This window comes from Pseudoalteromonas sp. 0303, assembly GCF_013349995.1.
In the GTDB taxonomy this organism is placed as follows: Bacteria; Pseudomonadota; Gammaproteobacteria; order Enterobacterales; family Alteromonadaceae; genus Pseudoalteromonas.
In genome coordinates this window covers 55,196-112,866 of record NZ_JABVXF010000011.1, presented here as the reverse complement: position 1 = coordinate 112,866, position 57,671 = coordinate 55,196, and the positions used below count along the sequence as shown (strand labels likewise).

At 39.2% G+C, this 57,671-nt stretch carries 44 protein-coding genes and 1 pseudogene; 33 read left to right on the top strand and 12 right to left on the bottom strand.

Going from position 1 to position 57,671, the window contains the following annotated elements; genetic code table 11:
- Nucleotides 1–57 precede the first annotated feature (57 nt).
- The 10 genes from HUS62_RS09730 to HUS62_RS09690 all read left to right on the top strand — a co-directional run bounded on the left by HUS62_RS09730 (nucleotide 58) and on the right by HUS62_RS09690 (nucleotide 6,550).
- Nucleotides 58–219 carry a hypothetical protein gene (locus tag HUS62_RS09730; RefSeq protein ID WP_175079363.1) on the top strand — a complete coding sequence of 54 codons (162 nt, stop codon included), beginning with the start codon at nucleotides 58–60 and terminating at the stop codon, nucleotides 217–219.
- Between the two features lie 9 nt (nucleotides 220–228).
- On the top strand, nucleotides 229–441 hold the full coding sequence (locus HUS62_RS09725; RefSeq protein WP_175079362.1) for a hypothetical protein: 213 nt from the start codon (nucleotides 229–231) through the stop codon (nucleotides 439–441).
- A gap of 182 nt (nucleotides 442–623) precedes the next feature.
- The gene (locus tag HUS62_RS09720) at nucleotides 624–1,175 is read left to right on the top strand and encodes a hypothetical protein (RefSeq protein WP_175079361.1); all 552 of its coding nucleotides are present in this window, start codon (nucleotides 624–626) and stop codon (nucleotides 1,173–1,175) included.
- A gap of 199 nt (nucleotides 1,176–1,374) precedes the next feature.
- Nucleotides 1,375–1,863: a hypothetical protein gene (locus tag HUS62_RS09715; RefSeq protein WP_175079360.1), complete on the top strand. Its 489-nt coding sequence runs from the start codon at nucleotides 1,375–1,377 to the stop codon at nucleotides 1,861–1,863.
- A 203-nt stretch (nucleotides 1,864–2,066) separates the two neighbouring features.
- Nucleotides 2,067–2,426, top strand: a complete 360-nt coding sequence (locus HUS62_RS09710; RefSeq protein WP_175079359.1) for a hypothetical protein — start codon at nucleotides 2,067–2,069, stop codon at nucleotides 2,424–2,426.
- Nucleotides 2,427–2,658: 232 nt separating this feature from the next.
- The gene (locus HUS62_RS09705; RefSeq protein ID WP_175079358.1) at nucleotides 2,659–2,952 is read left to right on the top strand and encodes a hypothetical protein; all 294 of its coding nucleotides are present in this window, start codon (nucleotides 2,659–2,661) and stop codon (nucleotides 2,950–2,952) included.
- Between the two features lie 188 nt (nucleotides 2,953–3,140).
- Entirely contained in the window at nucleotides 3,141–3,272 is a 132-nt protein-coding gene (locus HUS62_RS23100) for a hypothetical protein (protein ID WP_258536750.1), read from the top strand.
- A 27-nt stretch (nucleotides 3,273–3,299) separates the two neighbouring features.
- Nucleotides 3,300–3,641, top strand: a complete 342-nt coding sequence (locus HUS62_RS09700) for a hypothetical protein (protein ID WP_175079357.1) — start codon at nucleotides 3,300–3,302, stop codon at nucleotides 3,639–3,641.
- A 132-nt stretch (nucleotides 3,642–3,773) separates the two neighbouring features.
- Entirely contained in the window at nucleotides 3,774–5,162 is a 1,389-nt protein-coding gene (locus HUS62_RS09695; RefSeq protein ID WP_175079356.1) for a DNA cytosine methyltransferase, read from the top strand.
- 134 nt (nucleotides 5,163–5,296) lie between these two features.
- Complete coding sequence (locus HUS62_RS09690) at nucleotides 5,297–6,550, top strand: hypothetical protein (RefSeq protein ID WP_175079355.1); 1,254 nt, start codon at nucleotides 5,297–5,299, stop codon at nucleotides 6,548–6,550.
- A gap of 780 nt (nucleotides 6,551–7,330) precedes the next feature.
- Here HUS62_RS09690 and HUS62_RS09685 read toward each other — a convergent pair.
- The 3 genes and pseudogenes from HUS62_RS09685 to HUS62_RS09675 all read right to left on the bottom strand — a co-directional run bounded on the left by HUS62_RS09685 (nucleotide 7,331) and on the right by HUS62_RS09675 (nucleotide 10,462).
- Nucleotides 7,331–8,503 carry an RNA-guided endonuclease TnpB family protein gene (locus tag HUS62_RS09685; RefSeq protein ID WP_175079354.1) on the bottom strand — a complete coding sequence of 391 codons (1,173 nt, stop codon included), beginning with the start codon at nucleotides 8,501–8,503 and terminating at the stop codon, nucleotides 7,331–7,333.
- A gap of 31 nt (nucleotides 8,504–8,534) precedes the next feature.
- Nucleotides 8,535–9,098 (bottom strand): annotated as a pseudogene (locus HUS62_RS09680) (IS607 family transposase).
- Between the two features lie 377 nt (nucleotides 9,099–9,475).
- Nucleotides 9,476–10,462 (bottom strand): site-specific integrase, encoded by a 987-nt coding sequence (locus HUS62_RS09675; protein ID WP_175079353.1) that lies wholly within the window; start codon nucleotides 10,460–10,462, stop codon nucleotides 9,476–9,478.
- Nucleotides 10,463–10,813: 351 nt separating this feature from the next.
- Between HUS62_RS09675 and HUS62_RS09670 the strand changes: the two genes are divergently transcribed.
- The 11 genes from HUS62_RS09670 (at nucleotide 10,814) to HUS62_RS09620 (ending at nucleotide 18,728) form a co-directional block, all read left to right on the top strand.
- Complete coding sequence (locus tag HUS62_RS09670; protein WP_175079352.1) at nucleotides 10,814–11,305, top strand: DotD/TraH family lipoprotein; 492 nt, start codon at nucleotides 10,814–10,816, stop codon at nucleotides 11,303–11,305.
- Nucleotides 11,292–12,119 (top strand): type IV secretory system conjugative DNA transfer family protein, encoded by an 828-nt coding sequence (locus tag HUS62_RS09665; RefSeq protein WP_175079351.1) that lies wholly within the window; start codon nucleotides 11,292–11,294, stop codon nucleotides 12,117–12,119. The genes HUS62_RS09670 and HUS62_RS09665 overlap by 14 nt, the downstream gene beginning before the upstream one ends.
- Entirely contained in the window at nucleotides 12,112–13,374 is a 1,263-nt protein-coding gene (locus HUS62_RS09660; RefSeq protein WP_175079350.1) for a type IV pilus twitching motility protein PilT, read from the top strand. The genes HUS62_RS09665 and HUS62_RS09660 overlap by 8 nt, the downstream gene beginning before the upstream one ends.
- Nucleotides 13,361–13,651: an IcmT/TraK family protein gene (icmT, locus tag HUS62_RS09655; protein ID WP_175079349.1), complete on the top strand. Its 291-nt coding sequence runs from the start codon at nucleotides 13,361–13,363 to the stop codon at nucleotides 13,649–13,651. The genes HUS62_RS09660 and icmT overlap by 14 nt, the downstream gene beginning before the upstream one ends.
- Nucleotides 13,644–14,741, top strand: coding sequence for a ParM/StbA family protein (parM, locus tag HUS62_RS09650; RefSeq protein WP_175079348.1), 1,098 nt, complete (start codon nucleotides 13,644–13,646; stop codon nucleotides 14,739–14,741). The genes icmT and parM overlap by 8 nt, the downstream gene beginning before the upstream one ends.
- Nucleotides 14,731–15,363, top strand: a complete 633-nt coding sequence (locus tag HUS62_RS09645) for a hypothetical protein (protein WP_175079347.1) — start codon at nucleotides 14,731–14,733, stop codon at nucleotides 15,361–15,363. Before parM ends, HUS62_RS09645 begins: the two co-directional genes overlap by 11 nt.
- A gap of 2 nt (nucleotides 15,364–15,365) precedes the next feature.
- Nucleotides 15,366–15,956, top strand: coding sequence for a hypothetical protein (locus HUS62_RS09640; RefSeq protein ID WP_175079346.1), 591 nt, complete (start codon nucleotides 15,366–15,368; stop codon nucleotides 15,954–15,956).
- A 100-nt stretch (nucleotides 15,957–16,056) separates the two neighbouring features.
- Nucleotides 16,057–16,434, top strand: a complete 378-nt coding sequence (locus HUS62_RS09635; protein WP_175079345.1) for a hypothetical protein — start codon at nucleotides 16,057–16,059, stop codon at nucleotides 16,432–16,434.
- A gap of 9 nt (nucleotides 16,435–16,443) precedes the next feature.
- Nucleotides 16,444–18,072, top strand: coding sequence for a hypothetical protein (locus HUS62_RS09630; RefSeq protein WP_175079344.1), 1,629 nt, complete (start codon nucleotides 16,444–16,446; stop codon nucleotides 18,070–18,072).
- A gap of 77 nt (nucleotides 18,073–18,149) precedes the next feature.
- Entirely contained in the window at nucleotides 18,150–18,365 is a 216-nt protein-coding gene (locus HUS62_RS09625; RefSeq protein ID WP_175079343.1) for a hypothetical protein, read from the top strand.
- A gap of 141 nt (nucleotides 18,366–18,506) precedes the next feature.
- Nucleotides 18,507–18,728: a hypothetical protein gene (locus HUS62_RS09620; RefSeq protein WP_175079342.1), complete on the top strand. Its 222-nt coding sequence runs from the start codon at nucleotides 18,507–18,509 to the stop codon at nucleotides 18,726–18,728.
- A 152-nt stretch (nucleotides 18,729–18,880) separates the two neighbouring features.
- Here HUS62_RS09620 and HUS62_RS09615 read toward each other — a convergent pair whose 3' ends face one another.
- Nucleotides 18,881–21,256 (bottom strand): DotA/TraY family protein, encoded by a 2,376-nt coding sequence (locus HUS62_RS09615; protein ID WP_175079341.1) that lies wholly within the window; start codon nucleotides 21,254–21,256, stop codon nucleotides 18,881–18,883.
- Nucleotides 21,257–21,362: 106 nt separating this feature from the next.
- On the opposite strand from HUS62_RS09615, the gene HUS62_RS09610 reads away from it, so the two are divergent.
- From HUS62_RS09610 to HUS62_RS09580, 7 genes are all read left to right on the top strand, one after another.
- Complete coding sequence (locus HUS62_RS09610) at nucleotides 21,363–21,854, top strand: hypothetical protein (RefSeq protein WP_175079340.1); 492 nt, start codon at nucleotides 21,363–21,365, stop codon at nucleotides 21,852–21,854.
- On the top strand, nucleotides 21,844–22,578 hold the full coding sequence (locus HUS62_RS09605; protein WP_175079339.1) for a hypothetical protein: 735 nt from the start codon (nucleotides 21,844–21,846) through the stop codon (nucleotides 22,576–22,578). Before HUS62_RS09610 ends, HUS62_RS09605 begins: the two co-directional genes overlap by 11 nt.
- A 170-nt stretch (nucleotides 22,579–22,748) precedes the next feature.
- The gene (locus tag HUS62_RS09600) at nucleotides 22,749–23,678 is read left to right on the top strand and encodes a hypothetical protein (protein ID WP_175079338.1); all 930 of its coding nucleotides are present in this window, start codon (nucleotides 22,749–22,751) and stop codon (nucleotides 23,676–23,678) included.
- A gap of 98 nt (nucleotides 23,679–23,776) precedes the next feature.
- Nucleotides 23,777–24,706, top strand: a complete 930-nt coding sequence (locus tag HUS62_RS09595; protein WP_175079337.1) for a hypothetical protein — start codon at nucleotides 23,777–23,779, stop codon at nucleotides 24,704–24,706.
- Nucleotides 24,678–25,730, top strand: coding sequence for a hypothetical protein (locus tag HUS62_RS09590; RefSeq protein WP_175079336.1), 1,053 nt, complete (start codon nucleotides 24,678–24,680; stop codon nucleotides 25,728–25,730). The genes HUS62_RS09595 and HUS62_RS09590 overlap by 29 nt, the downstream gene beginning before the upstream one ends.
- Nucleotides 25,731–25,825: 95 nt before the next feature.
- Nucleotides 25,826–27,565 (top strand): hypothetical protein, encoded by a 1,740-nt coding sequence (locus tag HUS62_RS09585; RefSeq protein WP_175079335.1) that lies wholly within the window; start codon nucleotides 25,826–25,828, stop codon nucleotides 27,563–27,565.
- Between the two features lie 2 nt (nucleotides 27,566–27,567).
- Nucleotides 27,568–28,740, top strand: coding sequence for a hypothetical protein (locus HUS62_RS09580; protein ID WP_175079334.1), 1,173 nt, complete (start codon nucleotides 27,568–27,570; stop codon nucleotides 28,738–28,740).
- 154 nt (nucleotides 28,741–28,894) lie between these two features.
- Here HUS62_RS09580 and HUS62_RS09575 read toward each other — a convergent pair whose 3' ends face one another.
- The 8 genes from HUS62_RS09575 to HUS62_RS09540 form a co-directional block, all read right to left on the bottom strand.
- On the bottom strand, nucleotides 28,895–31,357 hold the full coding sequence (locus tag HUS62_RS09575) for a TraM recognition domain-containing protein (RefSeq protein ID WP_175079333.1): 2,463 nt from the start codon (nucleotides 31,355–31,357) through the stop codon (nucleotides 28,895–28,897).
- Nucleotides 31,354–32,670 (bottom strand): hypothetical protein, encoded by a 1,317-nt coding sequence (locus HUS62_RS09570; protein WP_175079332.1) that lies wholly within the window; start codon nucleotides 32,668–32,670, stop codon nucleotides 31,354–31,356. Before HUS62_RS09570 ends, HUS62_RS09575 begins: the two co-directional genes overlap by 4 nt.
- The gene (locus tag HUS62_RS09565; RefSeq protein ID WP_175079331.1) at nucleotides 32,660–33,304 is read right to left on the bottom strand and encodes a hypothetical protein; all 645 of its coding nucleotides are present in this window, start codon (nucleotides 33,302–33,304) and stop codon (nucleotides 32,660–32,662) included. The genes HUS62_RS09570 and HUS62_RS09565 overlap by 11 nt, the downstream gene beginning before the upstream one ends.
- A 4-nt stretch (nucleotides 33,305–33,308) precedes the next feature.
- Nucleotides 33,309–34,073 (bottom strand): hypothetical protein, encoded by a 765-nt coding sequence (locus HUS62_RS09560; protein WP_175079330.1) that lies wholly within the window; start codon nucleotides 34,071–34,073, stop codon nucleotides 33,309–33,311.
- Nucleotides 34,073–34,618: a hypothetical protein gene (locus HUS62_RS09555; RefSeq protein WP_175079329.1), complete on the bottom strand. Its 546-nt coding sequence runs from the start codon at nucleotides 34,616–34,618 to the stop codon at nucleotides 34,073–34,075. Before HUS62_RS09555 ends, HUS62_RS09560 begins: the two co-directional genes overlap by 1 nt.
- A gap of 199 nt (nucleotides 34,619–34,817) precedes the next feature.
- Nucleotides 34,818–48,851: a hypothetical protein gene (locus HUS62_RS09550; protein ID WP_175079328.1), complete on the bottom strand. Its 14,034-nt coding sequence runs from the start codon at nucleotides 48,849–48,851 to the stop codon at nucleotides 34,818–34,820.
- Between the two features lie 15 nt (nucleotides 48,852–48,866).
- On the bottom strand, nucleotides 48,867–50,360 hold the full coding sequence (locus tag HUS62_RS09545) for a hypothetical protein (protein ID WP_175079327.1): 1,494 nt from the start codon (nucleotides 50,358–50,360) through the stop codon (nucleotides 48,867–48,869).
- 88 nt (nucleotides 50,361–50,448) lie between these two features.
- Nucleotides 50,449–51,570 (bottom strand): hypothetical protein, encoded by a 1,122-nt coding sequence (locus HUS62_RS09540; RefSeq protein WP_220095007.1) that lies wholly within the window; start codon nucleotides 51,568–51,570, stop codon nucleotides 50,449–50,451.
- A gap of 79 nt (nucleotides 51,571–51,649) precedes the next feature.
- Between HUS62_RS09540 and HUS62_RS09535 the strand changes: the two genes are divergently transcribed.
- The 5 genes from HUS62_RS09535 to HUS62_RS09515 form a co-directional block, all read left to right on the top strand.
- On the top strand, nucleotides 51,650–52,108 hold the full coding sequence (locus HUS62_RS09535; RefSeq protein WP_175079325.1) for a hypothetical protein: 459 nt from the start codon (nucleotides 51,650–51,652) through the stop codon (nucleotides 52,106–52,108).
- 8 nt (nucleotides 52,109–52,116) lie between these two features.
- Nucleotides 52,117–52,776 carry a DotI/IcmL/TraM family protein gene (locus HUS62_RS09530; RefSeq protein WP_175079324.1) on the top strand — a complete coding sequence of 220 codons (660 nt, stop codon included), beginning with the start codon at nucleotides 52,117–52,119 and terminating at the stop codon, nucleotides 52,774–52,776.
- A 1-nt stretch (nucleotide 52,777) separates the two neighbouring features.
- The gene (locus HUS62_RS09525; protein WP_175079323.1) at nucleotides 52,778–53,440 is read left to right on the top strand and encodes a DotI/IcmL family type IV secretion protein; all 663 of its coding nucleotides are present in this window, start codon (nucleotides 52,778–52,780) and stop codon (nucleotides 53,438–53,440) included.
- Nucleotides 53,440–54,348, top strand: coding sequence for a DotH/IcmK family type IV secretion protein (locus HUS62_RS09520; protein ID WP_175079322.1), 909 nt, complete (start codon nucleotides 53,440–53,442; stop codon nucleotides 54,346–54,348). The genes HUS62_RS09525 and HUS62_RS09520 overlap by 1 nt, the downstream gene beginning before the upstream one ends.
- Nucleotides 54,349–54,350: 2 nt before the next feature.
- Nucleotides 54,351–57,671, top strand: a 3,321-nt coding sequence (locus tag HUS62_RS09515) for a DUF3659 domain-containing protein (protein WP_175079321.1), incomplete at its 3' end; no start/stop codon positions are given.

The following is a 57,671-nucleotide window of genomic DNA, read 5'->3' as shown; positions in this document are numbered from 1 at the left end:
TCAGGTTTTTATGGCTTGTTACCTTAATTGCATCACTAATTAACTGAGCAAGCCATTATGAACACAAACAAAAGCAAAACAACTAAGTCACTCGACTGTAAGCTGTGCCGCGCTTTGAACGATGGTCTTTGTGGTAATTACTGCCAGCTAAATAAAGCTCAAGTTAAAAAGCTTGTGGAAGATAACAAGCACTTATTTCGCATTGAATTAACTAAGTAAGGGGAAGGTATGAGTAAGCACTGCACGAACTGCCAAGAACGTTTAACACAATCAGACATAGCAAAAACATTGAGTGGCATTTTATCTAACACGGACCTGTCACTACCAGAGGCAACTGACCTGGTGGTAGAGAATGGCAGTCTGTGCTCTTCATGTGATACGGCTCGCACTATGTGTCACGCAAAATCGCACGATTACGAGTACGACCCAATCGCTATTTAACCTTATTGCTCCCACGTTTGGCCGCTCTGCGGCCTTTTTTTGCCTATATCGGCTATCGCCTTATATCTATAAATTGGAAAAAGGTGTCAGTTCTGGCTCTTTCTCTGTGAAACCCCTATCTATTGGTATCTTGACCTCAAGCAATATAGCTCGTTAACCAAACAGTATTTAAGAGGTCCGTAATGCAAAGCAAAATTATTAGTCACTATTTCTTTTCGCAGGTATTGGAAGAGTTGAAATCGAAAGCCATTGATTACAATGCTATGTTTGATATATCTGAGGATGACTTTCTTCGTATGGTAATTCCTTTCACCACTTATATTGAGCAGGTATTTGACCGAAGCGAATACACATCACTTGGGCTGTTGGAGTTAATGCCTTCACTTGCTCGTATGGCGTTGGCTAATGTTGTTTATGCTCACTTAGCTTCAGTAAGTCTTAATTATAGCTCATATTATAACTACTGTTGCGCTGTGATGGATGTTACTGTGGAAATTCCTTTCATTGTTATGGGTCGCATGGACGGGGAGGAGAATAGTGTGCTTGAGGTGTTTGCTAAAAACGCAAGTAGCGCAGAAGCAAAATTTACAGCGTTCATAAAAGATACCGATACCTTCATTGAAGAAGTAGAGAGAAGAAAGCAAATGGGGGATACGGGCGATGACAGCGAACCAGATATCTACATTGAATTTTGCAAACCCTATAAAGAGATGAGAGCTTCTAGTCTTTCTTAGTAAGAGCTCGCATTACCAGCAAGTCATACTTATTTTTACTAACAGCCACTGACTTGAGTTGGTGGCCTATACGCAAAATAGCCAGTGTTATAATTCTTTAAGTCAGATAAAGGAAAGGTGCTGCACTTAAGCTGCAGTACTTTGCCACCTTGGTACCTTAGTTACATCAAAACAAAACAGCACTAAGCAAGGGGTTACAATGAATACACGTAAACTGGCCATTCAAGCAATTTCATATTTAGAGTCGTTAAATAAACCATTACCAGATGAATCAGAAACTGCGTGGTATAAACAAAACGAACGCAACTACAAAGCCTTACTGAAACTCAACAATGCGAACATGGGCAAGACCATGGATGAGCTAAAGGCGCTTGCTTCAGCCCCGTTAGCAGATCGTTATGCTAAAGAAGCTATTGAACGTATGTTTAAGATTGATGCTGAAATCAGTAAGACCTATAAGCGTGAAGATGAAATCGAGAAAACACCAAGTCTCTGGCATGGCTTCTTTTCGGGCTATGAAGTGACACCAAAAGCGGTTTGTAAGCGTCAGCTTGAAGCCCTTGAGCGCAAGCGTGAAAAGTTAAATAAGCAACATGCAGAGCTTGCCAAGTCAATCACGGCTGAGCAGGCTCAAAAGTTCAGTTATCCTCTTGAGTGCTTGGATGGCATCGAGCTTTGCGCTAGTTGATGCACTGAGCTGGTGGCTACTTGGCTACACAAATGGAACTCTCCCTTAGCCACCTACAGGTGGTTTTTTGCTTTCCTTTCGGCTATCGCCTCTATCAATAGGCTTTATTTAGATAAAGGTAAGCCACCCCGCACTTTCTCTGCACAATCTTAGCTAATTGATACCTTGGTTACATCAAAAGCAAACGACATACAGGAAATGCAATGACTAAATTTGAGACGTTCTTAGAAGGTCAAGTCAAAAAAGCAGTTGAGAACTATAACGCCAATACTGAAGCGCAAAAAGCGTGCAGCGCACATGATGCTCATAAAGCCGCAGAATATGGGCAGCAAGCTAAAAGAGAAAGAACCTTATTTCATTTCTTTCGTGAGACACAAAGCCAATTCAAAGCTTGTTTGGGCATAAACGACCCCGCTTCATTTCTTGCTTACTGTTTAAGTGAAGTTCAATCGTCTCTCGCAGACAAGCAAACTGAGCCAGCTTTAACTGAAGCAAGAGAGATGTTGCTGGTGGAGCTTAAGCCTTATTTAGTTGCTGCCTATTCAAGTAAAGCCACTTTGTAGGTATGGGTGTGCTGATATAAACAAACACTTCCCCTGTTAGCCGCCTACGGGTGGCCTTTTTTTAGGAAATAAAATGTTAGATTACAAACACGACTTCGTCATTGTTTATGCGTTAGGCATGCTATCAACCCCTCACACTCAAACTGTCAGTTCGTCAGGATCTGAAAGTGAAGTGAGGGCGGAATTTACAATACTGCTTAGTAAAATATGCAGTGAAGGAAAAATCCTTGGTGTGTACCAAAACATTTCGGTTTGCGATGCAATACGTAAATGTGAGAATGAATCTGATCTCGTTAAACAGTTATCATGTACTGTATGTGGCGGTGAGATTCTACATAACCGCGTAGAGGACAGTCGCACAACTAGTCGTGTGTTTGGCTCTGGTGCAATCGTTGACCTGGGCATTAAAACGAACGGCTACGATGAGTTCGTATGTGCAAATAATAGTGAGCATATTCTAAGTGAAGAAATGCATGAAATGCTTATAGAGCACGTTGACAGCTATACAAGTTTAAAACCTACTTAACAAATCACATAAATAGGCCATTAATAATGGCCTTTTTTAATCGCCACTTATCGGCTATCGCCTCTATTAATAAAACAAGTCAGATAAAGGGAAGGTGTTCGGTACTTATTCTGCGTAGTTACCACCAATTGATACCTTAGTTACAACAGCTGAGGGCACTCAGTTACTTTTAATCAAAGGAGAGCAACATGACTACTTACAATTCAATTAAATGTTTCGTTTTAAACTACCTTGCTAACGGTAAGGCTACTGTACAAATTGGTGGTGAACGCAAAGTCGTTGACCAAGCAGACATTGTAATCTCAGAAGTGTCGGCTTAATTGCCGATACCGTTTGGGGGATAAAGTATGAGTAACCACGCAGAAAAACTCGACGCATTATTAGGTGGGCGCGTAAAGGCAAGCTCAATTATTGGCACAGGTTATAAAAACCCAAAAAAATCAGCCAGTGAATGGCTTCGCACACAAATGGCAAATGCAACACTCACTGACAAGCTCAAAATAAGCGCCACTATTGTTACATCAACTGGTCGCGCGTTTAAATCAGAGGCGCGAGCGAGAGCGAGTAAAGCATACACCGATATTTGCAATGGCAAGAGTGAGCTGTTCACCAATAAAGTCATCACAGATTTTGGGGTATGGCCGTCTGCTTTTGGTGATGGTTACGAGATATACGTTCTAGCTCGTTAATAATTCTTCCCGACCAAAGGCCCTCACCCAAATTGCAAAGAGGGCCTTTCTTTCTCTAGGTACTTACGCTGCTCATTATCGCTGGTGGAGTACATTAGCTAAATCAACCTTATTTATTTTATGGAGCTGATTATGCCTGCACTAATTAATCGAAACTTGACCGAGCATAAAGGGTCACCCCGCATCTACTTAGATGATGGCTTACTGAGTGAGCTAGGGGTAAGTGAAAGCTATAGACGTTACAACCGGATTTGGCAGGAGGATAAACTCATCTTACGCTTACATGATGAGGGTAAGTATGTAGTAAGCTCTAAGATGAAGCGCGGCGAGCGCGTGAATGTGATTGATATAAACACTAAAGAGCTATCTAACTTATTTGATGCCAACGCCAAGCTTCGTATTGCCATACAGAAAGGCTCTATTGTCATTAAAGTCCACCAAGGTGAAACTGCAATTAGGCAGCGTGAGGCAAGTTTCTTAGAAGCGCTTAAGAATGGAGCGCTTAAGAAGGGTGCTGTATTCCACGGTGGTGGCTTGATGGACCATGCTATTCATGAAGGGTTTAAAAAATCAGGTATCGCTAGTGTTATTTCTTTTGCCGTGGAAATAGATGAGCGGTATTTAAATTCAAGTATTCGAAATAACGCACACCTGTTTGATGAAAACACCATCTTTGTAAATTCAGATGTTGCGGATGTTCATGCTCATGCTATGCCACAAGTTCATGTGCTCAGCGGGGGTATCCCTTGCACAGGAGCCTCATTGTCGGGAAGGTCTAAAAATAAACTGCAACACGCAGAAGATCACGAAAGTGCTGGGGCCTGCTTTTTTAACTTTCTTAATATAGTAAAGGGGAGTAACCCTGCAATCTGCATTATGGAGAACGTAAAACAGTACATGAACACTGCGTCATTCTCGATTATCAAATCGGTAATGGGTGGCTTGGGTTATGACTTGTTGACCAATGTTTATAACGGCCTTGATTTCGGTGCATCAGAGTCTCGTGAGCGCATGGTGTGTATTGCAATCAGTAAAGGCCTTAACAAGGGTGATTTACTTGGCTTGATTGATAAAGAGATCGAAGCGGGCAAAACTGGCCCTACACCGTTAAGTTCTGTATTGGATGATTTGCCATTAGATCACGATTCTTGGAAGGAAGTGACTTACCTTAAAGACAAAGCTAAAAGAGACGCTGCAAGTGGGAAAGGTTTTGCAATGCAAATCTTAAATAAAGATGCAGTAAGTTGTGGAACTATTGGTGCAGGGTACGCAAAAGCAAGAAGTACAGAGCCAAGGTTGCAACATCCAACGAACCCATTGCTATCTCGATTATTTAACGCTCTCGAACATGCACGGATTAAAAAGGCCCCTGAACGCATTGTTAATGGTTTATCAGAAACAGTCGCCCACCAAGTTCTTGGTAACGGGGTGATAGTTTCACTGTTTGAAATTATCGCTAAGTGCATCATTGATATTTTAACTTTCAACCTCCTTTCAAAAAACAAGCAACATGCAGCTTAAGCCGTCCGGTTTAAGCTTTTCATATAATCGCTATCGCTCAATTATATTTTTAATAAAGGGTAAAGTACCCGCACTTTTTCTGGTGGATTTAAACACCCTGGTATCTTAATCGTAACTTATTAAGGAGTTCGGTTATGTCTGTTTCTATTCTATCTAATGAGCAAATTTCAATTTTGGCAAATTTTGCAAGCGAGCAAAATTTAGGTTCGGCGCAAATGATTGGTGAGCTTTTACATAATCAAAATGTAAAAACCAACAATGAGCGCTATAGCGAAAATGTGCAGCCCTCTTTTTTATTAACAGATGATACTGACACGCCGGAGAATGTAATTGATTTAGCTTTCTATTGGCAGAGCAATAGTTGGGCTTACCTTGAGCAAAGTGCAACCTATAGAAAAATTCGCGACATAATGTGCGCTGCTGTATTTCCTAAAGCTGGTGAGCAAGTGTTTTCGGACACCGTAGGTAAGCCGGTGTATTATCGGTACCGTGGTGGTAATCAGTTAGGGTACGTGTCGAGCACTGTTAATACATACATGGTTGAGTTATTAGTATTCAACCGTTGCGAACGTAAATGGGTGACGCTTAACATTATGTATAAGGAGTGCACCCCTGCAGTTGGTGACATTATGGACTTTAAGTTATCACTGCAGCAGGTTTCCGGTCTTAAGGCAAAATTAAAAGCAGAACGTGATGCTATCGTAGAAGCTGGTAAAGCTAGAATGCAAAAGCAAGCTGAAGAACAGCAGGCTTTTGATGATGAGTTTAAAAAATTGATTCCCACTGGAAGTAAGTCGGTGATCATTGCGGAGTTATTAGAAGATAAGTGCGGCCATAACGATGACTATTATGGTTCGGAAACTAAAAGGCGAGTTCTTTTGGCTTTCTCTAAACATACTCGAAATCTATTTCCTGAAATGCGAAAGGCGGCAGCTAGATTTGAGCCGACAAAATATTTATCTGAAGCAGATGAAAAAGCGGAGCATAGAGAAAATTATTCTATGGGCCGAGGCACGTTTTTGATGAAGGGATCTACTTATGGTGGCTGGCGAATTAAAAAGGTTTCGATTTGGAATGGAACAATCACCAAAGCGGAATTGCTAAACATCGATTATTCTGCCAAGCCCGTTAAGCCTGGAAAGAAAAAGAAGCCTGTGCAACCGAAGGAATACAACTTAGATACAGCAAAGGTATCTGTTGACGATGAGAAAGGTGAGTTAACCGTTTCCTTTTTTCAACAGCCTAACCGAGAACTAATTAGCCAGTTACAGGTAGGTGGGTTGGAGAGGCAGGGTGATACGAATACGGTGTTTAAAGGCGAAAGCTCTGAGCGTGCTATCGAGTGTGCTGTAGCTGCATGTACACGCAACACTAGCTTTTTACTCTAAAGTGTTTGTTTTGAACTAAGAGGACCGCCTCTTTTTGATGTTACGCTATCGCTGACTATCAAAAACAGTCTTTTTCATTCCCTACCCATGTTACTTCACATTTTGTAACACGCAGATACCACTTAATTTACTATAAAAAATGCATGTTACTTCACAAGTTTGTACACCTTAATTCGCTCTATAAGGGGCAATTGTTGTTTTTTATGGCTTAAAACGCTATTTCTGTGAACTGTTTTATGCTTCCTACCCATGTTACTTCACATATTTTCCTGAGCGCTAAGTTATTGTGTTTTGGGGTGCATTGAATATATATAGCGTTGTGTATTAAGTTAATAACAGAAATAGACTGGTGAGCTGAACTAATTAACCCCCTGTATTACAAGGGTGTAGAGGTGTTATTTAATAAATGAATTAGGAAAATCCTAGCTAAGGGCAAAGCCCGACTAGCTAAGGGGGCTAACCTCCTAGTTGAGGAAATATAGCGCCTGACAAAGCTTTTAAACATCCCAGATAGGCCACGACTTTGTCTAACAAGGTATGCATTGCGCCTTGTTGGGCTAGGCCTCGTAATACAAGGGCTTCAGCGGGGATAGTCTGCTAAAAAGTAGAGTAAAATAATGAAATGCACGGTATTGCACTGTAGTAAAGTAGGTGTATGTTGAAGTTTAAAAGGGAATTAAAGTTAAAATATAGGTTCATACTCCGCCCAAAAATACTTACCCAAAGCTGATCACAGGCTTGGCGATTAATTCTGCTTTCAATGATGCTGGTTACACTTGCTTAAGCAGCTTGTGCAGAGCCGACATCTCCCACAGCGTAACTTCCGGCTGAGCATGCCGTATAATTTTCTAAATTTAAACTCGCGTTATGATCTCGGCATTTCGAACTATCACAGGCTGGACACTTAAATATTCTATCTGACAGAGCGAGCTCTGTATGCTTATGCCCACAATCAGAACACAATTTACTTGAAGGAAACCACCTGTCGGCCACCTGAAGTATCACTTGATACCACTTTGACTTGTAATCCAACTGCCTGCGTAGCTCGTAAAAACCAACATCTGCAATATGTCGGGCAAGCCTTCTATTCGCCATCATCCCTTTAACATTCAGGTCTTCAATGACGATTTGGCCAAAGTTTTTCACCAAATAAGAACTGAGTTGGTGTAGACAATCCCTTCGAATATCAGCAATCCGTTTATGAAGTTTGGCTATTTTCATCTTAAGCATTTTAAAGCCATTAGAGCCTTTTACTTTTTTCGCCAATCTGCGCTGATACCGGGCAAGCTTCCTAAGTGAGTGTTGCAGAGGTTTTGGTGTGCGCCAGTAACGAACATTACCGCGACTTAATGTTGCCAATTCTTTGATGCCAAGATCTACACCGACACTTGCTTGGTTTTCACTTCGTATGAATGAAACCTCAACATCTATTGAAAACGAGACATACCACTTGTCTGCAACGCGAGTTATGGTCATAGAGTTAATATGACCACCATATTTCAAAGGTTCGGCCATTTTGACCCAACCCAAGTTTGGAATTTTTACCGTATTGTTTTTCAAAACAACTTGGTCGCCACCCACATAAAATGAATCTGTCGATTTACCTTTCTTTTTAAAACGCGGTTTACCTACGGGCTTTCCGTTCATGGTTTTCTTTTTAAAATAATCAGACCATGCGCGTTGAAGAAAAATAAAAGGTTGTTGAGAGGCGTATTTGGTGACTTCGTACATCCAAGGATATTCAGATTTTTTAATCGCATTGAGCTGCTTCTTGAGCATCATACCGCTTGGCTTTAGCTCTTTTTTCTTACCTGAATCAATGTATGCTTTATATTGCTTATTCCATGCATCTAAGCCCCAATTCCAAGCAAAACGGGATACGCCACATGCCTTTTGCATGTAGGTTTTTTGCTTGTTGTTTAGAACTAATTGAGTTTTAAATGCTAGTTTCACGCACCTCAATGCACAGTGGTTTATACAGTAGTCAAGCTACTTGCTTTAATTTCTTGTTTTGATGCGAGCGCTTACCATATAACCTGGCCGAAAACACGGTCATTAAAGTGATGACATCTTTAACCAACTCCTGCTCAAAGCTAACTTGCTCAGCCTCATTATGGACAACAACCTTACAACCAGACCACCGACACAATTGGTAAATCAACTCGTGACCGAAGCGTAATAACCTATCCTTATGAGTGAGATGAAGTTCTGATATTTGTTGGTTCAATAAAAGGCTCACTAACTTACGTAACCTTGGTTTCTTACAATTCAAGCCCGAACCCAGAACTTGAAGCACTATATCGCATTTAGAAGCTAGGAATTGAGCTTGTGTTTGCAGATCTTTCTTTTAATCGTGAGAGCTGACTCTCGCATACCCAACTTTAATTTTATCGGTAGCAGAAAGCCGATAGCGGCGATGATTTCCAAACGTTCTACAATATGGTTTTAACCTGCCTTGCGCATCCCACCTTCGCATTGTAGGAACAGATACGCCATAAAAGTGTGCTGCTTGACTTATTGAAACGAGACTAAAATCTAAAATTTTCATAACAGATACCTCCCGTGATCAGGTTTAGTCAATTATTCTTCTACTAGCAAGAACCCTAAAAAGCATACAGATTCTCAAGGGAGTACATACTGGACGATCGAAATTTACACGCATAACAATAATGGTTCTTGTGGGAAATAGAACGCTTGTTAAAAGTACGTTTTTACAAAAGAAGCTACCTAGACCGGTTTCAGTACTTATATCAATTGCGTAAATTTAGAGCTACTAGCCCGTATTGGCTATCCAGTTGTTATATGTTCAGGCTTAGAATGGTTGGGTAGTCATTTTTCTATTTAAACTACTTGCTGAACGGGGAAAGTGCGGCTAATAATCGGAAGTGAACTGTTGCTGTTTCATGCCGTAAAAAGGAATTCTACTTATTTAATTTTGCTTTGATCTGTGTTTGGCGATTGTATTTTATTTATGTTGAATTTACTTTCGATCACTTTAATTTTATTCATCGCTGCTTTATCGGGTAAAGGGAGGTTTACCGAACGGTTGCCTCTGGCTTTTCTTGCATAATGAGTACCAGCCGTAAGGTCATTGCCATGACCTACAACGCTTGCAATTTCAACTTTAGAATAGCCTGCAACTTTCAAGTTTGCGATAAGTTGATGCCGACCACTATACATAGTGACTTTCTCTTGAGCCTTTGGGTAAAATTTTGTGTATATAGCTCTTAGCCTGCGGCTTGCCATCGTAACATATACTTGTTTTTCTTCAATATTAGTTAGCTCTGACAGTAGCGTAATCGTTAATGAAATAAAGCTCATCTGATACTTGTCTAACATAGACAAGCCCACATACCTATATTCATCAAAGCTCCTGCCATTTGTCGCTTTAGCATTTTTCACCTTGAGCATAGGCGGCTCAACATCAACACCATCAATGCATTCATCGATCAATTCACAAGTACACCATTCCAGTGGCCTTAAGCCAACGCATAGTATTGCGTTAAACATAGCAAGAGTGAGCTTGTCATACTTGCCTGCTGCATTGTGTTTGATTTGGGAAAACAAGTATTTTGAAATTTGTTCGGCTTCTTTTTCACTAACAGATTTTTTCTTTTTTGCAGAAGTCCTTTTTATCAGACAGTTGCGGTCCGTATGAGTACCATCAATGTCACTTAATTGATTAGCTAACTCATTCTTTCCAATGTGATTTAAGTAATGAATTAAGCTAGCTTTAACTAAACGCCAGTTAGAAAAGCTTTTGTTTCTTGTTTGGTTAACAACATAGTCAATAAATTCACCGTCTAACTCTTGTGCCGATGAATTATTAAAATAGCGGCTTACCCATTGGTTGGCTCTGATGATGTACTTCTTTTCTGTATCAATTGTTCGTGTTCTATCTTCTGGAAACATAATACTCCCCCTATTTTTGAAAATATCAAAATAGGTGAATAGCAACATCATCTAAATTGCAAAATAATCACTTTTTTGTTGAGCGCTAAAAATAATGTTGTTTAATAAGGCTGAAAACATTAGAGGCTTTCTAGAAGGGCGATATCACTGCCTAACTAGGTAATCACGCCGCCAAATAAAGCGAGTACACTACCTGAATAAGCTGGAACGCAACCTTGCTGAGTGGAAACCCCTCCCAACAAGGCGATATGACTGCTTTTTTAGGAATCGCTACTGGCTTATTGGGTATGTTTAAAATTAAATGAACAGCTGTTTTGGGTTGAGAAAATTTATTAAATAATGAGTGTTTAAATGCGTTGCATAAAAATATCGATTTCACTTTGCTTGTTGGTTATTGCAGGCTGTGCTTCAAGCAAAAAAAATATTGTCGTTGACGAGCCAGATCCTGCTATCGCTCAACTTTTACAAGTGGCAAAGGATATTTCTGAATATGAGCGCAAGTTGTATGAAATTGAGTCTGCTCGTTATATAGAGGCAGGCAGTGAGCGAATTGGTGATTTTGATATGCATTTCATCCCGTCTTTGGATGCGTATTACTCACTAGGTGATCAATGGGTAGGCCCAATAGAGCCTTTGTTAGAGCAAATATCAGAAATCGCAGGTCTAAACCCGCCTAGATACCTTAATGTTAGGCCATCGAACGGGATTATTGTTTATGTAGATACAAAACGCAGAAAATTAATCGACATACTTGCTGATGCAGGTAATCAAGCCAGACAACGCGCAAAAGTTACACTTAAGATGAAAGAAAAAGTCATACAGGTGGAATATGCGAGCGAGTAAATACGTTATATCTGCGATGATTATGGCTATTTCATTTCCGATCTATTCAAAAGATGAGCTTCCACAACAAGCTAAAGAAATGCTATCAAAGTCGATTGGAAATTCTCATACAGAAATAAGTGAGTTGGCTGAGGTTGAAGCAAAGGAAATGCGCTTAAATGCGGTTGCTGTTGATGCCTATTCTTGGGGAATGCAAGAAGGTGCTTATTACAGAAACAATGAAATTCAAGCTCTTCTGAATGAGAAATCATTTGTTATCAATAAAGCTATAAGCCTATCTAAGTTTGTGATTGACGGCAAAATGCTCATGCCTACCGTGCTCGAAGCAGAGCGTATATATGTAAAAAGCAGTGACCGCGAAGCACGATCGGTTCATATGTCATACACTTTGGATAAACCACCTAAAATAGTTTCACAAGTCCCTACATGGCGTGACTATTTAGTTCGCAATATAGCGAAACCAAGGAAACCTATTCGGAACTCTTACCCTAGAACAAATCAAGAAAGCGAATTGTGGGCAAGTGAATTTAAACGTGGGTGGTTTCGTGGAGTGGAACAAGCTAACAGTATTTTCTCAAGTGACCTTAATAAATTAAGTAAAGACGTAGCTGGGCTGTATCGCTTTCGCTATTTACTTGCTCAAAATATAGTGAAATTGCCAAAGTTAATAAAAAATGAGTCAAGTGTAATGCTGTTGGATTCAGGGAAAACTATTAACTTGAATGATGTTAAATATTCGATACAGCTCGACTCGCGTTTCAATAAAGTAACCGATTGGAAGCCTGTATTTAATAAAGGTGGTGCTCATGAATAGTCAAGATGAATTAACTTATGAGTGGAAAGACTGTCCTCAGATCGGTTTTACGGAATCAGACTTTAATAACTTTTTGGTATGGGCTGTGAAAGAGGTCGGTGCAAATGATATTTTTCTTGAGTCAAATGAACCACTAGGTATTAAGAAAGATAACATCACACACAACGTTTCTCGTAGAGATATTTCTTATAACGAATTGGCTCAATTGCTTAAGGATATCTATCAAACATCAGCTCAAACAGAATTAAGAAGCGGTAGGCCTTTTGGGTTCGCCTATTCATTTCTGTTTGGTAAAGATGAAAAACTTCGGTTCAGGGTTGATGCAAGCGCAGGCAATAGCGTAACAGCGATAAATGAAGGTATTGAAGTTGTGCTTCGTCCTACCGAGGGGGAACCACCATCGGTTCAAGAATTAAAACTACCACAGCGTATTATTGATGTAACAAAGAATAAAGATGGTCTGGTCTTGGTGACAGGCCCGACAGGTTCAGGTAAGACAACATTAATAGCCTCATTGTTTAAATACATTATCCAGACAATGCGCAAGCATATACTCACGGTTGAAGATCCAATTGAATATGACCTTAAACAAGTTAAGAATCGTCTATCAAGGGTTATACAAAGTGAGCTAGGGACCAATGTCGTTTCATTCAGTAAATTCATCAAACACATGCTAAGACGTTCACCTGACATCATTTTGCTAGGTGAGCTTCGTGATGCCGAATCAATTGATGCAGGGATTTTGGCAGCTCAAACAGGCCACTTGGTTTTTGCTACAGGCCATACAAACAATTGTTCGAATGCGTTAGAAAGATTAGTTGATGATTTACCCGCAGAGCAGCAAAAATCAAAACTGTTGAAATTAGCTGGCTCTACCAAATCTATTATCCATCAACGTTTATTAAACAAGCGCGGTGGTGGGCGTGTTGCTGTTATGGAAGAGCTACATATTACTCGAACTTTACAAATGAAAATGTATTCCATTATTGCTAAAGAGGAAGAAAGCCTTACACGTTTTTTAAGCGAGCATATCGAATCAACCGGTTTATCTATCAAATCGAGTATTTTTAAAAAATTTTCAGAAGGCCTGTTGAGTATCGATGTGTGTATAGAGGAATTAGCGCAGGATTTATCAGCAGACGATATTGAATTTTTGGGATATGAAACAAGAAGGCTTAACGTGGAAAATCAGATCACTGATTCTGAATTGACAGAATGGCTTGAATTATTAAGGGGGTTTGATGAAACAGTATGATGACTTTCAATGGTGGGCATCATCACCTTACGCCAAGATAAATTTATTCTTTGTAGAGATAGACGCAAGAGTTGTGTGGGCTTTTATACCAATGGCTTTGCATATTAGTAAGCCAACCTTTTACTTTGGCTTGTTCATGTTAGCGCTATTCGCATCTCTCGATTATTTAGGTTATTCAGTGCCAGTTTCAGTTAAACGGGCACGTAAGTTTTGGGCTGGTGGAAAACGACCAGTTAACAGTAATAAACAACGCAGAAGAAGGCTAATTCATGGGTAATATTTTAAATTCAATCATTTTGGAGTCTATTTTGTTGGATGAAGGCGAAGCTCTTTACAAGCATAATGAAGCTTCAGCGTATGATCTTGCGGATGATAATGGTTATGCATACCACAAAGTTGCAGCGTGGGTGCGAAATAGTGAAGGTCAAGTTTACATAAAAACAGCTTCTATCGCTTCAAGAGCTCAACTTGGAAAAGTGAACGTTAGCGTTACTGGTAAGGGTGCTGCAGGACTGTATGAGATAGACAGTGAGTTTTACACGGTTGGGGAAAACGTTCCTGATCCGGAAAGTATCAGAAACAACTCTTATTGTTACTCTGAAGTGAATAATGTGCTCGTTTCAAACGCTGTATACCGCTCTGGTTTTGCTGATTTAGATTTTAGACTTTCTACAGGCCTACCATTAAAGCAATACTTTAATAATGATGGCGAATTAAATGAGGCAACGATACAAAAGGTAAAAAACAGTCTCACTCCTCTGGCGAAAGCAGCCGCGAATGAAAACCCACCTATTATGCGTGAGCATCTTATCTACGCCGAATCACTATCAGCGTTTGTTGATTGGATGGTAGATGAAAACGGCGAAATGGTAAATAAAGTTTCAAATGGTGTGTTAGTTGTTGATGTAGGCGGTGGCACCACCGATATATCTTTCATTAATTCAGCTAATGAAATTTATATGCCAGGTTCAGATACCGTAAAAACGGGTGTATTAGATGTATTTAAAAAGCTAAAGCAATATTTGTCGAGTGCGTATGAGATTGATGAGGAACATATACGCGAAGATATGCTTGATAAAGCGTTGCGCACGAATAAATTTACTGTCAGGGGCGAGTCAAAGGATTGTGAGGGGCTATGCAATAAGGCAAAGCAACATGTTGCTAAACGGTTGAACAACTTCATTGATGAGCTTGTAACTACTACGCTTGATCATATTATCTTCGTAGGCGGTGGCGCGGAAGCATTAAGGGAGCAGTTATTAAACTTGGACGATTATGCTGATGGTTTTGTTTTTATTCCAAAAGACCCGCAGTTTGCTAATGTAAGAGGCATGCTTAAGTGCATGACGTATTTAGATGGCATGTGAAAAATACGTTCGATATCAGTTTGCAATAGATGATTCTGATAGTGACCTGCAAGCTATTTCTACTGATTTACTAGGGCGAAATAGAAATATCAGAATGGATATTATTAGGCAAAGCGTACTTACAGCCTTTTTGCTCTACAAAGATGTGGATATTGTAGAGTTATGCACTAAAACTGATGTTCGAAACCCTTTAAATAGCGCTCTTAGCAATACAACACAGAGAAGTCAGCTTTTTGAGCTTCGGTGGTATAGTTCCAGCGATTTATTCGTTCATACAGCACTTGGGATGGTTCTTAAAGAGTTGAACCCGATCTACCGTGGCGCATATATCTTGGTTTTATTTGTATTAGGTTACCGCATTCTGCAGGGGAAAGTTGGCATTAGTGACGTAGCACAACTTAAAATGCAAAATACAACTCAAACTAATGGGCTAATAGGTAATGATATTACCGAGGTTATTAAAAATGAGCCTGCTATCTCAGCTGAAAATGTTGAACCAACAACAAATGTTACGGCTGTAACATCTGGTGATGAAACACAAAGTCAGGTGCAATCACCTACTTCTTCATTACGTAAAGAAACGAAGATGGCGTTAGGTGCATTAATGAAAAGGAGTAGTTAAAAATGCGATGTAACATACAGTTAGTATTCGCTTTATTTATTTTGATAGCAAGCCCATTCTATGCATCGGCCACTTTTTACATTGACTACCAAGGGTTAGAAAAGCCTAAAGTAGCACCAGTGGAAAAGCGCCAATTGATTTCGCCGGATGGTTATAGGTTGCTTACAAACGAATTTTCTGGATTGGTTTTTCAAATTGGCGAGCCCGTTAAGACAGAAACTATTTCGAGTTTTGGTGAGGATGTTAGTTTTAAAAATGGCGTGGCCACGTTGATACCTAGACATTGGTCTGCATACATTGATGAGCAGCTAAACGCTAACAATACAATCTCTTTTTCAGCTGAAAATGAAGATTGGTTAAAGGTACTTGCGAGAATTGGCAATAACTATGGTTATAAATTTATCGTTGATTGGCAGCAAAAAATGGTTCAAATCACCAAGGATGAGTTTTATGTAAAACCCGACCCTAATGAGCCAGTCATGGTAGAAGGTGATAACGGTCAAAACTACTTCATTTACAAGTCGAAGCAATCACTTTCAAAAGGTGTAATGATTGTTGATGGCAAAGTGGTTACACTAAACATTACTGATTAATTTACTTTAAAATCAATATCTTGATTTGGGTGGTACTTTTTAAGATTTAATTTCTAGTTACCCTATAATGGACCTATGTTTGTTATGGGGTGACTAATTAATGGATTTAAGTGTCTTAAATTGTCTAGGTGAAAATCTCGACTTTTGTGCGCAATCTTGGAGCATGCACAAGTCTTCATTCTTGTTTTTTTTCTTTGATGTTATCGTGTGGACTTTTGTTCACGTATTTGCTGTCCGTGCTTCCTATCTCACTTTTTTGTTGTTAAACAAGTTTCCTTATTTTCAAACTTTGACTTCGAAAGTGATTTTACTCCCATCCCTCTTAATGTTTGCCGTCCATATCACTGTGCCTTTGCTGCTACTTGTAATTGGTTTGTATGTCTCACCGGTAACTCTGTGGGAGTGGTACTTTACGCTTTACGACAAGATCCCTTTGCTTGGCGAGCAATCTCTTTTAGTTAACTATTTTGGTTTGTAAAGGTGATTTATGACTGAAAAAACAGAAAAAAAGTTTTATATCGCTAATTTGATTGTGTTCACCGTTTATGTGCTAGTTGAGATGGTGTTTAATTCTTACCTCCTAGATGTAGCGGCCAGCCAAGAAAGTACAAAAGAACACTTTGATACAGCTGAGCTTATTGGTCGATGCGTTAGCAGTACCGGTGTAGCTATATTCGTTGGTTTTTTCTATTTCAAAAAGCGTGGGCGCACTCCTTTGTGGCTACTTGTTATATGTTGGTTGGGGTTCTTTTTCCTTCAGAAGGCGGTGATAGACGTTATTGTGATGAACTCAACTGCAGAGCAGAGGCAAGCATCGTTTTTGTTGCAGAGCGCAGTAGGGGCTTCAACTGATAATTTAAATTTAAGTCATTTTGGCGCTGCAAGTGATTTTGAAAGGGTAATGCTTCCTAGTTATAGAATGTTCGAGTACGGGGTTGGGTCTGATATTGTCGCTGCCGTTAAAGAGATAACTAATGCGTATGTGATGAATAATCAAGGGCTACTAGAAGAGAAAGAAAAAGAGGTTTATGACGGCTTAGAACAAATAATTGATTCCTACATTGAGCTCGGTAATGAGGTAAAGGTTCAGCCGGATAAGGCTTGGGAAGGTCTTAAAAAAACACATTCTGCTGTACTTTCCTTAAAGAGGAGAGCTTATGGTGCTGCAAAGGCACAGAAGTCTAACTTCCGAAGGTTAGCAAGGCTTGTTGAGTGGGGGCTTCATAATGGCTGCACATCAGGGAGGCGGCTAGAGTACACCCGCATGGTTGCTAAAAACCCAATTTTAAAAGGTTCGCTGCTTTGTCACTGGGTTGAAGATGAAGCTAGAAATAAATACACATTCAAGAATAATCCAGATTACTTTTACACCCAAGTTCAACATGTAGCGGTAATTAATCACTTTTTTGGGACGCCACCAAGAATAATCACACGCGATTTTAAAAAGGCGATTAAAGTTCCAGAATATCAGCAATTCTTATTGACACAAGTGCTTGAGAGGCATTGTTCTAAAGGTCATTTTACTAACAAGAATCAACTGGTTCAGGTTATGAGGGAGTGTGGCGTTATGGATGAAAGAGCTGGCTTTGCTTACTGGTTTATAAATATCCCTGAAGATGAAAGGGTTGAGCAGTTTTTGCGTTCAGAATATGGTGCGAAAGTTGTAAAAGAAAGTTTAAACATTGACGCATCTTTATTGCTTGAAGGAACCGGTGCCCATGAAAGGTTTGTGGAGTGGCTAAAAACCGTTTTATCAAATGAAATGAGTGAAGCGCTAATCGGTGATGAAGATGAGTTTTATTTAGAAGGTGGAATGTATGAGCAAGGCGTTGATAGTGTGAGGGTGTTGGTTGCAGTACCGCTAGCTTTAATGTTGAGTTTATTATTTTCTGTAATTGGTGTTATTCGGTTAATTTGCGAAGGACTTAAACCACTTTTTGATAGCGTTAAATCAACCTATGTTTTACTTGGTATGTTGGTTTCCTTAGTTTTCTTATTTCCATTTGGTGGTGAGTATGGTTTTTATAAAAATTCGATGACATTGTCATGGGCATTGAAGTACCAGCCGGTGGTATATTTCATTGGAAAAGGGGTGAGAAATACTTCTTTTTTATGAGGTGGCACTTTTTTGGACGTCATTTAGATTTAAGTATAGTATTGGTTTTAGATATTTGGGATATAAAAGGAGTCGTTATGAAAAGCTTGATTTTTTGGTTTTGCTCTATTTGTTGGTTGTTATTTTCTTTTGTTATAGGTGCTTGGTTAGAGGGTCTTACGGGGTTTGATAAGGGCCGTATAACAATTGTAGTGTTTGTTTTGGGTGGCTTTATTTTATTGGGGTTGATTGGTTGTTTGCAGTATTTTCTGGTTCAATGGGTTGTAAAGTTAAGGTCTAAAGGCAGCATTTAAATCAGTGAACGTACTAGTTATCTAGATATAATTTAAGAGAAAAATGGATTTGAATTAAGTATTTTGTTTGTTGCGGTACTTTTTTGGGCGTACATATTTCTTATTGTATTATAGTTTTAAAGTTATTTGATAGGAGGCCTTATGGCAAATCTTTTTTTCTGGTTTTTAGCGTTTGCTTTGATAATTGTAACCAAAGCTATTGTTAACTATATTGAGCAGTTCACATTTATGAATTTGGAATTAATAGGAGCGGTTATTTATATCATACTTCTAGTTTTTTGTGTGCTTGTTTGGGCTGCACTAGATCATGGGTTAATTAAATTAGGCGAAAAAATAAGTAAAACATCTTACAAAAAACGTTAGCAATTATATGTGAACGAGCATAGGCTAGATTCTTCGCAAATATAGGCCCTGCCATGTAGCTGACACAGAGCTTTGAACGCCTCCCGCTATTTTTCAATATATGAGTGAGCACCCCCGAAGGGGTGCTTACTTTTTATTATCAATTTTGTTTATTATTTAGTTTTACTGTTAATATTCTTACCTTGTGGTGTCTGGTTTCCGCCTTTATCTTCGTACTCGTCACCACTGCCTACTGGTGCATTCTTCTCTTTTTGTTTACTGTTATGTTTCTTTCTATCAGCTATAGAGTTAACCACATTTTGCATACCAGATTTCCCGCTATTGCTGACAGCGACAAAGTTACCGTGCCCTTGAGCAACTGCCTTGTCATCACCTAGCATTTCTTCACCACCACCGATGAACTTAGCCGCTCTTTCTGATATGGCTGTGATTAGAGAAAAGCATCTATTAGCGATTTGCAAATTGACGATGAAGAATAGAGCTAACATTATTAAACCAGTTATGATTCCGGTCCAGCTATTCGCGTTCAGAATTTCAAAAAAAGGTATAAATACGATTTGTATAATTTTTACTCCTGCCATAAATATTAAATATGAAGCAAAGAAGGAAATAACCATAATTGGTAAGTGTGAGAAAAGTTGAATGATGGCCATGTAACCATGCTGCGTTTTACCGGTTAACAATCCTTTTTCGCTGGACAAAAGGTGAGCAAGGCCCAGAAGCGGAACTAATATGAACGCTTGAACAAATACAATTAAAAACCCAACGCAGCCACTAATCCAATGAATAAGTGGGATTGATGGTATCCAAAAAGCGATCAGAACTCCGAATACAATTAAGGCAATAGCTAGTGGAATTATATTTGATATACTAAGGGCTAGAATGTCGGCGCTAAAACCGATTCCCCTACCGGCTAATATACCAGCAACCCCAAGGACAGGTACGTTCGCGGCGGCATCAGCGCCTGTATGCCCAGCTGCTGAAGTTACTTTTGCTATCGCAAGTGTTGTCATGCTGACAGTTAAAATAGTTTCACCATAGCCGATAAGGCTGTGACCCATATCTGCGAGAGCTAATACGGGATCAGATTGATCTAGCAATGCTGAAGATGTGAAGTTGAAAATGTGTGACCCAAAACTTAGATCGGATGCATCAGCGCTTTCTGCTAATGACCTTGCTACAGCTTGCTCCAGTTGTTCGCTTTTGTATACATAATCTGGTGGTCCTTGTGCTGTGTAGTCTGTTCGGACACCGTCAAGGATTTCTTTTGCCCTTTTTGTAACATCAGTGTAAATATTAGCTGGGACTTTCTCAATAACATTGCTTGCTTTAGGTTGTGAGCTACTAGAAGATAAACCCGTTAAACTTGTAACTACACTGTTACGTCTTGCATATTCCCAAAAATACACTCCCAAGAAACCTGCACCATACTTCCTTAAGCTCTGAGTCGCATTTGTATTTGCTAGGCCATAATCTTCGCTTTGAGCACTTGTTTGGATTTGTTTGACTAATGTTGCTAGGTGGTTTTTATATTTCATTGCGAAGTTGTTGCGTGCTGCTTGCAAATCAGTTTTTATCGATGATGGCAAAACACGTGGAGACTCAGGATTAAGATAATAGTCAATTGCGCCGGCTGCAATTAGTGCCACTTCTTCATTCATGGCGCTATATGAATCAATTACCCTCTCCCTAAAATCCATTACTGGGCCTGCGTCAGTATATTTTCTATCAATTGCACCGAAAGTTATGGAATTTGTGCCACACACTTGTTTTGGTAGAGAGCTGGTTAACCCATTTATTGCGCCTGAAGCTACATCTGCCATATATTGAGATCTTGCTTCTGACTCTGAGTAAATGCCGTCATAGGAGACTCTGAAACTATGGTAGTTGTTTTCTAGATCTTGATCTTCATATCGCGACATTTCAACATTTGTTTTTCCCGTAGTTGCGTTAATCAAGCTCATACAAATAGAGCTCTCAAATGCACTATTTACTATTAATGATGTATTCATTACCGCTGGGTTAACAGTAAAACTACCGTATTTCTCTAAATAGTCTGCGGCAACAAATGTTTCTTTGTTAGCAAGGCTAATACCTTCACCAGCTACTTTAATAACAACGTGTTGCATTGGAGAATAACCATCATTCATAGGGAGCATAGCTATTACACACAATGCAATCGGTAAAGGGGCAGAATTAAAATCTAATATTGAGTTGTCATTTTTTTCTTGGCCCATTTGTATAGCCCACTTCACCATTCTAAAAACCATGAATATCATTGCAAAGGAAATTAGCCCGAAGCCGTATGTTTCCATGAGCACTGCCATGAGGTGATCTGGTTTGTCAGGAATATCGTCACCGACAATGATGTTTGCCGCGCTACCCACTAAGCCTTGTATGCTTTGAAAGAATATATCTTCTTCTGCAATCACGACACTTTCATCATCGTCAGTGTCAGCATATACCTGCGTTGGTGCAGCTATACTGATAAAACAAAGTAACAGCATTATTAAATAATGTTTTTTCATAAATAATGACTTTTTCCTTGAGTTTAATTTTGACAAATCCACAATAAGCCAAAAGTAGTGTTGGAACTGGTAACTTGCAATCTAAAAGTGAGTATTTGTGAAAATAATGGATATACCAATCGATATAGCGCTTGATAAAGTCGCAGCATTCGCATCAGAGATACCTGGTATTAGTTTGATCTTTTCTGATATGGAAAAGGTAGAGCGATGGGTTGCTAAGAGCGGAGAGGATAAAGGTTTTACTGCCCAATTGAGACAAAAGCTCTACGAATTAAACGAAAGTGATTTGCGAGAGATATCTACGAAAACGCAGCCATTGCTTTGGTTGTTATTCTTTTTGCCTACATCTACATCTTTTTATTTACTATTTTCACTTAATGAAATAGCCCCAGAAATCTCAGACAACTTGTTGAATGAATCTTTGGCAATTCTAGATGGTGAAGACAATTCTGATAAACGCCACGCTCAAGTATTTGTTGATAGGTGTACACATTTGAATGCAGCTAATTTCATGACGCACATTACCGATGAGAAGTTTGTTAAGTCATTGAACTTGGCAATAGCGCAAGTTAAAAAGGAGCATGGAGATGTTGTGTAGCTTAAAAGGGTTTACCACGACTTTAATTGTGTTAAGTGCATTTGTTTGCACACCATCTATTGCAGAAGAAGATGGGAAGGGTGGTGAAGTGTCAGGCCAAGCTCTTTTAGATGAGCAGAAAGCGAAACTAGAAAAACTTGGTGTTGATATGAATCAAACAGGTAAGGCGCTTTACGACACATTTACTAGCAAGCCTCAAAAAGTAAAAGAAAGTGGCTGTTTAGATTCTATTAGAGCAATTAATGCGAATGCAATTGTAATAGATCCAATGAATGTACTATCAGCTGTCTATTCAAAATTGAAAGATGAATTAGTAAACAGCGGTTGCTCTGCTGCGACTGACTATGCAAATGAGTTGAGTGGACTTTTGGCACAAAAGCTTGAATTACCATACGGGATTGCGTCTTTAGATATAAGTACATCAGGGTCAGCTACAGGTGATAACGGCGTGTTTAACCCAGACGTTAAACTTGATAATGAGAAAGTAGCGAATGAAATTTCAAACTCCGTTGTCAAGGATGCGCGGAGCAATAGCTACAGTGCTAAGTCAGGTTTACAGATGAAAGGAACGATTAAACGCACGAAAAGTACTAAATCACCAAATACTAAGGATGCTGAAAAAGCCATTGAAAATGCGATCGACGTTGACAAGTTTTGGGGAGGCAGTAACGAAGAGGGTAAGGAGAATGAAGGTAATGAAAATCAAGGGAACGGGGGTAATTAATCATGTTCCGATATGCACCTATTGTTATTGGCCTACTTCTTTCATTTAACGCCCAAGCCTCTTGTGATGCATGCGCAAAAGCAGCGCTGGATGCTGCGTCAGGTGCCATTTCATCAAGTGTTGGGGCTACAACGAACCTAGTATCAGTGAACAATCAAACTGTGGAATTGATGAATACAAATGTACAAGCAGGTACGCAAACTCTTGTTAGTTCATTGGAGCTATTAAATCAAAAAGAAATCACTGCCTTAGATGGTGTTGCCAAAACGATTACTTTGACAATTGATCGGCTTGGTGAAGAGCAAATTCGAGCAACTGACCACCTTGTATCATCTTTAAAAAAGATTGAAGAAGATCTTCGTGTTGGTGACTTAGCCATAGAAACAAGTAAACAAGTTGGGCCAATGTCCCAAACATTATCAGGCGATATAAACACTGCGCGTGCTCATGACCTTATGATGGGTGTTGCTACACGCAAAGAATTAAAAAAACTATATCGGGAAAATATGGAGCTTTGGCTTCAAGAGCCTGCAAAAGCCGTTGCTAAAAGTGGTGAAATGGCAGTGCTCCTAGATAATGAAGATTTTTGGGATATTTTGCCGCTTTTGCAGAAAGATATTCTAACTAATGAGGAAATTAATAACTTACATGTACTGCTGCAATTGTTAGTTGAACCTAACCCCCAACCGAAGGCCTCGGCTGGTGAACTTGCTAGTGGGGATTTGGCTGTAAAAAAAGAATTGGCACGCCTGAGAAAGAATGCATTATCAAGAGTGGCACACGATACACTTACCAATATGCTTGCTGACAAAGCGCCTATTATCCCAACCGATGATTCATGGCTTAAAAGTTATTTTAAACTGAATACCGGAGAAGATGATAAAATCAGTTTTGAACAATTCTACGAAGCTGAGACGACTGGGAAAATATTAAGCCCTGATTGGTTTTTAGACATTAAATCTCGAACAGAAGCTGGTTTATTAAGAGAGCAAATTTACCAAACCAACACATCAAATGCGATTTTAGCTGAAATCCTTAAAGCTGAGCGTGATGAAACAAGGTTGTTAACGCTATCAATTTTGCAAAGGTCTGCGCTATGAGCCGCACGATACGCTTTCTATTTTTAAACTCATTGCTGTTTAGTGGGGCTGTATTTGCCAATAATTGGGGCCTTTGCCCAGGCACGCCAGTTACAGGTATGATCCCTTGTGACACGGTATGCTTTGGACCCGCTGGGACTAATTTAGGTGTTACCTATACAGAAGCTGAGCTACAGCTACAAAATGCATTCAATGAAAATACACAAAAATGGTCTGAATTAAATAATACTGCCATGGATTATTTTTCTCAGTATTTTGAAAGGTCAAATACAACCAATGTAAATCGAGCAAGAGCGCTTGATGGCGTATCAAAGGCTGTAACACTTTCTTTAGAGCAATACAGTCAAGTCAATAGTAGAAATATTGATAGCTTTATTCAAAGCTATAAAGAGCTTCACGCTAACATGAGGCAAGCAGATTTAGTAAGAGAAAATTCTAAGAATTACTCAAGTGATTACTCCTCATTTACAGGCGACTATTTACTACGTTCCGGTAAGAAGCGTGCTGAATATTTAAAGATGCAACAATCTAAAGATGCCATTAATGAACTAATTAAAAGCGAAGAAAGAAAAGTTAGCTCTAATGAGCAAGGTGTTTTACTTGTTCAAGCAAGCCAAACTGCCGATGATAAATTATCAATTGTAGATTTTGGCCCATTACTTTTAAAAGAGCATCTTAATGAAGAGGAGTTAACGATACTATTAAAGGCAGGCTACGTTTTTTATTTGCCTTATACAAGCGAAGATGATGAGCAAGCGCGATTACAAAATGCGAGAAAATCAATTGCACTTAATACACTATTTAAATCCCTGGAGTTTGTGAAAGAAGGGGAGCAATCACACTCATTGGTAAATAACATACACCAATTAAATTTTGATTCGTATGTTAATGGCGCCAACATTTCATTACCAACGCATACTTTAAAGCAAGAACTTGTATTTCAAAAGTCCGTTGAGAATACATTACTTCATTCTTACTTAAAAAAAGTGAAAGAAAAAAATGCGCTTAAAGTTATTAATAATTACTAGCTTATGCTTAAGTATTTCACCGATAGAGAATGTATCAACATGGCAACCATGCATGCCATTTTGCGACACAATGTGTACGGGCACAGCTGCAATAAGTTTAACTTCAAATGTAGCAAGTCAGTACGGCTCACTATCTAGTCAAATACAAACTAATACCCAAGCAGTTGGTAGATTGAGCTCATCCTTTATGGAACAACAAGCGAGTCTGTACAGCCAAGAAACAATAGCTAATCAAAAGCGGATCACAGCTTACGATGGTGTGGCAAAATCGATTAATTTAACACTCGAACAGTTTGCAGTTATAAATGAACGATTAATCGACCATATTGCTGCTGAGTTATTTAATATAAAGAAAAATACTCGCCAAGCAGATTTGGTCCATGAAAGTGCTAAGAACGCGGGTGTTAGTGATATCCCTCATGTAAGCAATGCGTTAGTGGCTGCACCTGAATTAGCAAAAGCAATTGAGTTACACAAGCAAAGAGCGGGAGAGGCAATCCTTTTTCAAAATGATATTGCCAAAGAAATTTCCGCGCCACAGCAAAACCAACAGATGGCTTCGCTAATTGATGATCTAGACTTTGAAATCCCAAACCCGTTTAACCTAACTCAAATACCAGAGGAAAACTGGGATGAATATCAAAAGCTTTTAACGCTTGTATATAACAACAAACCAAAAATAGAAGATGCAGGTCTTCAAGAACGTGTAACCCACATTAAAAATCAATTTGTATTATCGGTTTTGACTACAGCGCTTTCTAAATTGGTCACGATCCCTGATGAAAAAGCAGAAACTTTGCTAGCTCTAACCGGCGATAGTAAGACGAATATTAATAAGGCCATGTTTGAAACCTACAAACAAGAGCTTATGAACGTGAATACACAAACATACACAAAATCTGCCCCAGTAAATTCACTTTTGATCATTAATAATCTACAGCTTGCGCAACGTAATTTAATTTTGCAAGAAATCAACAACACAAAAAAACTGAAAAACACATTACTAGCAATTGAGATGTATTAGTTTTGTCCATTTTAAGTGCCAAAACTGCAAATGTTTTTGTTGCAATGATAATTACTATGTAAAAAGACCTTATCACTTTTAAATGAGAACCAGCCATGAGCGATGAAGATAAAAAGGATAATAACGAGTTATTTAATAACTTCTCTGATGATGAAATTTCAGAGCTTGAAAAAATGGCTGATGAGATATCAAAAGAAGGTGACAATAGCGCTACGGTACCTGCAGAAGAGCCAGAAGATAAAAAGGATAATAACGAGTTATTTAATAACTTCTCTGATGATGAAATCTCAGAGCTTGAAAAAATGGCTGATGAGATAGCTAAAGAAGGTGACAATAGCGCTACGGTACCTGCAGAAGAGCTAGAAGATACTAGTTTTAGCCAAGATGTACCTAGCACTGGCAGTAATGATGTAGATGAAATACTCTCAAAAGCCAAAGAGCTTGCAGAGAATCAAGGCGAGATTGAACTCAGCGAAAATCAGCTAACAAATGACGTAAATATCGTTACAGATATTGAAAATGCTGATAATCAAAAAGAGGAAAGTTTGCCAGAGCTTGACGCCAATAGTGAATTTGATGAGGCAGTTTCAAATGACTCTGAACCACCATCATGGGTGAGCGAGTCCCCCCCTATAGATGAGTATGAAGGACATACGTTCGATAATTCAGGCTATACAGAAGCCGACGATTTCGATAAAGAGCTAAACACTAATACTGACAGTAATAGTGACTCAGCTCCTGATAAAGAAGCAGAAAAAGAGAAGGTTGATGAAATTAGCCACCAAAAAGAACCTGATGATAATCTTGATTCAGAGTTTCAAGATAGCAACAGTGTCGATCTTAGTGCTGAAAGTTCAACTTTTGATACGCAAAGCCATCAATTGAACGATACAGAAGAAGAGGTTGTTAATGATGAACATTTCGAGGAGGATAATTCACACGAACCTCAAATAATGTTAGATGATGAACTAAACTCAGATGAACCTGCCGAGGATATTGAACACGATTCAACAGAAACTTACGAAGGTGTTCATCAGGATGATAGTGATGCTTTTGATAGTGTAGAAGAAGATGTTGTGGCTGAGGAAGCTCAAGAAATACTTGATGCAGAAGATGTTAGTCATGATTCAGATTTTAGTGTTGAGTTGAACAATGAAGGGGAAATAGATCAAGATTCAATAACATCTACTCCAGTATATCATCAAGAACAACCGGCCAATCAACTAGCTAACCAACAGCCAGCTAACCAACAGCCAGCTAACCAACAACCGGCTGTTAATTATGGTCATCAACCCGCATTAACCCACACTAAGTCACTAATGTCTTTTGGCTTTGGTTCTCTATCTGCACTATTTAACAGGAATAGTGGATCTAGCAAACAGAAGTCGGATGTAGGTTATTCGTTTGGTGAACACCTCAAAAATGCAGCTCAGAGAGATATTCAAAAACTTCAAGCAATGCAGAAGGAGCAATGTAAGCTACTAGATATGGCCGCGAAACTCACTAACCCTAAAGAGTACGATTCTAACAATAGAGACAGGGTGCTAGGCCTGTTAGGTAAAATATCTGAAGCCTCTAATAATATTACGGCCCAAGCCAACAGGTTATCGATATCAACGAGTAATATGAGCGATGTTAGTAAACAGCTTGAGAATAACAATAATAGTTATAAGGCAGACTCAGAAAAGCTATTAAAGGACATAGAGGGTAATACCAACAAGCTTGATGATAAGTCACTTAAGGAAGCTGCAGAAAAAATTGCCCAAGCATTTAAAGAGCTATTCAACAAGTTATTTTCAAGTGATAAAAATGCTAAATCTGAGATGAGTATGTAGTTATGATTAAAGAAAATTTAGATCAAGCGCTAAATGAATTAGAGCAATTAAATTTATCGTTAGAAGCCAAGGGGAACCTCACTGATGAGCAATTATCAAAAGCACAAGATGCATTAGATGTAATTGATTCCGTGTATAAGCATGTTGCTGATCAACATCGAGCAATTGATACAGATTTAGCGCATACATTAAACAGGATTTCGCGAGTAGCTAGTGATTTTGCTTCATTACAACGAAGTGATATGCAGCCTAGAGATAATGATTTAACAAGCAAAGTACTAAGTAAGCTTAATAAGCTTGAGACTGCTATTGCAAAAAATGATAATGAATTTGGTCAAAACTCACCGCATCAACAAAATCATCCTGCGCAATATGGCCCACAAACTACATTCGAAAAAGACTATAACTTAGGTTCTATTTTAATGGGTAGCGCAAAAATGGCTGGCGCTGTTGGTGCAAGTATTATTGGAGCAGGGGTAGGTGGTGCTAAAATGGCAGGCGCTGCGGGTGCAAGTATTATTGGCGCTGGGGTTGGTGGTGTTGCAGCTGCAGGAAAAGGCGCATTTGACGCTTTTTCGTGGGCTAGGCAGCGGTGGGCACAGAATGCAAATGCTTGTAATGAAATCATAGGCACGCACAAGTCTGGTGGTACTGTTGATGATGCTTCTATTAATGAAACCTTTTCTAAGCATAGAGGTAACTTACAGCCTTTCGAAGCCACACCTAATTCAGAAAAGGCAAAACCTAAAAGTGACAATGCCCAAGCGAATTCTGAGTCGAGCACAACCCTGGTTAAACCAACTGGTTCATTTTTGGACTTTAGGAAAAACCAAGAAGAAATTCAATTTCTCAAAGCTGCAGAGACACTTGCGAGGAATTTAAGTGAAGCAAAATATCATCAAGGAAATGAACCTGATACGACGGATACGCATACAAAGTTAATGGATAGTGTAAAAACCTTTTCAATGGCTGCTGAGCAACTTAATGATGAGTCTAAATCTAAACTGAGTAAGGTGACTGAAAATCTGCTTAGTGATGTAGACAAGCAATTAGAGCTGGATAAAGAGTCTCAAGAAAAACTATCAGAGTCAGTTCGTGAGGCGATGGAAAAATTAAAGTCAGTCTTCCTTAACCTACTAGGCCGTGGACAAAATAATCAAATGGACGCAACTTAACTCCTATCCTCTTTTTTTGGTACCAGAAAAAGCTTGTGAGTTTTAAAGTCATAACTGGTGATTTTAGTAACAGTGCAACAATGCGGGACAGTCGGTGACCATAAAATGAACTAATATCATTCAGATGGCCACCATTTTTTGGTCGACTTCTTTCTTAATTATCAAGTAGTTCTGCGACATGTTTCCACATCATTTCTTCATCATCACTTTTTGGCTGAACCCTCGGTTTTGATGTGTACGGTATTTCTTTAGCTGTAGTTCTAAGTACGTCTTCAACTTCGCTTTCATTTATATGCTCAGAATCTTCCCCATAAACCTGTTTGTTTATTGATTTTAATTGCTCTTTAATTTTGTCTGCGATGTTTATACCGCGTTCATCAGCTGAAAACAGCCAGTGATGGCTATCTTCCGCCAAAGAATGCGCAATATCACTTGAGAGTGTAGTAGGCTCCTTGTCAGGGCTATCTTTATTAATCGTTTGTGCTTCCATACTCGCATTAAACTGCTCTGTATCAAGGCCTGAAACGTTTATCTTTGATGTCTTTGTCTTAGTTTGAGCACCTTCATCTTTGCCTGCTTGAGGCTTAGATTGTGTTTTATTTTGAGTATTGTCCTGTGGGCTCGTATCATATACATGTTTGTACTTATTCAATGTAGTGATGAATAATGACTCTTCCTCTTGTTCGGATAGCCATGCGCTATCTTGATTTAAGGCTGGAATCTTTGGGTAAATATTATCACCCTCATATTGCTTAATTAATGTATTAGCACCACGAACATACCTTTTGATCACATCAATCTCTTGGTCTGTGGGTGGTATAATTGGAAGTAATCTATTATAGCGAAAACTTGTTTTAAATTTTGTTTCATCAATTCCGTGATAAAAAGTATTTATTTTATGTACATTACCACGCTCAAAAAAATGTGCTTCACCTTCCATTTGGCTCGCCACATCATCAAAGTGTATCTTATCCACTTCTTTAATTGTGGCCTGCACATCTTTCTTAAATCTGTTAATTAAGGTTGCTTCACTAAATGAGCCTGCTTCTGCTACAGAAACAGTCGATGCAAGCTCTTTGAATTTTTTCCATGTTGTTTCTGGATCTTGCGTTCTCATTAGCCATTTATTTAATGTGTTACCGAAGATCATTTCAGCTTCATCTTTGTCAGCACGGATTAGGCCAGCCAGATCTTGCGACCCAAAAGTTACACTTGTACCCAAACCTCTACCTTGAGTGGCGGCAACGGCAAATCCAGGGACAGCCACTTCAGCATATTCGTCAGCAATAATATTAAAAGGTACTTTTAAGTCGATTGGCAGGTTTTCGATAATGTCTTCAAAGCTACCTTCAGTTACAGAACCAAGTCCTAATGACATGGCTTGTTTTACAGCAGAAAGTGATATTTTCCCTAAATTTTTCTGCTCAGCAGGCGGGTTTTCCATTGCCGGTAGAAGCGACAGGAAGATGCGATTATTAAAGATAATATCTTCGAGTGAAATCTCTGGTGTATCATAATCATAAATGTGTCCAAAGTTTGCCGCTAGGTTTGCTAATGGCTCGCCGTAATAGCTTTTCGCATAACCGAAGCTACGAGATACAGATTCGTTTTGTTGACTTGCGTTCTTACTGGGATCGTACTGTAAATTTTCTAAATACATTTGAAGGGGTCTTTTGACCTTTTTAGATAGTTCAAAAGTGACATTTTCTTCAGCATCAGGAACGTAAATGTTTTTATCTGTTACATAATATAGGTCTGCAACTCGCTGTAGGTTTAGGTAATCAGCAATTAAGCCTGGGCTTAATCGGATGATATTATTGTCTCTTAGTTCACATAGCGCTGGCAGAAGCGCTTTCATTACCTCCCTTGCACTAGCTAAAAAAGATTCATTCTGACCAGCTTCTGAGGGAATGAGCATCCCTAATATTTGAAAGTTCTCTGAAGGGTTTCCGAGGGCAAATGGATTAAATGTATTCGTACCTTTTTGCCACCATTCCTCCTTAATAGTTGCGCCACCTTTTTTGTAGTTAAGCACCCGTAAGTCATCGATACGGCCAAACATTTTGCATAAAATGACAAACTGGATAAGAAGTTTATTTCCAGCTTTAGGATCAAGATAAAATACACCACCCCCCATGCAAAAGGTCGTCGCTCCGACTAAAGAAATAAGAGTTTCAGTTTTGCCCGCACCCGTTGTTCCTATAACGAGCCCATGAGTTAGTAAGTCTCCCCCTTCTTGCCATAATTCCTTTGCAGCGCCACCACGAATATTACCAAGCATGACCGTGCCCAATGCTTTTTTGTACTTAATTCTGCCTGGGTAGGGTGCGTTCCAGTCCGTGTACTTACCTTTAAGCTCTATTGGAAGTTTAACGGGGAGTGTTTTATTGATTTTTGTAAGCGTACATCTTAGCGTAACGATCGATATAGCAAGAAATGATACATAAAAATAGTAGGGTGCAAAAAACACAAGCACTATACAAATAATGTTCATTGACAACGCGGCTTCAAAGCCAGTAATAAACGTCCACGCTTTCTGAAGCTCAGTTCTTGTATCTGCGAATTTTTGGTTGTTTTTTATTATCTGGTTGTGGTTCGGTGCTTGATTATGATTCAAGATACTACCTCACTAATTCTGTTAGGTTGTTCTAAAAGCCAACCTTCACTATTGATGTACTTTAGATAGCCATTTATTGCATTATCAGTAAAAGGAAAGTTGGCTTTCTCTTTAAGCTTCCTTTCAGTGAGCCAAAGACCTCTAGAACCAGCAGACTCAGTCCATGCTGCAGGAGAAAGGTTGTGATGAAGGGAATACCAAGTGTCTCGGTCAACTTCTTTTAACCATGGGAATCGACTTGGAGGTAGCTTTGAGCGTCTGTGTGTGGCCCTGTGGTAAAGGGCCACCAAAACAGTGCTTGCGTATGTATGTGCTTTTTGAATTTTCTTTACCGCGACTTGGTTACCAAACTCGGCTATAACATCATCAACACCGGTATCGTCAAAAGTTAAGCTTTTCTCAAATGCTTTGGTTGATCTAAATGTGGCTGAAAACCTATCGAGCATTGCAAATGCCTTTTCTTTATTGGTGTCACCACCTTTAATCATTAGCAAAAATACAGCATACAATGCTTTTATTTGAGGGGGTAACTTGTCAGGGTTTTCCCATCGTCCAAGTTTTGTTATTTGCTTTGCAAAGTTACGTCTAATAATGGTCAAATCTAGTAAACATTGTTTGTGTAGAACAGGTAAACCTTCATCCACATCATAAGAATCAATGATAGTCATTGTTTGACTTTTGTTTTTAAATTGTAGTTTCTTTCCAAATTTGACCTTAAATATGACACCATCTTCATCGACATAGCTAAGCGCTCCTTTTAAGATCGCATAGCGTATTGGTGATGCTTCTTGCCTATGTGGGCCTTTGTTAAAATCGCTCTTAATTAAATTATGTAGTAAAGCAGGGCGTATTTGTGGAAAGTGAGCCTGCATATGGTTTGCCAGAGTGAAAATGTCAAACTTTCGTTTCAGCTGGCTAGGTCTTGAATATCGATAGCATAGGTATGAGCCCCATACGCCTAAAATGAGTATTGGGAATCTTAAAAAATACCCGATCACATAAAACACATCTCTTGCATCACTAAGGCTAGGGCGGCTGCTCTTATAAAGCTGCATTTGTCTAAGGATAGCCTCTTTATCCGTGATGAACATTTCATCAACCAGTAAGAAATAAATGCTATCTATGATGTCATGTTCGGGTAAAAGGTCGTAAATAAAGTTAGATGCATTAATAAGAGCAACAGATATTAGAACAGCTGTGTTGACGATGTAATGACCTGTAGTGAACCATAAAGCGTATACACCTACTATAATTGCAATAATAACAAATATCTGTGCGCCTATATCGTGGTTTTGGGGATTACTATTCGCCATTAGTAGCCCCTAGCTTCCAAGAAAGGAGAGTCTTGTGTTTTCGAACAGTGAAATACAAGCAAATCAATGTATATAATGAGCTGGCAAGTAGGGCGCAAACGATGTAAAGGGAATGACGGCCAGCGCTTATATTCGTGAAAGCAGAATATGCAATAATGAGAAGCAATGAACCACATATAAAATAGGACTTTATACAACCAACAATAAGCTTATTTATTTTGCTATCATCCATCTGATCTTTAAGTATCTTTTTATGGTCGCCAAGTAGCAATTGCACAATAGCTTTAGATTGCGCCTTTGCTCTCAACATGGGGAGGCGTGACCCGCGACTAAAAGAGCGTTTATAAACAGGATCTTTCCAAGGAAAAATAAGCCCTAGCTTATTATCCTTCATTTCCAAAATGTTTAGGCCGAGCCTGTCTATTGTCGTGGCTCCTTCGTCAATTTTTTCTTGCTCTCTGAATCTAAGTTTATTACCGAGTTCATAAGCATCGTTTTCTGTTTCTGCGTACACGCTATATGTAATGTTTTTTTTCTTACCGTCAGGTAGTGTGATGGTTAGGACAACGTCATAGATATCTGCGTCTGATTTTTTTAATCGACGTTGCTCTATCATTTCAAAAAAATTCAGCATCCGGTTACTCCTTTAGCTGCGCTTTGACAGTGATTACTTGTATATATGGTTCAAATGCCTGTTCAAAGAGTTTATTGACAAGGGGCGTGTTGAGAGGTACTTGGCTATTGTTTTGCTTAGTGTATGTTACGATGGCATCAAAAATTTCTGATGCACTCGCTAGCAATTGATTTCGTATAAGGGGGGCTGTTTCTTCATTGATAAAGTTGTCCATGATTTCATCAATGTGAGAGTCGACACATGCTACGGTATTATTGATAATATCGAGTAAATCATCTTCATAGTTTTCGTTCCCGCACTCGATTAAGTGTTTAAGGATTACACACGATAATTGCGCCATACCAACGAATTGGAGCGCAAAGTCATCTTCTGTGAGTTCTCCCTGTATACTTTCTGCATGAATGCTCTCTAAATCTAATAATTCAGTGCATATGCGCGTGATTGAATCAATATTTTGTTCGTTGATTTCGAAGCCGGATTCGCATATTAAACTTATTGCTAATCGAGACAGGGATACGAAATGCAAGTTCGTGATATTGTAATTAGCTTCTACAGCACTTGTTATAATTGAGCATTTCAGCTTCTCAATACATGAAAGCAATGAGCTAAATTCAGCTTGTGAGTTGGCTTTACCTTCTTTGATAAGATATGAAACAATGGGTGTAATTGTTTTAGTCCCATTGATAATCTCTCTTGCGTTAGTGTCTTGCTTTAACGTTCCAGAGTTTAAGAGAGCTTGTTTTGCTGATACGACTGTTTCATTGGACATCACAGTGTCTCCATTTTCTGCGCAGGATTTTTCACTGCAGTCTCGTTACTTGTGTATTCAGTTATGCTGCTTTGTTGGCTTACCGATATCGGTGATAGTAGATTTAAATCCAGTACTTTCTTCCCCTTACTTGGGTTGTTTTTCATGCTCATTTTATGGGCAGCAAAAAGCGTTTCTGACAAGGTGGAAATGGCGATAGATGGATTGTGAATACTGTTTGTGTTGGTAACAACTCTGCGTTGATAAAATGCATTTTCATCGTGAACGGTTGTAAGTGGAATATTATTAAATCCGTTTCCAATGGTTGTGGTATTAAGTTTCGCGTTCACAAGAAGAGCTGGCAATATAGCTTGAGCATCGACTGCAGCACGCAAGTCACTAGTGGATGCATCTCCGATGACAAGTTCTTCAACACCGAGGTTTTTTAAAAACTGTGAAAGGACTTCTGTGATAAACGTTACGAAATGTGCAGAACCCGCTGGTTCAGTATAGCCGCAGGTAGAGCATGATGTATTGGTTTCACTAAACATCGGTTCAATTGTCAAACTCTCATTGCAACTAGGGCAGTAGAGTAAACTTAAAGAGGGAGTGATTATCACGCTATTACCTTTCTGAAAATTGATGGTTTAATTATCAAAATCGGCAATAGCAAAAACAACAAATAAATTGCGAAATAATCACTTTCTTTACCCATTAAGGGTTCAGGATGCCCTTGCTATACTAATGTCTAGCAAGGGCGTTGCACTACGTTAATACAAGTACAGGACGATCATCAGCGTTATCATCGTCATTGAGGGAATTACGGTTATTTGAAAGAGCGCTTAAATCAGATGACAACTGATTGCCAATGACTTTGTTTAAGTGCTGCTCCCACATTTCTGTTGGAGTTTGGTCACTCTGCTCTTCTGCTTCGTTCTCAACCTGCTCTGCAATTAACCTTTGAACCTCTGTCAAACGCTGTTTCGCAGCAATGATTTTATCGCCGTATTCAAAGGGCTGTTTATTCGCTTCAGATAAAGATTCAATTTTCTTTTCAAAAAAGTCGATTTCACTACTTACTGATTTCTTACTTTCGCTAAGCCCTTGCTTTATATTAACTAAAGAGCGTAGCAGTGAAGCAGCAAAATGGTGTGTAGCGACTTCCTCGGCTTTTCCTTGTCCCTCAATTGTCAGCGCTAGTTTTTTAGTGAGTGAGGTTGCAGAAACATAAATATTATTTCCATTAACTTCACCGACATGGAATGAGTGTTCCATAGTCTTTTTCTTTCTGGCATCGTTTATTGCCTTGTTGATTACTTTTGCAGCACCCTCAAAGTTGCCTTCATAGCTTTCTAATGGCTTACCAAGTAAGGTTATTTTGTGATCACCAAATAAAACATTTTTTGTCTCGATTGATTGGATATCAGCTTTTAGAAAATCAATATGCTCACTTGAACGTTCTATTTTTGAATTACGAGTGGCTTTGGCCTGGTGATAACTACGTTGAAGCATGCTCAACTTATCAACCTCAGCTTCTAGAGTAATAGACTCTTCAATTAAAGGGTTGCCGGTGGCCGCTGACATAATCTCTGAATAGGACATATCTAATTCTTCATCGAATTCACGCGCAGCATCTCTCGGTGTGCGTTTTGTTTGCGCAGCGAATAACGCTTTTTGCTTTAATTTGCTCCACATAAATAAATCAAAGCTATCTTCAGTCGAGTATTTATAGCGTGTTGCGTTTTCAAAAATGTTACCAAATCGCTCTATTCTCCCGCCACGCTGTTCCATATCACGTACACGCCAAGGCAAAGAAAGATCGTGTATTGCTGCGAGTCGTTCTTGTACGTTTTTACCGACACCCATATTCATCGTAGTACCAATCGTTACGGCAATATCACCACTATTCATTTGCTCTTGGAGCTTTTGCTTCAGTGCATCCGTTTCGTAGTCACGCGCAAAGACAATCTTTTCTTCCGGTATACCACCAGCGACCAGTTTAGATTTAATGTCATTGTACAAATCAAATTTACCTTCATCATTTGGAATACCAAATTCTGCAAAAATGATTTGAGATGGGTTCAATGCCTTGTTTGTGTGATACTCATTCAGTACATTATCAACACAGAGGTTAACTTTACTCTCTGGAAAGTCAGGTAAAGCAGGGTTGATAAAGCGTGCATCTAAGGCAATTTTTCTACCAGCATTTGCAATAGCAAGTAAATTATCGCTTTTGTTATCTCCATTTCTTACCGCTTTAGCACGCTCGGCCAATACAGCCATATACAGCTTCAATTCTTCACTGCTGTCTGCAACGATATGTTTTTCTGTAATAACAGGTCTTTGTACACCTGCATCTTCGGCATTGACAATATCAGCCACCTGCCTATAGAGCATCGATAGTTCTGGTAAGTTATAGAATTTATTTAAGCGTGTTTTCTCAATAAATCCAGACCCTTCAGGGGCAATTTCAAATTGTGTTTTAATCTCACCGAAAGTGCCAATGAAGTCATCAAATAGCGTAATGTCTTGCTCTTCTAACAAGTCAGGAGCAAGGAATCGAAGCATGGTAAACTGATCGCCTATGTTATTGCGGATATCAGTACCAGTCGCAAGTACAACCCCTTGATTGCCATTTATGTGGTGCATGTATTGTGTTAAGTAATACATGCTCCATGCTTTTTTAGACTCTGCAGTGTTTACACCTGCAACGTGGTTCATGTTAGTGATTTTAGGTAAATTAACAAACTCATCTGCTTCATCTACAAAAATCGCATCAATACCCATTTCAGCTATGTTAACGACATCATCTTTGCCACCTGAATCAATACGGTCAATGATTTTGGCTTTCGCATTTTCTAATTTTTTAGCATGCGCTTTCACAGATAATTTACCTACATAGCCTTGGTCTTCTAATGAGTCCATCGCTTGCTCTATTTGTGCTAGCTCTTCATCAATGAGATCCAATTTAAACTCTGCAGGAATGTCAATTTTTGGCAAAATTGAATGAGAAACAATCACTGCATCCCATGAGTTAGTCGTGATAGTAGACAGGGTGCGTTTACGGTTTTCAGCATTAAGCGATTTTGCATCTACCATTAGTATCTTCGCGCTAGGGAAGTGGTTAAGTGCTAAGTCTTGCATTTGCGCGAAAACAGGGTTTGGTACGGTTAACATCGCTTTATTGTGTTTACCAACCTGTTTTCCTTTTAAAATTGAACCGAGTAGCGCGAAGCTTTTACCAACACCTACATCATGTAAGAACAAGGCTCGGCCATCGACTAGATAGCGTTGTATTGCGTTGAGCTGATTCTGTCTTGGTTTAAACTCTTTACCTCGTAACACAGGCGAAAGGCCATCAATGACGATTTTAGACCCATCGTATTTGGTTTCAATATAGCCATTCATTTTCTCGTTATAGAGTTTTTCCAAACGCGCTGCTCGGTCTGAGTCTTCCCAAATCCATTGTTTAAACGTGTCTTTTATTAAATCAGCTTTGGCATTCGCTTCAGCAGTCGCATCAGCAACAATGTAGGACTTACCCTCACTGTCTTTTGCTCTAACGGCAATTGAGCGATTATTTAGGATGGCAAGCATTAGTTTGTCAGCAGGCCAATGGCTTGTACCAAACTCACCCTCTGTTCTACCTGAATTTACACCTACCTCAAATTGAGATAGGTTAATATCCCAGTTACCTCTTGTTTTAGCGACCTTAAATTTCTTTTGTGCCTCATTTTCTGAGCAGGCTTCATTTTCGCCTGTAACAATGAACTTAGCGAAATCTTGAATATCGCGCTCAGGTATCCAGCTTGAGCCTAGTTTAAGTCTAATTTCATAGTAAGGAATGGGAGTTGGTAGTACTTCCTTTAAGCTCTCAACGTTGTGTTTAAACAAATCATTTGTGTCAGCAGCAACTTGTGCCTCTTTGAGTTTATTAACTACATGGCCAGATAAATATGTGCTGCTATGTTCCCACTCCATTGAGGTCGGGTTGAGGAAGATAGAATCACCTAGCTCAGAGACAATGTTAGGCCATTTTTTATCAGTGATGCTTTCAATGTATTCAGGTACCACAGCCCCTTTTTCTGAAAGTGAGATTATTACAGCATCTTCAACGCTGTCAGTATGTGTAATTTCTGTGCGAGGATAAATTGTTCTTTCAGTAAAAATATCCGCTTTTTCAGCGTTTTTACCATCCCAGTGTTCTAAACCAAGGATGAGGTATGAATCAGGATCTTCTTTAAACGCGAGTTTATTGCCGCGTTTATTTAACGCACCAAATTTCTTAGTGAATGCATCATATGTTTCATTAAGCTTCTGCATTGACTCTCTAAATGCATCATCACTACTATTGGTGAGCATTAAATTAATGTGATCTCGCGTGAAGTCACGTAATTCTATGAGCCCTTTCATTCGTGGGATTTGTGCTTTTTTTAGAGCAACAGTTTCTAAGAATTGCTGTGACTGAAGTTGTTCAGTTTCTTCGTTATAAGAAAACTCTTCAATGACAATACCAACATCCCCATTTGCATCCAATTGATATGAACCTAAACGCTTTTCTTCTAGGAGTAGGGCGCGTTGTGGGGGAGTTGCATCGATTAAATCACGGCTTTCTTTGTGCTCAAAATAGATATCACTAGGTAGTTTGCTGATAGCGTTCGAAAGTGCTTCTTTTAAATCACCTTCTAACACTGTGCGATATGTTTTTCTCCCATACTGGCCTGTAGTGATATGTTGTTTGCCGAGGACCATATCTGGGTTATCAATGAAGTATTGATTTACACTGATTTTTTCTTCATATCCACCATGGACACTGACAGGGATGCTCGTTTCACCTACGCTAAGCCAATTGGTATTGCTAGGCTCTTTGTTAGGCTCACGCTTTTGTAGAAAGATAATGTCCGAGTTTACATCTGTTCTCGCATTATCAGAGAAAGCATTACTTGGTAGTCGAATTGCGCCAATTAAATCGGCACTTTGAGATATTTTTTCTCTGACTATAGGCGATGCTTTATCGAGTGTACCGCTCGAAGTGATGAATGAAACAAATCCACCTGGCTTTACTTTATCTAATGATTTTAAGAAAAAGTAATCATGAATTTGGTGTTTTGCAAAGTCTCTATGTGCTTTATCGTGCACTCTGAAATCACCAAATGGGACATTGCCTATCGCAAAGTCATAAGTGTTTTTCGGTATTTTCGCTTCTTCATAACCTTCTTGTCGTACAAGAGGGCCATGAATATGGCGAGCAATTTCTGCAGTTAATGGATCAAGCTCTTTCGCTTGTAATGCGACTGTTTCACTCAGTGACTCAGGGATCGCACTAGCAAAGTTACCAACACCGAAAGCAGGATCTAGCCCTAAACCGCCTTTTAACCCCATTTTTTCCATTGCTTCCCATACACTTGTGACGATAACCGGTGAAGTGTAAAACGCGCTTAGAGTTGAGCGTTTCAGCGATTGGTATTCATCAGGAGACAGCAATGTATTTAATTCAGCACGTTTAGAAGAATGGCTTGAATGAGCATTATCAAAGATGCGTGATAAACCACCCCAGCCCCTGTAACTTGCCAAGGTATCTCTTTCTTCTTGTGTTGCTATGCGATTGGCAGTAGTTAATTCCTTAGCTAGTTTAATGGCAGCCAAGTTTATATCGTATGCTTCACTTTCCGTTTTATAGCTTGATATATCACTGATTAATTGCTCGCTGAATCTAAAGTTAAGATTCGGCTCTATTCGGATTCCATAGCCGGTAGCACTAATGTCTTCGCTTGAGATAGCGCTTCTTGATGGAATGCTTCTAGCGCTGTCGTGTTCTCTATGTACGTCTTGCTCGATGTATGGCCTTTCATTAGCTTCTTGCTGATCCTGTCCACGACTTGACTCAACTCCATTTGTTTCTCTATCGTGTATTTCTCCAGCTTCTGGTTCTGGACCAGACTTTTCAAGAGTGTTGGGCAGTTCATTTTCAAGTGGCTCTGAACTATTACTCCGTAAGGTGTTAGTTTTGTCATTAGAAACCTCGCTATTAATTTCTCTTTTCGCAATCAAAATAGCAGTATTAAGTGATTTAATATCATCAAACTGATTTATATTATCGTAGCTCTCTTTTGCTAAGTCTGACACTGAATTTGCTATGTGGTATTGCTTGTTAGTAATACATAAATCGTAACCTTTAGGTGTTTTTGCCTCCAAGATTGATGATGATTTAGTTGCTTCTATCAATATGTTTGCTAGTTCATGAGAGAACACATACTCAGCACTGTCAGTGTCGATATCTTGCTCCATGTAAGGGGTTATAATCTCATTTACCGGTTTGTTCTCTAATGAAGCAAAGTATTCATCTTGAAGCGAGTTCGCTTCTTGTTTTATCGTCTCTACTTCAAACGAAATAGCATGCACATCTTCACTAAACACATGAGTTTCATTCTCAGTGTCAGTGAAGGTAAGCTCTGCTCGTTTATTGCTTGCTAGTAGATCGCGATTAAGATTTGCCAGTACAAGATTGCCGTAATACATAGTATATACTTCGGTACCTGTTGTTTCGATAACGTCTCTAAAAGGCACAACGTTATCGTGACTTTGCGCAATCTCTGGATTGATAGCAACTTGATGATTAATAGCGAATTTAGCATTGAGTACTTCTGTTGGTAATGTCGCTATATCGGTAATCTGTTTTTGGCTAGCAGGCTTTACGTTTTCCACTTGGTCAACTGGTGTAGTAGATGTGGTGTTTCTTTCGTGATTAATAATACGCTGCGAAAAACCTTGATCTTCTGCTTGTTCGATTAACCCTTTATAAGCTGAGTGTGCAACACGCTCTCTCGTTGCTTCCACCAGCTCTTTAGTTAATTCGTCAATATTGTCAAATGCAGTATCACTTCCAAAATAATCAGCTACAAAGCGTTTTTGCTCGTTCGTAACTAAATCTTTAGGAGTAACTGCAATTCGGTTAACTTTGAAGTAATTTTCGATTAAAGGCGTTATGTGGTTACCAAGTACAAACCCTGCATTAGGCTCAATAACGCCCGTTAACTGCCCCAGCACCTTTAATTCTTTTACTGAAAGCGAATTGATTCTATCGAGATTATTTAGAATGTGATCAATTGGCTCATATCCGGTACTGGATGTATTTTTAATGGTATTTGCGTACTCTTTCTCATCCATTGCAAAAACCGGTTTTTTAATAGAGTCCTGTGTAACTAGAAGGTGGCCAGCAGAGCCATCGATGCTAGGTAGCATATCTTGATACGTGTATTGAATTATCTCAGGTCGATTATCTACATCAACAATATACCCAAATTTCACACTTCCATTTTGTGTATATGAAACTGGAGTATTAATCGTAATATCGGCTTCAGTAGGCTCTTCGGTACCATGTTCTACTGCGTTTTCATCTACAGGTATTTCTATATTTTGCGCTAAAGGCTCATCGTCAATACGAGTTTCTTCATCGCTATAATTATCGTCCTCACTTGTATGTGCTTCTAAGAACGCTCGTTCATCATCCGTTAAATCTAATGAGGACCCAATATTTTCTAGAAGAGCATCTTCATCTTCGATCTCAAAATGTGGTATTTCCTCACCTTCAAGTTCCTTCATCAAGAACTCATTTTCTTCTTCGCTAACCTCTAGATAGTCATCATTAGTGGTTGGTGCGATGTAGTCATCTGCAGTTGATATACCAGGTTCAAGTGTCAGAGTCGTGTTTAAATCTCTTAACGCACTGGTCGAAAGTTCATTTAGCAGGTTGTTTAAAGTAAGCTCTTCTTCTGTTTGATCTACTTCATCTAAAGCAATCATTGATACTAAAGATGCCGTGTGCTGGATTAGCTCTGCGTTAGTGTTAGTACTCGCGTTGCCGGTAATCATTTTGTTAAAATTATCACGCTGAATTGACTCAGCTAACTCATCTAAAATGATAGTGGCTTGAATTGTGTTGTCAGTTGATTCTTGCTCTGGTCTATAATTAAGCTCTTTAGCTTTCTCTACTAAGTTTGTCGCGATATCAAGCGTTACCTGATCAAGCTCTTTATCTGAATTGATAGGCATTAAAGCGGCACTAATGCTGTTTATATTTATAAGTCTGTCATCATTCGCGTTGCCGCTAAAACCATCTGTAAATTCAAGTGATGAAGGAGGGAAGAAATCAAGCGCTTGCTCTAATGCCTGCTCAAATGTTTTGTGTTTAAATGCTTGTGGCTCTTCTTTACCTTCATCATTCAAAAGCAAAGTGACATGTTTGTTTTGTTGCTGAATTACCCCAAAGCTTCCTTGTTGCGTACTAAAGGCTATATAACCTTGCTTTTCGAATAGGTCTTGTGCACTTGTGTAGGCCTCAACAATAGCGTTATTACTTACCGGTTGTAAGTTGTGTTTATAAAGCGAATTTTCAGGGAACGCTGCTGGGGCCAGAATCAGGTTATCGCCATAGACGGCAAAGCCCGTCATATGCGGTGGTTTAGGGATGTTAACAGCATCACCGTCAGTTACTTTGTAAACGTAGGTACCAAGACCGATAATATCTGCATTTTCAACACCAATCATTTGCGGTTTTTCTGGTACAGGAGTGAGCAGCGCATTTCGACGCTCACCGTCACTTAATTGTTCAATAAAGCGCTTCATTTGCTCAGCACTATTAGATAGCTTGGCAAGTTCAGTCTTTTTAAGGTTATTTTCAACTAGAGGGCGATAACTGGCTTCTTCGCTCAGTAAGCTATTAAGCTGTCTGTACACAAATGATGGAACGTGGCCATGTTCTTTTTCAATAGTAAGTGCTGAAAGGACATAACCGTATTGCGCAATTCTCAAATGGCGTAATTGTTTTAATTCCTCACACTTAGCAAGGATATCTTTAGCAAGAATGGTGCTTGATGGAGATTGTGGCACTCCTAATGAATCAGCAATTACATTGATTTCACTCGTTGGTAGTTCAGCCAAGTCGTTAGCGGTTAAATTATTTAATGATTGAATTGCTTTCCATTGCTTCAGTGTATTCTCGGCAATTATTTGAGGGTTATCGCTGCTTGCGTCAATACTCATTACATCAGCGAGGAGTTTAATATCATTCAGTGTGTAGCTTTCGCTTAATTCTTTAGCAGATGTTAGGTTTAAGTTCTCAGTGAAGATATGGTGGAACGGTACCGCAATCGTGTTGTTGCCATTATTATACCAATCCTTAAAGCTTTGCTTTGTGATCTCCAATGCTTTATCAAGTTCTAATACTGGTTTTGCATTAAGAAGTGTACTAACCACATCAAATTGCTTGCCGATACCACCATTAACCTCAATAAAACTTGGTAAAAGGCCAGTGCTGCGGGTGAGCTCTACATCGCTTTGAGATTTACCGATAGCATCAATAAATGCTGACTCATAAAAGCTTTTTGGTGACTTAAAACCATTTGGTGTTAATGCATTAACAACGTTCTTTTTCGCCAGTTTATCGCCAACTACAAATGGGTTGTCATAAAAGTAAACACCATCCTCGGTAAAGACGCTCTCGTAAAACTCTTCATAGCTCATTTGCTCTTTAGCGCATTTCAGTGCTAGTAGATACAGCTTGTCATAGTCTGAATTATCATTATCGATAGTATCTTTTAGTTGCTGAGCTTCAATTGTTGATTCACTTTGCTCGGCAAGATCTGGTGAAACTTGCGTTGGTGCCTCAGTTTCATCCACAGTAATATTAGATGTTTCTACAGTGCTCAAAGGTAATGAGCTTGTATTATCAGCTTGACCATGTTCAATATTGGTTTGAGAGTTATTATCTGAATTTGTCTCAATGACAGCTTCAGTGCTCTGCATTGTTTTTACAAGTGATGGGGGTGGTGGCATAGCGCCAATCAAGTGTGGTTTAAACTGCGTTTCTTCTTCATCATCACTGACTGTATTACTTTGTGACACAGAGCCTAAATATTCATCTTGCTTTTGTTTAAAGTAAGCAGTTGGGGTGATCACTTCACCAGAGTCTGAAAAAGTATTTAAATCAGATTTTAATAAGTCTTTATTAAATCCTGTTTCAACATCAAAGTAAGGATGAGGCTCAGACCCTGAGTAAGTACCTTTAATCAAGTACTTTGATATACGCTTAGGTTCCATTGTTGGGTTAGCGACAACGATTTTATCTAGGAAAGCATCAAATGCGATCAAACGATTTTCAATATTTTCCTGCTCGACAGTCGCAATGAATAAAAATGGTGACTCGATATTTTTTGGGAAAGTGTATTCATCCGCTAATGTAGTGCTGTGTACTTTGCGAATATCTTGTCTAAGTATGTTTTCTTGAAAACCCAGCACGTTGTCATAGTATGGACTACCAGGCTCACGCAATGCATTTGTCGTTTCTTCCGGCGTATACCCGTTTGTAAGATATGTCTGCGTAAACTCTAATAAGTTACGTAAGCGAATTTCTTCATCTGATTTATGAGGACTGTCAGGCGTTTCAACCGGTTTGACTGTTATAGTTTCTTCATCAATTGACATTAAGTTGTCATTTGATTCATCACTCACATTTAGCGTGATAGGTGAGTTATCAAACGCAGCCTCAACGACTTCTCTGAATTGCAATAACTGTTCTTGCAAGGTAACCGTATCTTGAAGTTCCTCACTGTTTATATCGCTCAATAAATCTTTATGCTGAACGGTATTTTCTTCATCCTGCTGACTGATAGGTTGTGCTGTGGTATCAGTACTGTTCTCTTCAGTAATGCTAGGCGCAGTGTTGTCGTTGTTAAGTTCGTCGTTAGTTGAATCTTCCTTCGAACTTAATTCAGTTGTGCTTTCTCCCTCACCGTTTCCCAGCTTTTGCGAGGTACTGCTTGTAGTTTCAGTTTGGTTAGGTCCTGATTGTGTTTCAGTCTCAAGCGATGGTTGAGGCTTTTTTTCAGGCATCTGCTTGGCAAGTATTCCAATAGCCTCACTTACATCATCTTGGTATGTGCGGTCCAGCGTTGGGTGCGTTAAGTGCAGTGCCTTCAGCATTGATAATAGGGTACGTTGCTGCAAGTAAACGCGCTTACTTGGCATAAGGTCTTTGGCAAGCTCACTGTTCAGAACTTTTTGCTCTGCTAATGAATACACACCGGCAATCAACGGACTATTTAATTGAGCAACAATCGGGTTGTGTTGGTTAAGCTTTACCTGTTGTTTTGCCAGTTGTGATTTTTCAAGGCCTAATGAAAATGCAGTTTTATCAATTACATTCGAAAGTGTTTTCTGTTCATTAGAAAATTCCAAAGAATGTAGTGCAATAACATCTGGGTTCTGTTTATTAAAGCCTTCGGCAAGTGATTCTTTTACAAATACAAATGTATTCGCATCTTCTATAACATAACCCATTTGTTCATCGTCATAGCGAATACCAAGTTGACCTACGATTGACTCAACTTCTTCTCGATTATCTGGGTTTGTGAAATCACCACGAATAACCGTTTCATTTTCATTACCACTTTTAGAGCGACCTGCGTAAAACTTTGCAGCCCCAGTTAAATCTGATAAACCACTATTTATTAGATTTATGAACTTGTAAGGCGCATAAAACTTATTTTGTTGTTGGCTAAATTTATAAGGTACTTTTAGCTCAACAAGCTTTGCTTCAATAAGCTGTTTATGCTCACCTGTATTATCTGATATTTCGGTAATAACCTTAGCTGGTTCACCTTGTCTAGGGTGAGGGTTTTGAACCCCTGCTACAGTCACACTCCACGGTGAGCGCTCAGTATTTTCGGCTGCAGTAGTTATATCGTTGGTAATTTGAGTGTCGTTTTCAATCTCAGGTGTGGTGCTTGATGCAGGCTGCGTGTTTTGAACCAGATCATAATCAACTTTATCAAATGCCTTTTCATTGGGTTTTCGCAGTGCATTTAATTGCTCAAGAGTGATCCCATTACTGTATTTAGAGACATAGTTAGGCTCAACCATGCTGTATTGAATTTTACGCAAAGTCAAAGCGCCGTGTATTGCATCTAATATATCCGCTTGTGATGAACTCCCTTCTAATGCAGTCGCAGTAAGCGAGATATATTCATCTAAATGACTTTCAGCACAGTGTTGAATTTTTAGTAAGTTGTTATAGGCGACATCACTGACATCAAGCGGGTTATTTATCTCATCAAGTAATTGCTGATGTTTCTTATTTACAAATAAATCACTCGCATCAGAAAGTTTTTCTTTATCAAAGCCAGGGATAGTTGAAACATCATGGATAACAACTTTAGCATTGAAGTTATAGGCGTTTTCAAGTGCGGCCATAACACCGACATTGCCTTTTTGACTTGAATATCTGTCATTATCAGAAACATGGACATGCGTATGATTAGGGTATTTTTTACTCATTAAGCCAATGACTTTTTTCATGTTATCTTTATCAAAACAGATCACACTGGCTTGGTTTGTTAAGCTATAACCTGAACCCGCATTGGCGTAACTTTCAAAATAATGAATAGCATGGGGTTTGTCTGGGTTTATTTCTCCTATGGTGTGGTGTGTACCAAGTGGTAGGCCCGTTCTTACATCGTCCTTTTGAAAACCAGTATTAAATAGTTTATTACTCCAACTGTTCTTTTTCTCAGGCTTTTCTTTGTTAAGTAGCAGCTTTTCTTCAGTGACATATTGATAACCCACAAAACGTTCATGAATATCATACGCTGCGAATGCTAATGCTCGATTGTTTTCACCACCAAACTTTAATGTGTAGGCTTTTGCATTCGTCCATTTGGTAAAATCAGGCAGTTGTTTTCGCTCAAGCTCTCTATGCGGTGCATTGCCGTATGAAGGGAGGGCGCTAAATTCATTGAACGCTGCATGTTTACTTGCGTCAGCTTTTGCAATTCGTGTAGCAAGTTTACGCTGCCTTTCTGCTTCAATGGCCTCTTGTTCAGCTTTTAATTGCTCTGGAGTAAGGCGTGGTTTTTCAGCTACTGTCTTATTACCCCACACTTCATCGCTGTATTGGTTGTAAGTGTCTTCATGCGACAGGTATGTCCATCGTTCATCACGACTTTTATTTAGGTTGGTAAAAGTAATCGCAATCCCGTACTGCGTTTCTCCCTTCTTTGATAACCATGAATTGAATATCGTCGACACATAACAACTACCATTGTCAGCTGGATTTTTTGGCACTACATTCGCTTTGCCTTTTATTGATTCAGGCTTACCGTTCATTGAAGGCCAAATTAGGTTATCTTTAGTCGCATCCCAATCAATACCAGCTTGCTCTGCAAGAGATCTGATTTCTGAGTCAAAATCACTCGCAATTTTAGTCGGGTTTTCACTATATGTGTTTTGTAACCACTCAGTATAAGTAGGCTTTGAATTTCGTTGTGCTCTCGGCTTTGAAGGGGCGGATTGCGTGCTCTCCGGCTTTTTGGCTAAATAGCTTTGTGCAAGCTCAGAAGATGCTACTTTTTTCAGTAAATCAGAAAATTGAGTCATACTTTGTATAGATTTACTTTCTGGTACACCATACAACCCGCCAGGGAATGCAGTTAAATCAGATGTCTTGGTTGCGTCATCAAGAATTGCTTTAAATTCAGGCTCATTTGTTCGCCCCGCGATAAACGTATAACGCTCTTCACCAATACTCCCGTTCGTTGTATACAGTGCGGGAGTGCCTGCTAGGTCAGATAATGCTGAGTTAATTTTATTCTTATATTTCTTATCAAAGAAGTATCCACCAGCACCTTTGCGAGGAGTGATGCCACTTATCGCATTGAATATACGCTGGTGGACGGTATCAGGTGCATCTTCATTAACAGTGACTAAAACCGAGTTATACTTTTGATTTGATTTATCAATATAAGGAGTGATAGTGACAGGATAGCCCTTACGCTGTTTTGATTGCTCCGTATCTGAACTCATCAATTGTTTGGGTAAAAGGTAAGGTGTTGTATTCACTTCGTTACGATCATGGTTACCAACGAGCCCATGCATATCACTTATGATGTTTTTGTCAGGTAGCGCAGTAACGCGTAAAATTTTGTTATTCCCTTGCTTATCAATGGTAATAGCTGCATTGGAAAAGGTAGCTGAAACTACGTTTTTGTTTTTAACTTTAAAGTTAGGTGTGTTAGCTAAAGTTTCGTCGGCCTTAGAATTGCCAAAGTTAAAAACTGGCGCATCAGTAAAGCCCACGACTTCGATGTGCGCAGTGCTTATTTGATTTGCTCGGTTAATTGCGTTGAGTAACGCTTTCATTGGCTTTGATGGTTCTTTACCATTTCCACCTAGATGAACATTGAGCATTTCATCTATTGGCAGATTTGAAATGCCTTTAAAGCAAGCTGACTCGACTCCACCTCTTCCATCGGCATAAACACGTACCATAAAGCCTCTGTTACCATTTAATAAAGCACTCATCTCTTTATTCTCAATAACGGATTTGGCAACAGAGCGTATATCATTCGTTGAATTTGCAGTGAAAGGAATTGGATCGAGGGCGCGAGCAAGTACTTGGGTTTTTCCATTACCTAAGTCAAGCACAGGTGAAACTGTCACAGGGGTAACAATGACATCTTCCGATTGTGGTTTCTTGCTTACGGCTTTTGCCCACCGGCAAACATGAAAGTTATCTTTAGGGTTCGCAACGTTAAACAAAGCGATTACAGAGCCTTTTGGTGCATGTCGGTTGTCTTCACTGTTAGCTAAATACGCTATGAAATCGTTTTTTACGCTGCTGTGACCTGCAATGCTTATTTTTTCTCCACTCGGAAACTTGCGTGCATACATGTACTTGCCATTTGCACTATACCCCTCAACCTTAACAAGAAGATAATCTTGATTTTTTATGTTTTTATCAGCCATTGTGTCTTTACCCCTTTAAAAATCCATACTGTGAGAAACACCGGTGTTTGCAAGATTTTGCTTCAAACGTTCATCGTCAAGGCTTGGTGATTCAATTAATTCATCTGTTAAGTTCTCAGCAAACATTCCAATTTCATTTTTGATAGCTTGCATAGCATTGTAGATATCGCCACGGCTTTGCCCTGACATATACACCTTCATGTGCTGTTCTGAGTAATCATCTAAATCTATACCGTATTGTTCTGCTGCAGTTTTAATCCCTGCTTCATTAAACCCATCGTATTTAATGACGGCTGTCAGTTGTTCATGCGAAATAGGCTGGTGGCTCTTTGCTGACTTGTCTAAAAGGTGCATGTATGTATCTACGTCAATAGCCGCTTTTTTTAGAGATGTGCTATCGACGTTGAATTGTGTAGTCAGTACGTCATGCAACCCTTGCAGGTCGAATTTAGTGCTTGTTCTTAATGTCGTTGCGTCATAAGGCAACTTGAAGTTGCCATTGATTTGATTTGCCGCAGCAAAGTTTTGCATCTGTTCTCTTGCTGCACTTTCAAGTTCACCTGCTTTGTCTTTAAGGTTTTTTGCAACAACAATTTGTTTACTAATCTGGGTATATTCGTTAGCTAAATCGACGGGGAGTTCAGTTAGGCTTTCAGTTTGCTCAATCATGTGGCCTGACATCATATTTGACCAATGACTTTGACCTGTTCGAGCGAGCTGATCGAATGTTTCTTGGTTTTGCTGGATAACTCGCGTAGATAGCTCTACTGTATCAGCGTTATTTATGATGGCTTCTTTAAGTATGTTTATCGCTGCCTGTTCAGCTACAGGAGATATGGAAGCCATACCCACTAATTGTTTTTTGAACTCAGGCTCTAATTGTATGTTTACTTGGAACAGTGATTTAGGCTCTAGCCCTACTGAGCAAGCGACTAAGGTGTGATAGTGAAGCCTAAGTTCATCTGAATGAGTAACGTCTTTGCCTCGGTTAATGTGAATATCGACAATCACATCTTGATCATTTACAACGCCATACATTGACGGACGCGATTTCAACCACAGTTGCTCTTTACCGGCAAACATGCGTTCTTCATTTGCTTGTGACCGCTGAATGCTGTGCCTTTCTTGCATAACTTGTCTTACGGCACTAATGATAAATGGTTCTTCGTTGCGTGCTAGGGTCAAGCTAGCAGGAAATGCCTTAAGCTGTTTTGATTGGTAAATTTCATTGGCAGATAGAGCAGGGTAGTATTCACCTTGCTCATACGCTATTAATGCCCTTACATCTCGCGCACCGATGCCACTTGCTTGCTTAATACAAGTCGCAACTAAAGAGTCTGAATGGGTTTTAGTTACACATTCTAACCACTTCTGCGCACTTTCCATCGATGTTACCCCATGCTTAACCGCTGGAATCTCATTCAATAAAGGGGCGTACTTTTCAAACGTATGCTGCCAATCACTTTGCTTAATTGATATATTGCTTGGCTCAGCTTTTACATATTTCATTCATTTATTCCAAGGCTACCATTTACCCTATTTAACGATTATTCACATAACGTCATCTTCTATCGAAAAAACCTGCAGAAATGGGAATTTAAAGGGACATTTCCTGTTTATTTAATCTCTCAACCATATCTTTAATACTGTTTTTGCTTGTTAAGTTGGCGATGACAACTTCGCCATTTAGTTTAAATGTGAATACGGGAGTGAGTTTTTTGGGTGTAAACATGAATGTTTTGTTTGACTCACTGATAGAAGCAAGGGCCTTTAAGACTCTATCTTTTGGGGCCTTTTTTTGGATCAACTCATCAGCACTTTTATTTTGTGAAAAATAATCAAGCAATATTGTTCGGTCGTTATTTGATTTAGGGATTATTGAATATGCAGCTTTGATTGCTGACTCTTGCTGGATAACACCGACAGGGATATATCGAACTCGCAATTGGTTGCTTTCAGTGAACTCATTAAGCGCTTTTTTCGCAATTTGACAGCCAGGGCAATTAAAATCGAAATATACATAAACCATTGGTGCATCGTTATTTCCGACCTCTATAAATTCAAGCTCTTCAGTTCTATCAAAAAACAATGCTTTGTCTTTGCTCGTTAAAATAGTATTGCGTTCTGGCAATTTAAAAGGCAATTGTTGTTCAGTATTTTTAGGCTGCTTAACGGGTTCGTTCGTGACATCATTTTCAGATTTATCCACTGATTTACCGACTTTCGCTAAAAATTCATTTTTTAGCTCACGACTATCCAATGCTGTAGCAGTGCCTTGATGTTGAGGGTGAATCTCTGGGGGCGGTATATTCTTAGAGCTTGTTAAGAGATTTCCCTCAATCAGGTTTTGCCCATCAGGTAGTAAGAAAAATGTCCTATCCTTGCCGTCGATTTGCACATGAAATACCCATGTTTGAGAAGGGCCAGTATCAACACTTATAAACTTTGGTACTGTTTTAAATGTATTTAAAAGCATTGCTTGAGCAGCCATGGACGCTTTAGCGATGTCGTTATGCTGATATGCTAACTCCCCTTTATTAAAGCTAAGCTCAACAGGGTTATTTAAATCATCCTTCACAAGTCCATAAATAACAGCAGCAGAAAACACAACCGCTGCGCATGATGCTAAAGCAGTAAGTCGATTATTTTTTAATTTCATCATTTCATCCAGTGTCAGCATTAACGTTTCACTCGTTTTTAGTTCTTTTTTATTGTTCACCGGATGGCAATGGAATTTCATTAACTATTTTTGGAAATATTCACTTTTTCTTTGATTTCAAAATGGCCGGAACGTTTAATTGCATCAAACCAAAAACTATGAGGCAAAAATGGACCTTACTAAGAAAAAAGAATTAATCGAGCTGGTGATTTCATACTCTATTGATAATGAAAAACTGGTGACAAATGTTATGTACCCTGAAAATTTCATATCGCTTGAGGATATGGAAAAAGTACAAATGCTGAGCTCGATAATTGACGCAATTAACAGCGCTTCATTTGAGAATGTGGACTTTGAATCTAATTCAATTGAAACAGCACATAAAGAGCTGGTTAAAGAATGCAAAGATATTTTTCCATTTAACTCTAAGGTGTCATTTGATTTGTCCAATAAAAACAAAGGAATACCTTTTGAATTTATTCATGATGACTCTATTCACAGTTTACATCCAATGCATATGGTCGTGATTGCTGATTCGTTAGTAATAGCACTCAAAAGCATGGCTATCACTATCGTAAACCGTTCTGATAAAAAATAAGGGCGAGCATGGATAAGCGTTGGATAGAAAAAGAAATTTACGTTTTTACAAAAGAGGATATTAGCGAAATCTACAATGACTCTTTGCAAACAAAGAAACGTATATTCTTATTGTTCAGCGTTATTGTGCCTAGTGTAGTTGCTCTAATTTGCTGTGTTATTCTGACCGTTAATGAGATTGTAAAACCCAACATTGGCGATATTGGGTTTTATGCCACCGATGGTGAAACTAGTGTTGTTGTTCCGTCAATTAACCCTGCTGTAACAAATGAAAATGCTTATGGGTTTGCGGTTGATGCTGCTATACAAATTCGGACTTTTTTCTTTTCTACATACTACAAAGATTTAACGGCCCTTGAGCCTTTGTTTACTCCTGAAGCATATAACGACTTTCTACTGACTCTTAATGCAAGTGGTTTGTTGACACGCGTTAAAGCTGAGTCTTTGAATGTAACTGCTGCACTTTCCCCTTCAAGTGAAATTAATGCCCTCTCGGTATATCAGGATGGCGCTAATCACTTCTACGTTCGAGTAAAAATCATGCTCCGCATTGAGAACCTTTCCGGTGATGATCAATTCGAAAGTGAAGATTTGTTTTTTAACCTTATTGAAGTAGACCGTGGGAGAAGTAAGCGCGGCCTGCAAATCTACTCATTGGAGCCATTCTAATATGGAGAAATTAAAACCCAATTATAAGCGGATATACACTGAAGGATGCCCGCATTCATCAGATGTAATTGTTGAGGAAAATATACACCTTAAGCGCTTCGGTATTTTTGTTTCTTCTATTTTATTAGCGCTCATTATTGCTTTAGTCATTGTTGTTATTTCGTTTGCAGTAGTCACAAATCGACCACCAACAGCACTTAGCTATGCAATGGATGATCAAGGGCGTGTTGTTCAAATTGAACCAATAGACCAACCCTATTCGCAAGGCCGCGTTATCCGGTTTACAACTAAGACTGTTGAAGAAGCTATGCATATTTCATTTACCGATTATCAAGACCATTTCTTGGCAATGTCGACGAAATTCACCGTTGAAGGATTTAATGCGTATCAAAAGGAATTGGTTGATAAAGGTTGGATAGAAAAAATCACCAATGACAACTTAGTGATGTGGATTGAAATAAGACAAGCCCCTAAATTTTTGAGTGCTGGCAATGGTAATGGCAGATATTTTTATGAGTTGGCGTTTGATATCGACTTATTTATCGGCGGAGGAAATAAAACGTTTAAGCCGAACAGATTAAATGTCCGAGTTCTTGTTGTTAGAACAGAAGATAATCTTGATGGCCTTAAAATACAGCGAATTCTTATCGGGGAGAAGCAATAATGAAGCGTGCGATTTTTCTTTTATTAGTTTCCCTTAATTCATTTGCACAAGAAGAAGTGTTTGTTCATCCAGACTTGCAACGCAGTTTAGATGGCCGCTCAGAAGTTGACAGATTAACCGATGAGCAACTGACCAAAATCGCCAGAGACTCCTTACTTTTAAAGCGAATGGGTTTAGATGCCAGTGTTATTAAAAAGGCGATTGAGCTCAAGAAAAGAGAGCGAGACGCAATTTACAACAACTCTAAAGCAACCATGATTAAGGGTGTTGTAACTGTCTCTACAGACCCAAGTGCAAAAGCGCCAGTGATTTACACTACGCCAGGTCATGAAACACTTGTTAATGTCATTGATCAAACAGGTGAGCCATGGCCCATTGTCGTTGCTAGTAGTGGTAATAATTTACTATTTACCACTGAAGCTATCGAAGCCCACACATATAAGAATATCTTTCGTTTGACGGCTCTTGAACGTGTAGGTTCATCCAACATAACGTTGCTTTTAAAAGACAAAGCACTTTCACTCACTATTCGTGTTGAAAATACGAAAGAAAAATATCATCCACAGCCAATCTTGCAAATCACTGAAGTAGGGCCAAATGGCCGAGTATTACCAAGAGTCACAAGAACCACAGAAATCCGCAACGACAAGGTGATGAAGGAGTTGATGTTTGGTGTTGCACCAGATGATTTTATTAAAATGGAATCTTCAAATCCGCAAGTCGTTGTATGGAAAGGTGCGGATAATCAGCTCTATTTAAAAACAAAGTTATACCCAATAAACCCTGCAGCTAACTCAGTTTATCCAGGTCCAAATGGTTACTCCACCTATGAAGTTGATGCATGGCCTGTTCTAGTTATGAGTGATGACAATGGAATTGAATATCAGATAAATGTGAGTGGAGAATAACGATGTCATTTATTAAGAACGTGGCGAGTAAGATCCCAAAATATAACCCTGATATGAAGTTTTTAGCACCTGATAACCGTGCATTTTTAATGGTTGCTTGTATATCAGTGGTTTTGTTTGTGCTTGTGTTCATCTTCATTTTTTCAGATGAAGATACTGAAAGTAAGAAGAAATCCATCATGTTAGACAGTATTGATGGAAAAGCTAAAACAAGTAGTGTTGATGCGCAAGTATCTGATTTATATAAGCAGAGTATTCAAGACCTTAATAAAGAAAATTACGAAAAAGCATCAAAGAATATCTCAGGCGCTGCAATGCCTGTTTTATATCATGATAAGCCAGATACAAACGCTGCAAGCATTGAGGGGTGTGGTTGTACGTTTGACGCGACAGCGCGAGAGGCTTTAATTGAAGAGCTTAGAAAGCTTGGTATAACAAATATTAACAAAAGTGATGGGCTTCGATTGGGCCAATCTGATGTGTATGTGCAAACAGATGGCACAATTATCGACCAGACCGGTAAGCCATATCTATGGGATGGAGAAGAGATAAGAACAAGTGACACCGGTGTGGTATTGCACTCGCAATCAGGAATGCCAATTGAAACCTCTGACGGCCAATCAATTCACTTATCTAAAGATGGTAAGTTTTATAATGATGTAACCGCTATTATCCGGTTAATGGGACGTATGTTATCGCATGAAGGCGTTATTTTACTTGGTAATGGTTACAAAGCTCATCGCCCTGGTGGCATGTCTCAAGTGCATGATACCGATATCTATATTACAACAGACAGGCAGCTTGCTACGATTGATGCCAAGCCAGTGTTTAATGGTTCAAGTACTGTATTCAAGGATATGGAAAACCGCCTGCATGACTACTACGGGAAGAACATAAAATGGGAAGAACGCTCTGCATTCCAGCAAAATGATGGAAAGTTAACTGGCCGTGCGGGAGAAAAGTTTTCTCGAATAGGCGTTCTAATATCTCACGGCGGCATACTTATCGATAACGACAGTATGTTGACAGATGAGTTAAACGATATAAAGCGATTTTCAGACAGTGACCTATATGTAAATAGTCAAAATATGCTGGTGGACTCGTATGGACAAGAGATCACCTATCAAAATTACAATGTAAAAGTAGGTGTAAATAACGTCCTTAACTCTGAAATTGGCCCAGTAGTAAACTCTTCCGGTTCTCAAGTCTCAATAAATAACTCAGGCCGCTTTGCAGCAGATCAGCCAGTATTTTTGACTGGTACATTAAAAGATAGCCAAAAAATTGCATTTGATCGTTTTGGTCATCGTATATCTCGCCAAGGCAAATTGTTGCAATTAGCTGAATCAGTCATATGGCATACAGCAGATCGGTACTTAGCTACAGAGGATGGTCAATCACTGCAATTCAATGGTGCCGATGTGTTTCAAGATATACGACGATTCAAACGAATAGACTCACTCGATGCATATGGCTTAAAGACAAGTCAAGAGGTGGTGATTAGGGATCTTCTTGGTCTAGAAGTTTACCTGAATGAACTTGGTCAAATCATCTATGAAAACGGCCAAACAATATCAGAATCAGGCATCTTAACGACTTCCGATGGGGTGATCATAACGTCAGAAGGTGAGCTAATTGTAGGCTCAGATGGGTTTAAACCTGTATTAAGCGCACTAGACGAACAAATTTATTATAACGGTCGTAAAGTCTACCAAGGTAAAGATGGGCGCTTATATGATGGGAAAGGGAATTTACTATTATCGCCATCAGGTCAATCAATGACGTTGCTAGATGATGGTTTGGTGGTCGATGAGGATGGAAATATTGTCGAAGGGGTGCTGAGTAAGCTAGAACCTATCGTTGCTAATCGTGGGTTTAAAGTTGGCAAAGAAAATCAGTTACTCGATAAAAATGGTAACCAAGTCTACTTCAATGGAAAAAAAGTTATCCGTGGTGCTGATGGTCGTTTGTACGATGAAGATGGCGATTTGATCACAGATAGTAAGGGGCGTCCTTTATCGCTTGATGAGAAAGGTCAAATAATTTCCTCTAATGGCCAATTAGCTTCTATTGAAGGTTTTACCGTTGATGAAACAGCATTAATACCACTCACTAAAAATAACGGCTTCATTCTTGATAAGAACAATGAGCTTCGTGATGAAAACGGTAATCAAGTTTATTACAACGGTAAAAAGGTCAAACGTGGCGCTGATGGTCGCTTGTACGATGAAGACGGCGAGCTATTAACAGATCAAAACGGTCAGCCATTATCACTCAATAGCAAAGGTCAGATTGTAACACCAGATGGTCAGTTAGCATCTATTAAAGGGTTTGCAAAAAAGCCAAGCCCTTTTAAAGCGATTAACGCAAATGAAGGCTTTAAATTAGGCAAGAAAAACGAGCTACTAGATAAGCATGGTAACCAAGTTTACTTTAATGGCAAAAAGGTTGTTCGGGGTGCTGATGGCCGTTTGTATGATGAAACTGGGACGCTGTTAAAGGGTAAAAACGGTCAGCCATTATCACTCAATAGCAAAGGTCAGATTGTTACTTCAGATGGTCAGTTAGCGTCATTAGACGAGTTTGCCATAGACGCGGCCACATTTTCTCCGGTGAAGAATAGCGGATTAAAAATAGGGCGAAACAATGAACTGTTAGATGAAAACGGCAAGCACGTTTATTACAACGGCAAGAAGGTTGTTCGTGGCACTGATGGTCGTTTGTACGATGAAGATGGCGAACTAATAACAGACCAAAATGGTCAGCCTTTATCACTCAATAGCAAAGGTCAGATTGTGACACCTGATGGTCGATTAGCATCGGCAAAAGGGTTTGTAACTAAAGATGTTCAGTTAAAGGCTGCAGGTGAAAATAAAGGCTTATACCGTGCACTAGATGGTGGTCTTTTGGATAAGAATGGCAACCATGTTTACTACAAAGGTAAAAAAGTGTTTGTTGGTGATGATGGCCGTTTATACGATGCAGAAGGTGTGTTAATCACCGACGAAGATGGTCAAACATTGAGGTTAAATGACAAAGGAGAGATTGTCACACCAAGCGGTCGCGCTATTACGCTTTCAGATTTTCAAGTTGAAGAACGTAAACTAACACCTATAACCGGCAACTCAGGTTTTACCGTGGATAAAAATAATGAGCTGCGTGATGAAAACGGTAATCAAGTTTATTACAACGGCAAAAAGGTCAAACGTGGTGCTGATGGTCGCTTGTACGATGAAGACGGCGAGCTATTAACAGATCAAAACGGTCAGCCATTATCACTCAATAGCAAAGGTCAGATTGTAACACCAGATGGTCAGTTAGCT

What these genes read in the sequence shown, in the direction of transcription:
- HUS62_RS09730 (WP_175079363.1), top strand. Translation starts at nt 58, where the DNA reads ATGAACACAAACAAAAGCAAAACAACTAAGTCACTCGACTGTAAGCTG.
- HUS62_RS09725 (WP_175079362.1), top strand. Translation starts at nt 229, where the DNA reads ATGAGTAAGCACTGCACGAACTGCCAAGAACGTTTAACACAATCAGAC.
- HUS62_RS09720 (WP_175079361.1), top strand. Translation starts at nt 624, where the DNA reads ATGCAAAGCAAAATTATTAGTCACTATTTCTTTTCGCAGGTATTGGAA.
- HUS62_RS09715 (WP_175079360.1), top strand. Translation starts at nt 1,375, where the DNA reads ATGAATACACGTAAACTGGCCATTCAAGCAATTTCATATTTAGAGTCG.
- HUS62_RS09710 (WP_175079359.1), top strand. Translation starts at nt 2,067, where the DNA reads ATGACTAAATTTGAGACGTTCTTAGAAGGTCAAGTCAAAAAAGCAGTT.
- HUS62_RS23100 (WP_258536750.1), top strand. Translation starts at nt 3,141, where the DNA reads ATGACTACTTACAATTCAATTAAATGTTTCGTTTTAAACTACCTTGCT.
- HUS62_RS09700 (WP_175079357.1), top strand. Translation starts at nt 3,300, where the DNA reads ATGAGTAACCACGCAGAAAAACTCGACGCATTATTAGGTGGGCGCGTA.
- HUS62_RS09695 (WP_175079356.1), top strand. Translation starts at nt 3,774, where the DNA reads ATGCCTGCACTAATTAATCGAAACTTGACCGAGCATAAAGGGTCACCC.
- HUS62_RS09690 (WP_175079355.1), top strand. Translation starts at nt 5,297, where the DNA reads ATGTCTGTTTCTATTCTATCTAATGAGCAAATTTCAATTTTGGCAAAT.
- HUS62_RS09675 (WP_175079353.1), bottom strand. Translation starts at nt 10,462, where the DNA reads ATGTTTCCAGAAGATAGAACACGAACAATTGATACAGAAAAGAAGTAC.
- HUS62_RS09670 (WP_175079352.1), top strand. Translation starts at nt 10,814, where the DNA reads ATGCGTTGCATAAAAATATCGATTTCACTTTGCTTGTTGGTTATTGCA.
- HUS62_RS09665 (WP_175079351.1), top strand. Translation starts at nt 11,292, where the DNA reads ATGCGAGCGAGTAAATACGTTATATCTGCGATGATTATGGCTATTTCA.
- HUS62_RS09660 (WP_175079350.1), top strand. Translation starts at nt 12,112, where the DNA reads ATGAATAGTCAAGATGAATTAACTTATGAGTGGAAAGACTGTCCTCAG.
- icmT (WP_175079349.1), top strand. Translation starts at nt 13,361, where the DNA reads ATGAAACAGTATGATGACTTTCAATGGTGGGCATCATCACCTTACGCC.
- parM (WP_175079348.1), top strand. Translation starts at nt 13,644, where the DNA reads ATGGGTAATATTTTAAATTCAATCATTTTGGAGTCTATTTTGTTGGAT.
- HUS62_RS09645 (WP_175079347.1), top strand. Translation starts at nt 14,731, where the DNA reads ATGGCATGTGAAAAATACGTTCGATATCAGTTTGCAATAGATGATTCT.
- HUS62_RS09640 (WP_175079346.1), top strand. Translation starts at nt 15,366, where the DNA reads ATGCGATGTAACATACAGTTAGTATTCGCTTTATTTATTTTGATAGCA.
- HUS62_RS09635 (WP_175079345.1), top strand. Translation starts at nt 16,057, where the DNA reads ATGGATTTAAGTGTCTTAAATTGTCTAGGTGAAAATCTCGACTTTTGT.
- HUS62_RS09630 (WP_175079344.1), top strand. Translation starts at nt 16,444, where the DNA reads ATGACTGAAAAAACAGAAAAAAAGTTTTATATCGCTAATTTGATTGTG.
- HUS62_RS09625 (WP_175079343.1), top strand. Translation starts at nt 18,150, where the DNA reads ATGAAAAGCTTGATTTTTTGGTTTTGCTCTATTTGTTGGTTGTTATTT.
- HUS62_RS09620 (WP_175079342.1), top strand. Translation starts at nt 18,507, where the DNA reads ATGGCAAATCTTTTTTTCTGGTTTTTAGCGTTTGCTTTGATAATTGTA.
- HUS62_RS09615 (WP_175079341.1), bottom strand. Translation starts at nt 21,256, where the DNA reads ATGAAAAAACATTATTTAATAATGCTGTTACTTTGTTTTATCAGTATA.
- HUS62_RS09610 (WP_175079340.1), top strand. Translation starts at nt 21,363, where the DNA reads ATGGATATACCAATCGATATAGCGCTTGATAAAGTCGCAGCATTCGCA.
- HUS62_RS09605 (WP_175079339.1), top strand. Translation starts at nt 21,844, where the DNA reads ATGTTGTGTAGCTTAAAAGGGTTTACCACGACTTTAATTGTGTTAAGT.
- HUS62_RS09600 (WP_175079338.1), top strand. Translation starts at nt 22,749, where the DNA reads ATGAATACAAATGTACAAGCAGGTACGCAAACTCTTGTTAGTTCATTG.
- HUS62_RS09595 (WP_175079337.1), top strand. Translation starts at nt 23,777, where the DNA reads ATGATCCCTTGTGACACGGTATGCTTTGGACCCGCTGGGACTAATTTA.
- HUS62_RS09590 (WP_175079336.1), top strand. Translation starts at nt 24,678, where the DNA reads ATGCGCTTAAAGTTATTAATAATTACTAGCTTATGCTTAAGTATTTCA.
- HUS62_RS09585 (WP_175079335.1), top strand. Translation starts at nt 25,826, where the DNA reads ATGAGCGATGAAGATAAAAAGGATAATAACGAGTTATTTAATAACTTC.
- HUS62_RS09580 (WP_175079334.1), top strand. Translation starts at nt 27,568, where the DNA reads ATGATTAAAGAAAATTTAGATCAAGCGCTAAATGAATTAGAGCAATTA.
- HUS62_RS09570 (WP_175079332.1), bottom strand. Translation starts at nt 32,670, where the DNA reads ATGGCGAATAGTAATCCCCAAAACCACGATATAGGCGCACAGATATTT.
- HUS62_RS09565 (WP_175079331.1), bottom strand. Translation starts at nt 33,304, where the DNA reads ATGCTGAATTTTTTTGAAATGATAGAGCAACGTCGATTAAAAAAATCA.
- HUS62_RS09560 (WP_175079330.1), bottom strand. Translation starts at nt 34,073, where the DNA reads ATGTCCAATGAAACAGTCGTATCAGCAAAACAAGCTCTCTTAAACTCT.
- HUS62_RS09550 (WP_175079328.1), bottom strand. Translation starts at nt 48,851, where the DNA reads ATGGCTGATAAAAACATAAAAAATCAAGATTATCTTCTTGTTAAGGTT.
- HUS62_RS09545 (WP_175079327.1), bottom strand. Translation starts at nt 50,360, where the DNA reads ATGAAATATGTAAAAGCTGAGCCAAGCAATATATCAATTAAGCAAAGT.
- HUS62_RS09530 (WP_175079324.1), top strand. Translation starts at nt 52,117, where the DNA reads ATGGATAAGCGTTGGATAGAAAAAGAAATTTACGTTTTTACAAAAGAG.
- HUS62_RS09525 (WP_175079323.1), top strand. Translation starts at nt 52,778, where the DNA reads ATGGAGAAATTAAAACCCAATTATAAGCGGATATACACTGAAGGATGC.
- HUS62_RS09520 (WP_175079322.1), top strand. Translation starts at nt 53,440, where the DNA reads ATGAAGCGTGCGATTTTTCTTTTATTAGTTTCCCTTAATTCATTTGCA.